At 42.5% G+C, this 57,671-nt stretch carries 49 protein-coding genes (2 of these 49 cut by a window edge); 21 read left to right on the top strand and 28 right to left on the bottom strand.

Going from position 1 to position 57,671, the window contains the following annotated elements:
* On the bottom strand, positions 1-1,505 hold the 5' portion of the coding sequence (locus tag BMX50_RS30855; protein ID WP_091220487.1) for a DUF5686 and carboxypeptidase regulatory-like domain-containing protein. 976 nt of this gene lie to the left of the window's left edge; the window shows 1,505 of its 2,481 coding nt (coding positions 1-1,505); the start codon lies at positions 1,503-1,505; the stop codon falls past the left edge of the window.
* 130 nt (positions 1,506-1,635) lie between these two features.
* On the opposite strand from BMX50_RS30855, the gene kbl reads away from it, so the two are divergent.
* Genes kbl through BMX50_RS30825 form a run of 6 tightly spaced genes read left to right on the top strand, consistent with a single transcriptional unit; the run spans position 1,636 to position 5,581 of the window.
* Entirely contained in the window at positions 1,636-2,826 is a 1,191-nt protein-coding gene (kbl, locus tag BMX50_RS30850) for a glycine C-acetyltransferase (protein ID WP_091220485.1), read from the top strand.
* Positions 2,827-2,868: 42 nt separating this feature from the next.
* On the top strand, positions 2,869-3,150 hold the full coding sequence (locus BMX50_RS30845; RefSeq protein WP_091220483.1) for a DUF6364 family protein: 282 nt from the start codon (positions 2,869-2,871) through the stop codon (positions 3,148-3,150).
* Complete coding sequence (locus tag BMX50_RS30840; RefSeq protein WP_091220482.1) at positions 3,140-3,556, top strand: type II toxin-antitoxin system VapC family toxin; 417 nt, start codon at positions 3,140-3,142, stop codon at positions 3,554-3,556. The genes BMX50_RS30845 and BMX50_RS30840 overlap by 11 nt, the downstream gene beginning before the upstream one ends.
* A complete protein-coding gene (pheS, locus tag BMX50_RS30835; RefSeq protein ID WP_176622300.1) occupies positions 3,556-4,590 on the top strand; it encodes a phenylalanine--tRNA ligase subunit alpha in 1,035 nt (344 codons plus the stop codon). The genes BMX50_RS30840 and pheS overlap by 1 nt, the downstream gene beginning before the upstream one ends.
* Positions 4,587-5,000 (top strand): Rieske (2Fe-2S) protein, encoded by a 414-nt coding sequence (locus BMX50_RS30830; protein ID WP_091220480.1) that lies wholly within the window; start codon positions 4,587-4,589, stop codon positions 4,998-5,000. Before pheS ends, BMX50_RS30830 begins: the two co-directional genes overlap by 4 nt.
* Complete coding sequence (locus BMX50_RS30825) at positions 5,000-5,581, top strand: TetR/AcrR family transcriptional regulator (protein WP_091220479.1); 582 nt, start codon at positions 5,000-5,002, stop codon at positions 5,579-5,581. The genes BMX50_RS30830 and BMX50_RS30825 overlap by 1 nt, the downstream gene beginning before the upstream one ends.
* Here the strand turns inward: BMX50_RS30825 and BMX50_RS30820 are convergent.
* Positions 5,578-6,018: a hypothetical protein gene (locus tag BMX50_RS30820; RefSeq protein WP_143065303.1), complete on the bottom strand. Its 441-nt coding sequence runs from the start codon at positions 6,016-6,018 to the stop codon at positions 5,578-5,580. The genes BMX50_RS30825 and BMX50_RS30820 overlap by 4 nt on opposite strands.
* A gap of 182 nt (positions 6,019-6,200) precedes the next feature.
* Between BMX50_RS30820 and creD the strand changes: the two genes are divergently transcribed.
* The 4 genes from creD (at position 6,201) to BMX50_RS30800 (ending at position 10,466) form a co-directional block, all read left to right on the top strand.
* On the top strand, positions 6,201-7,535 hold the full coding sequence (gene creD, locus BMX50_RS30815) for a cell envelope integrity protein CreD (RefSeq protein ID WP_091220473.1): 1,335 nt from the start codon (positions 6,201-6,203) through the stop codon (positions 7,533-7,535).
* Between the two features lie 331 nt (positions 7,536-7,866).
* Complete coding sequence (gene rlmD, locus BMX50_RS30810) at positions 7,867-9,273, top strand: 23S rRNA (uracil(1939)-C(5))-methyltransferase RlmD (protein ID WP_091220471.1); 1,407 nt, start codon at positions 7,867-7,869, stop codon at positions 9,271-9,273.
* A 152-nt stretch (positions 9,274-9,425) separates the two neighbouring features.
* The gene (locus BMX50_RS30805) at positions 9,426-9,821 is read left to right on the top strand and encodes a hypothetical protein (RefSeq protein WP_091220469.1); all 396 of its coding nucleotides are present in this window, start codon (positions 9,426-9,428) and stop codon (positions 9,819-9,821) included.
* Between the two features lie 132 nt (positions 9,822-9,953).
* On the top strand, positions 9,954-10,466 hold the full coding sequence (locus tag BMX50_RS30800; RefSeq protein ID WP_091220466.1) for a phosphoribosyltransferase family protein: 513 nt from the start codon (positions 9,954-9,956) through the stop codon (positions 10,464-10,466).
* Between the two features lie 157 nt (positions 10,467-10,623).
* On the opposite strand, the gene BMX50_RS30795 is transcribed toward BMX50_RS30800, so the two are convergent.
* The 4 genes from BMX50_RS30795 to BMX50_RS30780 form a co-directional block, all read right to left on the bottom strand.
* Positions 10,624-11,124 carry a shikimate kinase gene (locus BMX50_RS30795; protein WP_091220463.1) on the bottom strand — a complete coding sequence of 167 codons (501 nt, stop codon included), beginning with the start codon at positions 11,122-11,124 and terminating at the stop codon, positions 10,624-10,626.
* Between the two features lie 10 nt (positions 11,125-11,134).
* A complete protein-coding gene (locus BMX50_RS30790; protein ID WP_091220460.1) occupies positions 11,135-12,193 on the bottom strand; it encodes an ABC transporter permease in 1,059 nt (352 codons plus the stop codon).
* 1 nt (position 12,194) lies between these two features.
* Positions 12,195-13,361 carry a BT_3928 family protein gene (locus tag BMX50_RS30785; RefSeq protein WP_091220458.1) on the bottom strand — a complete coding sequence of 389 codons (1,167 nt, stop codon included), beginning with the start codon at positions 13,359-13,361 and terminating at the stop codon, positions 12,195-12,197.
* Between the two features lie 66 nt (positions 13,362-13,427).
* The gene (locus tag BMX50_RS30780; protein WP_091220556.1) at positions 13,428-13,919 is read right to left on the bottom strand and encodes a DUF1599 domain-containing protein; all 492 of its coding nucleotides are present in this window, start codon (positions 13,917-13,919) and stop codon (positions 13,428-13,430) included.
* Between the two features lie 168 nt (positions 13,920-14,087).
* Here BMX50_RS30780 and folP point away from each other — a divergent pair, with 168 nt between their 5' ends.
* Positions 14,088-14,945 carry a dihydropteroate synthase gene (gene folP / locus BMX50_RS30775; RefSeq protein WP_091220555.1) on the top strand — a complete coding sequence of 286 codons (858 nt, stop codon included), beginning with the start codon at positions 14,088-14,090 and terminating at the stop codon, positions 14,943-14,945.
* A 372-nt stretch (positions 14,946-15,317) separates the two neighbouring features.
* On the opposite strand, the gene BMX50_RS30770 is transcribed toward folP, so the two are convergent.
* From BMX50_RS30770 to recJ, 3 genes are all read right to left on the bottom strand, one after another.
* Entirely contained in the window at positions 15,318-16,862 is a 1,545-nt protein-coding gene (locus BMX50_RS30770) for a GH3 auxin-responsive promoter family protein (protein ID WP_091220456.1), read from the bottom strand.
* A 7-nt stretch (positions 16,863-16,869) separates the two neighbouring features.
* A complete protein-coding gene (gene lptB / locus BMX50_RS30765; RefSeq protein WP_091220455.1) occupies positions 16,870-17,610 on the bottom strand; it encodes an LPS export ABC transporter ATP-binding protein in 741 nt (246 codons plus the stop codon).
* Between the two features lie 334 nt (positions 17,611-17,944).
* Positions 17,945-19,648, bottom strand: coding sequence for a single-stranded-DNA-specific exonuclease RecJ (gene recJ, locus BMX50_RS30760; RefSeq protein ID WP_091220453.1), 1,704 nt, complete (start codon positions 19,646-19,648; stop codon positions 17,945-17,947).
* An 83-nt stretch (positions 19,649-19,731) separates the two neighbouring features.
* Here recJ and BMX50_RS30755 point away from each other — a divergent pair, with 83 nt between their 5' ends.
* Positions 19,732-20,505 carry an MBL fold metallo-hydrolase gene (locus BMX50_RS30755; RefSeq protein WP_091220451.1) on the top strand — a complete coding sequence of 258 codons (774 nt, stop codon included), beginning with the start codon at positions 19,732-19,734 and terminating at the stop codon, positions 20,503-20,505.
* On the opposite strand, the gene BMX50_RS30750 is transcribed toward BMX50_RS30755, so the two are convergent.
* From BMX50_RS30750 to gcvP, 3 genes are all read right to left on the bottom strand, one after another.
* A complete protein-coding gene (locus tag BMX50_RS30750) occupies positions 20,502-20,921 on the bottom strand; it encodes a response regulator (protein ID WP_091220449.1) in 420 nt (139 codons plus the stop codon). The two genes, BMX50_RS30755 and BMX50_RS30750, sit on opposite strands and share 4 nt — an antisense overlap.
* A 202-nt stretch (positions 20,922-21,123) precedes the next feature.
* Complete coding sequence (locus BMX50_RS30745) at positions 21,124-21,498, bottom strand: antibiotic biosynthesis monooxygenase family protein (protein ID WP_208864838.1); 375 nt, start codon at positions 21,496-21,498, stop codon at positions 21,124-21,126.
* Positions 21,499-21,556: 58 nt separating this feature from the next.
* A complete protein-coding gene (gcvP, locus tag BMX50_RS30740; protein WP_091220447.1) occupies positions 21,557-24,448 on the bottom strand; it encodes an aminomethyl-transferring glycine dehydrogenase in 2,892 nt (963 codons plus the stop codon).
* A gap of 403 nt (positions 24,449-24,851) precedes the next feature.
* On the opposite strand from gcvP, the gene BMX50_RS30735 reads away from it, so the two are divergent.
* Positions 24,852-27,206, top strand: a complete 2,355-nt coding sequence (locus BMX50_RS30735) for a T9SS type B sorting domain-containing protein (RefSeq protein ID WP_091220444.1) — start codon at positions 24,852-24,854, stop codon at positions 27,204-27,206.
* On the opposite strand, the gene BMX50_RS30730 is transcribed toward BMX50_RS30735, so the two are convergent.
* The gene (locus BMX50_RS30730) at positions 27,189-27,920 is read right to left on the bottom strand and encodes a pyridoxine 5'-phosphate synthase (protein ID WP_091220442.1); all 732 of its coding nucleotides are present in this window, start codon (positions 27,918-27,920) and stop codon (positions 27,189-27,191) included. The genes BMX50_RS30735 and BMX50_RS30730 overlap by 18 nt on opposite strands.
* 55 nt (positions 27,921-27,975) lie before the next feature.
* Here BMX50_RS30730 and BMX50_RS30725 point away from each other — a divergent pair, with 55 nt between their 5' ends.
* Together BMX50_RS30725 and BMX50_RS30720 are read left to right on the top strand one after the other, a co-directional pair.
* Positions 27,976-28,494, top strand: coding sequence for a hypothetical protein (locus BMX50_RS30725; protein WP_091220440.1), 519 nt, complete (start codon positions 27,976-27,978; stop codon positions 28,492-28,494).
* Positions 28,475-29,476: a polysaccharide deacetylase family protein gene (locus tag BMX50_RS30720; RefSeq protein ID WP_091220437.1), complete on the top strand. Its 1,002-nt coding sequence runs from the start codon at positions 28,475-28,477 to the stop codon at positions 29,474-29,476. Before BMX50_RS30725 ends, BMX50_RS30720 begins: the two co-directional genes overlap by 20 nt.
* 89 nt (positions 29,477-29,565) lie before the next feature.
* Here the strand turns inward: BMX50_RS30720 and BMX50_RS30715 are convergent, their stop codons facing one another.
* The 4 genes from BMX50_RS30715 to BMX50_RS30700 form a co-directional block, all read right to left on the bottom strand.
* The gene (locus tag BMX50_RS30715) at positions 29,566-30,162 is read right to left on the bottom strand and encodes a hypothetical protein (protein ID WP_091220434.1); all 597 of its coding nucleotides are present in this window, start codon (positions 30,160-30,162) and stop codon (positions 29,566-29,568) included.
* 479 nt (positions 30,163-30,641) lie between these two features.
* A complete protein-coding gene (gene ahcY / locus BMX50_RS30710) occupies positions 30,642-31,958 on the bottom strand; it encodes an adenosylhomocysteinase (protein WP_091220433.1) in 1,317 nt (438 codons plus the stop codon).
* Between the two features lie 228 nt (positions 31,959-32,186).
* Positions 32,187-32,570 (bottom strand): bactofilin family protein, encoded by a 384-nt coding sequence (locus BMX50_RS30705; protein ID WP_091220432.1) that lies wholly within the window; start codon positions 32,568-32,570, stop codon positions 32,187-32,189.
* A 104-nt stretch (positions 32,571-32,674) separates the two neighbouring features.
* Positions 32,675-33,544, bottom strand: coding sequence for a M23 family metallopeptidase (locus BMX50_RS30700; protein ID WP_091220425.1), 870 nt, complete (start codon positions 33,542-33,544; stop codon positions 32,675-32,677).
* Positions 33,545-33,744: 200 nt separating this feature from the next.
* Between BMX50_RS30700 and BMX50_RS30695 the strand changes: the two genes are divergently transcribed.
* A complete protein-coding gene (locus BMX50_RS30695; protein WP_091220551.1) occupies positions 33,745-34,155 on the top strand; it encodes a BrxA/BrxB family bacilliredoxin in 411 nt (136 codons plus the stop codon).
* A 221-nt stretch (positions 34,156-34,376) separates the two neighbouring features.
* Here the strand turns inward: BMX50_RS30695 and BMX50_RS30690 are convergent, their stop codons facing one another.
* The 4 genes from BMX50_RS30690 to BMX50_RS30675 form a co-directional block, all read right to left on the bottom strand.
* Positions 34,377-36,770: an ABC transporter permease gene (locus tag BMX50_RS30690; protein WP_091220422.1), complete on the bottom strand. Its 2,394-nt coding sequence runs from the start codon at positions 36,768-36,770 to the stop codon at positions 34,377-34,379.
* 118 nt (positions 36,771-36,888) lie between these two features.
* Positions 36,889-39,249, bottom strand: a complete 2,361-nt coding sequence (locus tag BMX50_RS30685; protein ID WP_091220420.1) for an ABC transporter permease — start codon at positions 39,247-39,249, stop codon at positions 36,889-36,891.
* A 235-nt stretch (positions 39,250-39,484) separates the two neighbouring features.
* Positions 39,485-41,914 (bottom strand): ABC transporter permease, encoded by a 2,430-nt coding sequence (locus BMX50_RS30680; RefSeq protein ID WP_091220418.1) that lies wholly within the window; start codon positions 41,912-41,914, stop codon positions 39,485-39,487.
* Between the two features lie 195 nt (positions 41,915-42,109).
* Positions 42,110-44,884, bottom strand: coding sequence for an ABC transporter permease (locus tag BMX50_RS30675; RefSeq protein ID WP_244281149.1), 2,775 nt, complete (start codon positions 44,882-44,884; stop codon positions 42,110-42,112).
* 472 nt (positions 44,885-45,356) lie between these two features.
* Between BMX50_RS30675 and BMX50_RS30670 the strand changes: the two genes are divergently transcribed.
* Positions 45,357-47,855: a M1 family metallopeptidase gene (locus BMX50_RS30670; RefSeq protein ID WP_244281148.1), complete on the top strand. Its 2,499-nt coding sequence runs from the start codon at positions 45,357-45,359 to the stop codon at positions 47,853-47,855.
* Positions 47,856-48,119: 264 nt separating this feature from the next.
* Here BMX50_RS30670 and pyrH read toward each other — a convergent pair whose 3' ends face one another.
* The 6 genes from pyrH to rplM form a co-directional block, all read right to left on the bottom strand.
* Positions 48,120-48,824: a UMP kinase gene (gene pyrH, locus BMX50_RS30665; RefSeq protein ID WP_091220417.1), complete on the bottom strand. Its 705-nt coding sequence runs from the start codon at positions 48,822-48,824 to the stop codon at positions 48,120-48,122.
* 125 nt (positions 48,825-48,949) lie between these two features.
* Positions 48,950-50,074 carry an N-acetylglucosamine-6-phosphate deacetylase gene (gene nagA, locus BMX50_RS30660; RefSeq protein ID WP_091220415.1) on the bottom strand — a complete coding sequence of 375 codons (1,125 nt, stop codon included), beginning with the start codon at positions 50,072-50,074 and terminating at the stop codon, positions 48,950-48,952.
* A gap of 188 nt (positions 50,075-50,262) precedes the next feature.
* Positions 50,263-51,102, bottom strand: a complete 840-nt coding sequence (gene tsf / locus BMX50_RS30655; protein ID WP_091220412.1) for a translation elongation factor Ts — start codon at positions 51,100-51,102, stop codon at positions 50,263-50,265.
* Positions 51,103-51,266: 164 nt separating this feature from the next.
* A complete protein-coding gene (gene rpsB / locus BMX50_RS30650) occupies positions 51,267-52,109 on the bottom strand; it encodes a 30S ribosomal protein S2 (RefSeq protein ID WP_091220408.1) in 843 nt (280 codons plus the stop codon).
* A gap of 18 nt (positions 52,110-52,127) precedes the next feature.
* On the bottom strand, positions 52,128-52,514 hold the full coding sequence (gene rpsI / locus BMX50_RS30645; RefSeq protein WP_090529485.1) for a 30S ribosomal protein S9: 387 nt from the start codon (positions 52,512-52,514) through the stop codon (positions 52,128-52,130).
* A 25-nt stretch (positions 52,515-52,539) separates the two neighbouring features.
* On the bottom strand, positions 52,540-52,977 hold the full coding sequence (gene rplM, locus BMX50_RS30640) for a 50S ribosomal protein L13 (protein WP_091220406.1): 438 nt from the start codon (positions 52,975-52,977) through the stop codon (positions 52,540-52,542).
* Between the two features lie 378 nt (positions 52,978-53,355).
* On the opposite strand from rplM, the gene BMX50_RS34370 reads away from it, so the two are divergent.
* Positions 53,356-53,838: a hypothetical protein gene (locus tag BMX50_RS34370; protein ID WP_143065302.1), complete on the top strand. Its 483-nt coding sequence runs from the start codon at positions 53,356-53,358 to the stop codon at positions 53,836-53,838.
* A gap of 287 nt (positions 53,839-54,125) precedes the next feature.
* Here the strand turns inward: BMX50_RS34370 and BMX50_RS30630 are convergent, their stop codons facing one another.
* Positions 54,126-54,911: a hypothetical protein gene (locus BMX50_RS30630; protein ID WP_091220402.1), complete on the bottom strand. Its 786-nt coding sequence runs from the start codon at positions 54,909-54,911 to the stop codon at positions 54,126-54,128.
* Between the two features lie 478 nt (positions 54,912-55,389).
* Here BMX50_RS30630 and BMX50_RS30625 point away from each other — a divergent pair, with 478 nt between their 5' ends.
* The 3 genes from BMX50_RS30625 to BMX50_RS30615 form a co-directional block, all read left to right on the top strand.
* Positions 55,390-56,100: a hypothetical protein gene (locus BMX50_RS30625; protein ID WP_091220400.1), complete on the top strand. Its 711-nt coding sequence runs from the start codon at positions 55,390-55,392 to the stop codon at positions 56,098-56,100.
* An 826-nt stretch (positions 56,101-56,926) separates the two neighbouring features.
* Positions 56,927-57,286 (top strand): BlaI/MecI/CopY family transcriptional regulator, encoded by a 360-nt coding sequence (locus BMX50_RS30620; protein ID WP_208864837.1) that lies wholly within the window; start codon positions 56,927-56,929, stop codon positions 57,284-57,286.
* A gap of 2 nt (positions 57,287-57,288) precedes the next feature.
* A protein-coding gene (locus BMX50_RS30615) for an N-acetylmuramoyl-L-alanine amidase (protein ID WP_091220396.1) crosses the window boundary here: on the top strand, positions 57,289-57,671 show its 5' portion. Its footprint extends 1,063 nt past the window's final position; the window shows 383 of its 1,446 coding nt (coding positions 1-383); it begins with the start codon at positions 57,289-57,291; its stop codon lies beyond the right edge, outside the window.

Below are 57,671 nucleotides of genomic sequence, written 5' to 3'. Positions count from 1 at the left end.
CCCATGTTGGCACTAAAGATCTTATTGGAGAAACCATAACGTAAGGCCGGTGTAATTGTCAATGAATGAAAATCATCAATGGTGCGGATATAACTCACCTTGGCGTTAATGCCGAAACCCTCAACCGTATTATAATAAAAGGTTTGTATAAACGGGAAGATATATAATGAATCCTTTGCGCTTTTATTGCTGGCCGCATAGCCAAAAATCAGGTAACCAGGATAGTTAATATGATTTTTATGATGCTGAAGCGAATCCAGGTAGGTATCCGTCTTTTTGTATTCTTCAAAAGCATCCTTCTTTTTGTAATCACGATCTTCAAACGCAGTTAGGGGTATCGGTCTTGCATCGGCCCAGTAGCCCGGCTTTTTGCTGTTGGCTACGGTGTCAATTTTGAGGATCTCACCGGTAAAAAAGTTATCGGGAAAAGTTGGGTTGATTTTATAATTATTATAAACAGCAGCATAATATCCACCAAATTTAAATCCAAAAACGGCCCCCTTAAAGCTGTATTGGGTTGATGCCGGCATCCATACGCTATCGGTAATAGCTACATATTGCTGCCTGATCTTCAAAGTATCAACCAGGTTGAGGTTACTTGTTTTATTTTCAACAAACAGGTCAACGCTATAAATTCGCCAGTCGCCGTCAACAACATAAATATCCCCCTGAAAATACTGGCCATGCCCGCGTTTAGGGGTTACGTGGATCTTATGAATAGTATGCCCGTTCTCAACAGAGGTTCCCAGCAATTTATAATTATAAAACCTGGGACCATATGACGCAACCGGCGATACGAAGCCCCTTGTTGCCAATCCGTTTATGATAAATACATTCTGATAAAAATTGGCCTGCAAGTCGGATGCTTTTTTATAGCCAAATGCCGTGTTCTGGCCCGCCATGCGGTTGGCAATAGTAATTTCGCGCACGTTATTAGGTTTCTGAAAATTGTATTCAGACAATGATTCGGATTGATAGAGGATACCACGACCGTTTGTATCCAGATCGAGTGTTTTCCTTACCTCCTGCCCCAGCAGTGATTTAGGTACGCTCAGTAACTTTTGTACACCTTTGATATAAACCGCGCATGAGTATGAAGCGGCCTCTTCTATGTAATATTTCCGCTTTTTTAGCACTTGCTTCATAATAGTATCAGCAGCGTCACGATTTTTGCGATAAGTTTCGGCTACCCTATCGGTGGCAAATACCTCATCGGCCATTTGTACATTATGTTCCTGGTCGTGATCTGTTACGGTAACCTCTTCAATTTTTTCGGTATAACCAACATACCGGTAAATTACATTATAAGTACCCGGGTTAAGCTTAAGCTGATAGATGCCGTTCTCGTTAGCGGTGGTACCATAGGTTGAATTACGGATATAAATAGAAACAAATGGGATAGCCTGTCCGTTTTTATCGGTGATCTTCCCTGTTAAAAGTGATTGCTGTGCAGAAGCCGTTATTATGCTGAATGCAGTGATTAATAGCAGTATATATTTTCTCATATGTTACTTATGTGTAATGCTTTAGGGCTTAAAAATGTTTTATTATTCACTTAATAATTATTTAAGGTTTAATAAACCCAACAAAAAGATTGCGAATGCTTAATTTTGTACCCTTTAAAACACGCACGCTATGTACAACACACTAAAGCCGGTTTTACAGCAGGAACTAACCGAAATTGAAAATGCCGGGTTATACAAAAAAGAACGGATCATTACTTCGCCTCAAGGTGCCGATATTACGGTACAAAGCGGTGCCGAAGTAATTAACTTTTGCGCTAATAACTACCTGGGCCTATCGGGCAATGCCAAAGTGATTGAAGCTGCCAAAGCTGCTATGGATACCCATGGCTATGGCTTATCGTCTGTACGCTTTATCTGTGGTACACAGGATATTCATAAAGAACTTGAAAAAAAGATAGCCGATTTTTTAGGCACTGAAGATACCATCCTTTATGCTGCGGCTTTTGATGCCAACGGCGGCGTGTTTGAACCTTTATTTAATGATCAGGATGCCATAATTTCTGACGAACTGAACCATGCCTCAATCATTGACGGTGTACGCCTGTGCAAAGCCCAGCGTTACCGTTACAAGCACGATGACATGGCCGACCTGGAAGAAAAATTAAAAGCTACACAGGAATTACGTCACCGCATTATTGTAACCGATGGTGCTTTCAGTATGGACGGTACTATTGCACAGTTGGATAAGATCTGTGACCTGGCTGATAAGTATAATGCGCTTGTTATGATCGACGAAAGCCATTGCTCTGGCTTTATGGGCAAAAACGGTCGTGGTACGCATGAACACCATAATGTAATGGGCAGGATTGATATCATTACCGGTACATTGGGCAAAGCTTTGGGTGGCGCGTCGGGCGGTTTTACATCTGGCCGTAAAGAGATCATTGATATGCTGCGCCAGCGCTCGCGTCCGTATTTATTCTCGAATACGTTAGCACCAGCCATTACAGGAGCATCAATAGCTGTACTGGATATGCTGAGCGAAACCACCGAACTGCGCGATAAACTGGAAACCAATACGCAATATTTCCGTAAAAAAATGACCGAAGCAGGTTTTGACATTAGACCTGGCGTGCATCCTATAGTCCCAGTGATGTTGTATGATGCCAAGCTGGCCCAGGAGTTTGCTGCAAAAATGCTTGAGGAAGGTATTTATGTGATAGGTTTTTACTACCCTGTAGTTCCGCAAGGCAAAGCCAGGATCAGGGTACAGATCTCAGCAGCACATGATATGCACCATTTGGATAAAGCTATTGCAGCATTTACCAAGGTTGGTAAGGAGCTGGGAGTGCTTAAATAAGCTGCTTAGTTTTTTTATATTTGCATTTGATAATGCTTTTTTATGGAAAGTACAAAACTAACCTTGAGTGTCAAGGCCGATTCTCTGTCTCTTGTTAAGGAGTATGCAAAACGGCAGCATACAAGTGTATCCAAACTGGTGCAGGAATTTCTTGATGGCATAGCAGAGCAGGAAAAAAAGGACGATCCAATAAAAGAGAAGTATAAAAATGTGGAAATACCTGAATGGATAACGCAACTTACGGGTATAGTGAAAGATCCTAATCCGGATATGAGTTACGATGATATGAAACACGAATATTTCAAAGAGAAATATGGCATATAAACGTCTCTTTCTGGATAGCGATGTTTTACTGGACATGTTTCTAAAAAGAGAGCCCTTTTTCTTTCACACTCAAATCCTGCTAATTGAGTGCATAAAAGAGAATATCGAATTACGAACTTCCTCATTGGTGATAGCGAACATAGTTTACGTATTGAGGAAACAGGTTGGAATATTGAAAGCCAAGGAAAATTTAAAGAATCTGTTTAATTCTGCAAAAGTTTTGCCTTTTGAATTTGATGCAATAGAGACAGCAATATCAAGTGATATCACCGATTTTGAAGACGCCATTCAATTTCACATCGCCCAAAAACATAATTGTGATGCCATCATCACCCGAAATATAAAAGACTATAAAAACTCAACAATACCGGTTTTAACAGCCGAACAATTTTTAAATACATTATAATGCAAGCTCAGATAGACCAATATACCGCCGAGATCAATGCCTTTTCGCCAGCCAATGCCGACGAACTGGAAGCGTTCCGTATTAAATTTTTAGGCACCAAGGGTATTATTAAAGACCTTTTTGAGCAGTTTAAAAGTGTTAGCCCGGAAGAGAAACGCACCTTTGGCAAAGTACTTAACGAGTTTAAACAACTGGCCGAAGCTAAATATAACGAGCTAAAGGAAAACATTGGCACAGGCACGCAAAGCAAAGGCAACGATCTTGACCTTACTTTACCCGGCGATGGTTTCACTGTTGGCTCACGCCACCCGCTATCATTGGTTCGTAACGAGATCATCGATATTTTTAAGCGCCTGGGGTTCGTTGTTGCTGAAGGCCCGGAAATTGAAGACGACTGGCATAACTTCTCGGCCCTGAACTTCCCTGATGAGCACCCGGCCCGTGACATGCAAGATACCTTCTTCATTAAAAAGAATAACGGTAAAGATGATATCGCCCTGCGTACCCATACCTCATCGGTTCAGGTACGAATGATGGAAGCTGGCAAACCACCGTTCCGCGCTATTATGCCAGGCAGGGTTTACCGTAACGAGGCAATTTCGGCCCGTGCACATTGCTTCTTCCACCAGGTTGAAGGTTTATATGTTGACGAAAATGTTTCGTTCTCTGACCTAAAACAGACGCTTTATCACTTCGTTCAGGAACTTTACGGCGAAGGAACGAGGGTGCGTTTCCGTCCGTCATATTTCCCATTCACAGAGCCATCAGCCGAGATGGATATTTCATGTACCATTTGCGGTGGTGCCGGTTGTAACATGTGTAAGCACAGCGGCTGGGTAGAAATTTTAGGCTGCGGCATGGTTGACCCTAACGTTTTAGAAAACTGCGGTATCGACAGCAAAAAATATACAGGCTTTGCATTTGGTATGGGTATGGAACGTATCGCTAACCTAAAATATGTGATCCGCGATCTGCGCCTGTTCTCAGAGAACGACGTACGTTTCCTTAAACAGTTCCAAACAGAAATGTTATGAGGAAACTCGCTATAATATTATTGGTGGCTATCAGTTGTTTTTCGTGCGGAAAATCAACTGATAACGTACCAAGTGTACCTGTAAATTTCCAGGCTGCATTGGGTACACCGGCATTGAGCCCATTAAATGTTTCGGGCGGTGCAGTTGCGATTAATGGTTATGGTGTGGCCGGATTAATCATTTACCGTAAAGTGAATGGCACTTATGCAGCTTACGACAGGTGTAGCAGCTATCAGCCTGAAAAAAAATGTGCGGTAACAATTGATAATACGGGCTTTACAGTAACCGACCCCTGCAGCGGCTCAAAGTTTAGCCTTGAAGATGGCACACCGGTAAAAGCCCCGGCAACAAAGGCATTAAGATCATATAGGGTAGCCGTTACCCAGTTTGAAATTCAAGTAACTAATTAATGGAAGCCGATAAAATAAAAGATAGTATTAAGCGGGCGGCACAGGAACTTTTCCGCAAATTCGGGTACCATAAAACCAGTGTTAATGAAATTGCCAAAAAGGCTAAAATTGCCAAGGCAACTATTTATAAATACTTCGACAGCAAAGAGGCCGTGTTACACGTGCTGCTGATGGATTACATCAAAGCCAGTGTTGATGACCTGGTACAAGTCAATTCAAACGATATTGATGAAGAGGCTTATCTCAACAACCTCATCATGAAAACCTGCCGCCTCTCCTACACCGTTTGTAACGAGTTTATCGGTTGGGACTTTATCCGCGAATCAACCAATTCACAGGATTTTTTAAAAAACCTCTCCAACGAGCTGGAAGAATTGCTAATGGCATCGTTTATCCAGTTACCGGGCATCCGCAAGCATGAAACTTACCAGCAACGCTTACGCTTCCTGATCAAGTGCAGCAAAAGCATCGTGTTCAGCTTCGCCTTTACCTCGGTAAGTGATTCGGACGTGCGGAAAAATTTCGTTTCTTTCCAGAAAGAGATTTTGCCTTATTTGGTTAAGGCTGCAGTTTCGGTTTAGGCAACTAATTGGCAGCACATTAATAAAATATTATGCAACAAATTATGGTCATAACCATCGTAGGTATGAAACACATACCTGTTGCTTTTTTTATCTGATATTGTCAATTCATCCCAATCTAATTTACTCTTCTTTGTTATCCAAAACGGATAGGTTTCAATCTCAAATATATCCTCAAAATCAATACAGAACACTCTTTCACCCGAATACCCGACAACACATTTGGTGCAAAGCAAAGTCCATTGATTTGATGGTTTAGAAAAGAAAATTACGGGAATGCCACTTAAATATTCTTTAAGATCCGTTTTTAAGTGCCCTTTTATTGATTCAGGAAGCTCATCGAAGAAAAATGTGTATCCGTTTGATCTTTTATAAATCCCATGCCTGCCAGCTTTCCATTTAATTCGGTTCAGCATATATTCATCGGTCTTCTTCATCAGGTATAAAACTATCAAAAAATGATAACCCAACATTATTGACATTGCGATTTGCAAATAAAAAACAGAACATATACTTTGAAATACAAAGTACTTTATGTTATATTTGTCCTGGGCTTAGCAAAAGCCTTTATTTTTCATTATGAACTTTGAAATACAAAGTACTTTATATCTAAACAATCATGATCGGGGAACAATTTCCAAAACAAACAACAACAGGCTGGCTCAAGGAGTCGGCAACTTTTAAATTGGTCTTTATTGGGGTATTAGCGCTTTTGCTGTTAATTCCTTCGGCCTTTATCCAAAACCTTGTAACTGAACGCGCCGGCACACAGGATAAAACGACCAAAGAAATATCAGACAGCTGGTCGGCCAGCCAGATCATCAAAGGCCCGGTATTGGTTATACCCTATAAAAAAGGCATAAATATGACCGACACCACGAAGCAGGAACCTATAGAAAACCTGTACATACTACCCGATAACCTGCACATTAAGGCGGATCTTAAAACACAACTGCGGCATCGTGGTATTTTTGATGTGGCTGTATATAATACCCAGGTAAAAGTAAGCGGCAATTTTGCCAAACTTAATCTTTCATCGCTGGGAATAAATTTAAACCAGCTCCTTTTAAACAAAGCCAGGTTTGAGTTTAGTGTGAGCGATCTGAAAGGTTTAAAAAGCAACCCGGTTATAAAAACAAATCATCCTACCCTCAATGTCGAACCTTCGTTTGAATCGGTGTTTGGGAATGGCTTGCAGGCCCCTGTCGATCTTTCATCTGTAAGTGATAGTGAAATACCTTTTGATTACACACTTGATTTAAAAGGCAGTGAAGGACTAAGTTTTCTGCAACTTGGCAAAACTACCGATGTGCAGGTAAATGGCAACTGGAGTAGCCCCAGCTTTGATGGCAATTACCTGCCCGATGATGCTAAAGTTGATACCGGCGGCTTCAGCGCCGGCTGGCGGATGATGTACTATAACAGGCCTTTTCCGCAGCAATGGGCAGGTGCACAAAGAACATTGGATAACGACAAGAAACTTGCGGATGCTACCTTTGGCGTAAAACTTCGCCTCCCGGTTGATCAGTACCAGAAAACGATGCGTACCAGCAAATATGCCATATTTATTATCCTGCTCACTTTTATCTCTTTGTTTTTAACTGAGATTATCCGCAAACAGCCGATACATATGTTCAATTACATACTCATCGGCGCGGCTATGGTTATTTACTATACCCTGTTGCTATCCTTTTCGGAGCAGGTTGGTTATAACATGGCTTACCTGATTGCCTCTATATCAACAATAGCGCTGATATCTGTATTTATATCGTCCTTATTAAAAAACGGAAAGGCAGCGGTACTGTTCGCTTTTATTTTAGCAGTATTTTATGCGTTCATCTTCGTCATTATTCAGTTGGAAGATCTTGCTTTAATGGTTGGCAGTATTGCCCTGTTCATCATCATAGCAGTATTGATGTATTTTTCGCGCAAAATAAACTGGGATAAAAACTAATTTATCACCTGCACTAATCAGCAACGGTTTCAGAAATCTTTGCTGATTACAATTAAACCTTATACCGATTTGGTTTTTAGTTTAAAAATTACTATGTTAGCATAGTAATTTTTTGTTTATGAGCCGCGAACTAACAGAACTTTCAGACCTGATTGATGAGCAATTTGAGATAGAAGATATCGATACCACCGATATGGTTAAATATCTGCTAAGCTTATTTGTTTAAAAAGCTTGCTTTAGTATCGTAACGCCTTTAAAAGGCGAACGGCTTTCTTTTGCTTCTTCCCTCCCATTTTCAGGATTAAATAAATAGGGTTAACTTTGCAGCCTGATGAGTAAAGCTAACAAACCAAAGTTTTTTGAGAACGTACAGATCATTGATATTGCCGAAGAAGGCAAAGGCGTAGGCAAAGCAGATGATTTTGTTCTTTTTGTGGATAAGGCCGTACCCGGCGATATTGCCGATGTACAAGTGTACCGGAGTAAAAAAAACTTCGGCGAGGGTAAGATCACTGAGTTAAAACAAGCTTCTGAATACCGTACAACTGCTTTTTGCGAACACTTCGGCACCTGCGGGGGCTGCAAATGGCAGCATATGACTTACGAGGCCCAGCTTAAATTCAAACAAAAATCGGTTGTTGATGCCTTAAGTCGTTTAGCTAAGATCAACGTTGATGGTATCATGCCAATCGTCCCTTCTCCTGCCGACAGGTATTACCGCAATAAACTTGAGTTTACCTTCTCTAACAAACGCTGGCTTTACGATGGCGAAAACAAGGAAGACGGTACCCTGAACATGAATGCCCTGGGTTTTCATATCCCCGGCCGTTTTGATAAAATACTGGATGTAAACCATTGTTATTTACAAGCCGAACCATCCAACAGTCTGCGTAATGAAATCCGCGATTTTACTATACAGCAGGGATATACTTATTATGATCTGCGTAATCACAGCGGCATGCTCCGCAATTTGGTTGTGCGTACCTCATCAACCGGCGAGATCATGGTAATTGTGGTTTTTGCTTATGCTGAGCAAGACGAGATCGATAAACTGATGAGCCATGTCGATGCCCGTTTCCCGGAGATAACCTCATTGCTTTACATCGTAAACCAGAAAAAGAACGATACCATTTTTGACCAGGATGTTATAGCCTTTAAAGGACCTGAATATATCCACGAAGAAATGAATGGCATCAAGTTCCGTATAGGGCCTAAGTCATTTTACCAAACTAACTCGGTACAAGCACTTCGCCTGTATGAAATAACCCGCGATTTTGCCGAATTTAAAGGCGATGAGCTGGTATATGACCTTTATACCGGCGCCGGTACCATTGCCAACTTTGTTGCCGGTCACGTGCGCGAGGTTGTGGGCGTTGAATATGTACCAACTGCAATTGAAGATGCCAAAGTAAACTCGGCCATCAACAATATCACCAACACCAAGTTTTACGCGGGTGATATGAAAGACGTACTGGTAGCTGGTTTCGTGGCCGAACACGGTAAACCGGATGTTATCATAACCGATCCGCCGCGTGCAGGCATGCACCCGGACGTAGTGGCCCGCCTTATGGAAATCGAAGCACCTAAAATTGTTTACGTAAGCTGCAACGCCGCCACCCAGGCCCGCGACCTGCTGGTACTAAAGGAGAAATACGATACCGTAAAGATCCAGCCGGTAGATATGTTCCCGCATACACAACACGTGGAGAATGTGGTGTTGCTGGTGTTAAGAGGTTAGTTGTTCTTAGTTCATGGCTAATAGTTCATAGCTATGACGTTTAAGAATTAATACAATCACAAAAAACAAATCGGTGTAATCATCTGATAATCGGTGAAATCACAAAGCAAAAAAAATCAACGAAATCATCGGAATCAAAAAAATCAACGGTCATGAACCCTGAAGAACTGCTTAATGAAGGAAGTGAACGCAACAAACCGGCGGCTGATAGTCCGCTGATAAGTTTGGAGCGCGACCTGAAATATTTTAACGAATCAATTAAAGAGGTAGCCGAAGAGATTATCAATGAAGGTCTTTCGTCTTACCCTATTTTTATTGCCCATCAGCATGAACTAAGTTTGGGCGAACTGATACTTGACCGCCACGACTTAAATTCCGAATGGAGCATTCATGCTTCTACGCTGGAAGAGTTTGTACAACGTGACGTTATAAAGCCTGTATTGAAAGAACGCTTTGTTAATAGCTACAAAGACCCATATCAATATATGTGCGTTTTTGTTGTGGTGCCCGAGGGCGCAAACTTTGTGTTTTTCCCTTACGCTAAGTAAGTTTTATTTATATAAATTTGAGACGTGCGGCCCCTTCTCCCGAAGACGCAATATGGATTAAACTTATTATGGTTAGATCCTGCCACCGCATAAAAGCTCTTTAAAAAGGAGCGCCAAATAACGCCGAAAAAAATGCCTGATAAAAAGCTTCTCATATTAAATAAGCAACAGATCCAGCAAAAGCTCGACAGGATGGCCTACCAGATACTGGAGGACAATTTTGAAGAGGATGAAATACTGATAGCGGGCATACTGCCGCGCGGAAACCATATTGCCGAACGCCTGAAAACCATTCTTGACGGCATTGCACCTTTTAAAAGCCGCATACTTACCATCGAACTTGAAAAACAAAGCAGCAGCTTAAGCGCCAGTATTGATTTTGAGGTTGAAGAATGCAGCAACAAAGTAGTGATACTGGTTGATGACGTGCTGAACAGCGGCAAAACACTTGCCTATGGCTTTGGTGTATTTTTAGATGTACCGTTGAAAAAGCTGCGTACCGCTGTTTTGGTTGACCGCAATCACAAAAGTTTCCCTATTACTACAGATTTTGCAGGAGTAGCCCTTTCAACCGTTATTAAAGAGCATGTTGACGTAGTACTTGAAGAGGAAGACGCAGAAGAGGATGCAGTTTATTTGAGGTAGGATAGCTAAATATAAAACTCATGTCATTGCGAGCGCAGCGTGGCAATCTCGTCGGATGCAGAGCGTACTTGCAAGGCATTTATGCATGGCTACGAGATTGCCACGTCGCCCCAGCGCTCCATCCTGTCGCTCCTCGCAATGACATGGAGGAGATTAACTATACCCCCAGCGCCTCCTCCAGCTTCTCAACCGACATATCTATCCCTTCAACAATATTACTTGCCCGCAGGTAAAAGCCTTCACGCTCGGCCAGTTTGCCGGTTATAAATTCAACCAGTTCATCGCCCTTTTTGCCTTGCAACACCGGACGAATAGTTTTGCTGTTCTCCAGCCGGTCGGCAAGTGTTTTGGGCGATAATTTTATATACAAGGTTTTGCCATTGGCGTTCATCCAATCCATATGGTCAAAAAAGCAGGGTAAACCGCCACCAGTTGATACCACTGTATTTTCATGATAATCAGTTTCCTTCAGCACCTGCGATTCCAGCTTACGGAAGGCATCTTCGCCAAACGATGAAAAATATTCGGCTATGCTCATGCCTGCTTTAGCCTCGAGCACATGGTCGAGATCAATAAATTCGTAGCCCCATTTGGCGGCCAGTTTGCGGCTCCAGGTTGTTTTACCACAGCCCATAAAGCCCACAATAAAGTATTTCATAAAAATTTCTTCAGCTTAATTTTACCCGCGGATCAATCCAAACATAAATTACATCCACCAGGATACTGATCACCACAAATATAAACGCGATAAACAATATAGAGCCCATCACCACCGGAAAATCCGACATTTCCAGCGCATCTACAGTAGCTTTGCCTAATCCGTTGTAACCAAAAATGTATTCCACAAAAAATGAACCTGCCAGCAGCGATGCAAACCAGTTGGCTATAGCGGTAATAACCGGGTTCATAGCATTTTTTAGCGCATGGCGATAAATGATTGTCCGGTTACTCAATCCCTTTGCCTTGGCTGTACGGATATAGTCCTGTCCTAATACATCCAACATAGCATTACGGGTAAGCTGCACAATGATTGCCAACGGCCGTAAGCCCAAAGTAATAACCGGCAATACAAGGTTTTTAAGAGTGATCACTTCGCCTTTAAAAGGATCATAACTATACAAACTGCCCGACGTATTTAAATGTGTGTAATTGCTTAGCACAAAGCCAAAGATCCAGGCAATGATGATCCCCGCAAAAAAAGACGGGGCCGAAATACCGAGCGTTGAAAAACTCAGCGCCAGCTTATCAATCCAGGTATCTTTATTTACCGCACTCATCACACCTAAAAATACGCCGATAATGATAGCGAAGACCATGGCCGCGGCGGCAAGCACTAATGTATTAGGGATTACCTCTATCAGCAATGAAGCCACATCCTTGCGGGTTTGGTATGAACGCCTCAGATAAGGCCATTTCAGCGCCAACACCTTACTTTTGCTCACCGGGAACAGTTTTACATAGCCGTAGCGCTGTTGCTCGTCAGCTGTATTAAGATGGATACCCAAAGGCGAAAGGTCATTCAGGTAATAGGCAAACTGCACAGGAACCGGCTTATCCAGCCCGAACTCTTTACGTACTGCCTGTAATGATTGCACATCGGCACGCTGGCCCTGGGTCATACGGGCCGGGTCGACAGGCAGGATATTGAACAGAAAAAAAACAACAACCACTACCCCCAGCATCACTGCCAGTCCGTATACTAATTTGCGAAGCAGGTAGGGGATCATTTTATTGTTTCTGCAAATATTGTTTTACGATGTCCTCATACTTAGGTACCGAATGATAATGCCATTTGTTAACCACGGTGCCATTCTTCATCAGCAAAACTCCCGGGTTAGAACGCACCATTGATTTCAGCGGAACACCATCAGCATAAAAGATCTCGCTGATCAATTTATGTTCCTTTGCAAAAGCTGTTGCGTCGGCTGCCGAATTTGACGTAAGCAATATGGTACGGATGTTATAATTATCAGTAAGATTAATGGCCAGCGCGTTTAAGCGATTGATGGCATCCTTATCCGTCTCGCTCAAATCATAAGCGACAATGAACAGGCTATAAAAAGGGCTCGAAAGCAACTCCTTGGTATAATCGTTCCGTTGCGCATCCTGGATAGCCAGGTCACGGATTTTGGGCTCATATCCTTTTTTCACCAGGCGATTTTCCGGATCGCCGACAACTTCCCAGTCGGCATCTTTCCAGATATTGGATTTAAGATATTCTTTATCATTCATCACCTTGGTGGCGCCTGTCTTTTTATTTTTAAGGTGATAGGTCAACTCAAATTCATCAAGCGGGGCACCCGGCGGAATTTTCATTTCATCGGGCAGGTTAGCGCCTATTTTGTACGGCAGAAAATCAATAATCGGCGAAAAGTTATAGGTGTATACGCCAAAGCCTACCGAAACAAGGGCAGCACAGATCAACCATTTATCGCCAACCTTTGCGTTGAACAAAGGAGTGATCTGATTACGCTTAACAAACAATATCAGCACCAAAGCCAGCAGCACCATATCCTTACTGAACGACTGCCATGGCGTTAAAGGAATAGCATCGCCAAAGCAACCACAGGTTTGCACCACTTTAAAAAATGCCGAATAAAAAGTTAAGAAGCCAAAAAAGATAATCAGCAACAACAACCCCCAGGCTACTTTAACCGCCCGTGCACCTATAAGCAAGGCAAAACCCAGCAGCATTTCAAGTGCACATAGCACAATAGCCATGGTGAGAGCCAGACCGTTAAGAAAGGTAATATGAAAAACCTCAAAATATTCAACCAGCTTGTACGAAAAACCAAGCGGGTCATTAGCCTTGATCGCTCCCGAAAATATAAACAGTAAGCCCACCAATAAGCGGGGAATCCATATAACGGCACTGTTTGATGATGTATTTTTCATAAGCCCCCTCTAAATCTCCTCCGCCAACCGGCAGATGGACTTAAGTTTTATAATTAATAAAGCGTTTTATTTACTATGATGAACATTGAGCTTAATCAGCGCAAAAACGGCATAGTTCAGCATATCCTGGTAATTGGCTTTCACGCCTTCTGATGCTTCGGTAAGGCCCTGATTATCTTCTATCTGTTTTACACGCAGCAGTTTCATCAATATCAGATCGGTCAATGAACTGATCCGCATATCGCGCCAGGCTTCGCCGTAATCATGATTTTTGGCAAACATCAACTCTTTGGTCTCGTTTACCTTTGCATCAAACATTTCGCTTACATGATCCGGATTAAGTTCGGTCGACATTTCCGGGCCGCATTCCAGCTGCATCATGGCTATTACGCAATAGTTAACAATGCCGATGTATTCGCCGGTGATGTCGTCACCCACTTTGGATATTTTTTTCTCTTCAAGCGTACGGATGCGTTGAGCTTTGATAAAAATCTGATCGGTAATGGATTGCGGACGGAGGATACGCCATGCGGTGCCGTAGTCGCGGGTCTTTTTCATGAAAAGGCCTTTACATATATTAATTACGCCTTCGTATTCTGCTGCTGTATTAGTCAAAAGATGATGTGTTTGAATGTTGTAAAGTTTAAATGTTGCAGGGTTGTGAAGCCCGTGCTTACAAAGTTAATTAACTTTACCACATTCAAACTTTACAACACCCAACTAACCGTGGTAAAAGATACATTTTTCCGTAAAAAAGTTACTATCAATGCAGGTGGCCGATTGTTAGATCTTTCATCGCCCGGGGTGATGGGCATCATCAATATTACCCCCGATTCGTTTTTTGCTGATAGCCGTAAACCCGGCGTTGATGAAGCCCTGCTTCAGGCACAAAAAATGCTGGCCAATGGTGCAACATTTCTGGATATCGGCGCATATTCGTCGCGCCCCGGAGCTGTCGATATTTCGGCACAGGAAGAAACGGACAGGTTATTGCCTGTTGTTGAAGCCATTGCCGCCCAATTCCCGGAAGCTATTATGTCGATAGATACTTTCCGCGCCGGTGTTGCCGAAGCTGCTATTAAAGGCGGCGCACATATCATCAACGATATTTCGGGTGGTATGCTTGATACTGATATGTTTAGTACGGTTGCCCGCTTAAATGTGCCCTATATCCTGATGCATATGAAAGGCACCCCGCAAACCATGAACCAACTGGCCGAATATGATGATGTATTTGGCGAAGTGTTTGATTATTTTGTAGCTAAGTACAGCGAGCTCAAACGCCTTGGCGTTCATGATGTAATCCTTGACCCTGGCTTTGGATTTGCAAAAAAATCGGAACACAGCTATACGTTAATGAACCGTATGAATGAATTTGATCTGCTGGGTTTGCCTATACTTGCCGGCATCTCCCGTAAAAGGATGATCTATGGTTTGTTGGGCAATACTGCTGCTGAAGCTTTGAATGGTACTACTGTTTTGAATACCATTGCGCTCATGAAAGGGGCGAATATTTTAAGGGCGCATGATGTGAAAGAGGCTGTGGAGGCAGTGAAGATTTGGGAGGCTTGTGTAGCGCAATAACAACTGACATTTAATAAAAACATGTCATTGCGAGCGATAGCGCGGCAATCTCGTAGCTATGCTTAGCGGCTTTGCATATCTCACGGGCATGACGACGAGATTGCCACGTCGCCCCAATGCTTCTGTCCAGGCTGCTCCTCGCAATGACATAGATTTTAATTTTTGAATTGTATATACCCGCTCGATCGGCCGGGAGGCCGCTTGATAGTCGACACTCGGCTGGAGCCGAGCGTCTGCTTTTCTTATTTATTCTATTTTTTTCTTCGCCAGCGCTCAGCTCCAACCGAGTAGTAACTATCCCAAGGCTTCCGGCCTGCTACCCCGTCAGACCAAGGCGTCGGCGTATCTTTTTAATTCCTTTCTTCTTGCTTCTTAATTCTTGTAGTCCTGCCTCTGAACCCCTACCAGCTCCATCATCTTCAAAATACCATCAACATACTCCCGGTCATTTGCCAGGCGTGGTACTTTATGCTGACCTCCCAACTTTCCCTTTTCCCGCATCCAGTTAAAGAAAGTGCCATCAGGCGCGCGACGAACTATCGGGCGGCGCAGGGCAAGGTCTTTGAAACGTTTGGCGTCATAGTCTGAATTGATACGGCGCAGGGTTTCATCCAGCAGGTCAACAAAACGTTCAAACTCGGCTGGTCTCTTTTCAAACTCAATGATCCATTCATGAGCACCGCAGTCATCGCCGTTAAAATAGACGGGCGCAGCAGTATATTCCCTGATCACAGCACCCGTTTGCGTACAAGCTTCCTCCAGTGCACGCTCGGCATTATCAATGATCACCTCCTCGCCAAAGGCATTAATAAAATGTTTTGTCCTGCCAGTGATCTGGATCCTGAATGGCGAAAGCGATGAAAACTTAATGGTATCCCCTATCATGTACCGCCATAAACCGGCGTTGGTTGAAATAATAAGCGCGTAATTTTTATTCAACTCAACCTCATCAAGCGTTAGCGTTGCAGGATTTTCGTCGTGCAGGTTTTCCAGTGGTAAAAACTCGTAAAAAATACCATAGTCCAGCATCAGCAGCATATCGCCGGGTTCTTTGGTATCCTGTATACCAAAAAAGCCTTCAGATGCATTATAATTTTCGAGGTAGTACATTTCCTCGTTCGGAATCAGTTTTTTAAACTGCTCGCGGTAAGGTGTAAAGTTTACCGCGCCATGAAAGTACATTTCCAGGTTAGGCCAAACTTCCAATAAGTTCTTTTTGCCGGTTATCTCCAGGATGCGTTTAAACAACACCAGGTTCCAGGTGGGTACACCACTGATACTGGTAACGTTCACATCCTTGGTAGCGTGGGCTATCTTTTCTATCTTTTCCTCAAAATTTTCGAGTAAAGCGATATCCAAATGCGGTGTGCGATGAAACTCGGCCCAGTAAGGCAGATTTTTCATGATCACCGCCGAAAGATCACCGAATGAAGTATCCTGACTTAGCTGACTGATCTGGTGGCTGCCGCCAAGCGTTAAGATCTTTCCCGTAAACATGCGGGGGTTAGGCTGGTTATTAAAATAAATGGTAAGCAAATCTTTGCCGCCTTTAAAGTGGCATTCTTCAAGTGCTTCCTCGCTTACCGGGATAAACTTGCTCCTGTCGCTGGTGGTGCCCGATGATTTGGCAAACCAGCGGATCTCCGAAGGCCACAACACATTTTTTTCGCCCTTGAGCATCCGCTCAATAAAGGGCTTTAAGGTATCGTAGTTTTGTATAGGGACCCGCTCCTTAAACTGGCCCAGGTTCTCGATACTTTTATAATGATGTTTTTTGCCCCACTCCGTATTTTCGGCAACCGAAACCAGTTGTTCAAACCATTCTTCCTGCACTTCATTCGGGTATTTCATAAAAAGCTCTATCTGGTGGATACGCTTTTTCATGAACCAGGTAAATACGGAGTTAAAGAGGGTCATAGGGTTGTTATTGAGGAAAAACCTTTCGTTTAAGCACAAAGTTCGACCCAAGATACACTTTCCTCACCATTTCATTCTCAGCCAATACCTCGGGGAAGCCCGATTCTAATATTTTACCTTCAAAAAGCAGGTAGGCACGGTCGGTTATTGACAGTGTTTCCTGTACATTATGGTCGGTAATCAGGATACCTATATTGCGGGTACGTAACTTAACCACCATCGCCTGAATCTCTTCAACCGCAATCGGGTCAACACCAGCAAAAGGCTCATCAAGCAGGATAAAATTAGGTTCTGCAGCTAAAGCACGGGCAATTTCCGTACGACGCCGTTCACCACCCGATAGCAGGTCGCCCCTATTTTTCCTTACCTTATGTAAGCTGAATTCATCGATCAACTCTTCCAGCTTATCTCTTTGCTTTTCTTTAGACATATCTCCCATTTCCAGTACAGCCTTGATATTATCCTCAACCGAAAGCTTCCTGAACACCGATGCTTCCTGCGCCAGGTAACCTATGCCTTTTTGTGCGCGACGGTACATCGGGTCCTGGGTTATATCCTGATTATCCAGGTGGATAGTGCCTTCGTTAGGTTTTATCAAACCTACTATCATATAAAACGATGTAGTTTTGCCTGCGCCATTGGGCCCAAGCAAACCAACAATTTCGCCCTGCGCCACATCAAACGATACATCGTTAACAACGGTGCGCTGCTTGTATTTTTTAACTAAATTATCTGCTCTTAGTATCATTATTTGTCTGAACCATGATTTATGGGATTCATGGATTACCCTGATATGATATATCTTTTTCCCGTCATTGCGAGGCACGAAGCAATCCCCGATTGGCAGCGCCGCTCAGTATAGTTTAAGGCCGCTTTGTTCCTTATAATGATGTAATTATAGATATTGATTATCAAATTTATCTTTCTATCAAATTTAGGAATTTGAGCGTTGCCTGCGGCCCGGGCTTTTCGTTCCAAGTCCTCGCCTTTCCTGCCCTCAATTCCGACCCGCGCTGTGGGCTTTCCACTACAATCCCTAACGCGGCCCCCTCAACGCCCCTAACAAAGCTAAAAACTAATCTCTAATCACTAAACCTTATCCCCTTAACATTTAACTGAATCGTTCTTCTTTCGCGCCAAACGTTTTCTTCTATGGAGTAGCACATCTCGAACGGCATGCCCGATTGTAACTGCTCCAAGTATTGGCCATGATTAAAGGCTATACAATCAAATACTGCCGAATCTTCCTGCATTACGCTCATTTTAATGTGCGATCCTCCTACCAAACCGGCGTTACTACTAACATACACATTTTTACTTATGAAAACAGGCGCCATATTTTCAGGCCCAAAAGGGGCAAACTGATTCAAAATCCTGAAAAATTTCGGTTCTATCTGGCTTAAACGTAATTCGGCGTCAATTTGTATTTGCTGAATTAATTGTTCTGGTTTAATGGTAGAACTTACCACTTCTTCAAACCTTTCAATAAAGGCTTCGAGGTTTTCGGGATCCATGGTCAAGCCTGCAGCATATTTGTGCCCTCCAAACTGAATCAGCAGATCTTTACAGCCACAAAGAGCTTCGTACAGATCATACCCCAGAACTGAACGTGCTGAACCGGCAACATGCCCGTTAGAGCGGGTAAGCACGATAGTAGGGCGGTAATATTTTTCGGTAAGGCGCGACGCCACAATACCAATTACCCCCTTGTGCCAATCTTCATTAAAAACCACTGTCGATTTACGGGCAATCAATACCTCGTCATTTTCTATCATGCCAAGCGCTTCGTCGGTAATGTTAAGATCATGCCCTTTCCGTTCGGTGTTGCGCACATTGATCATAGCACTTTTTTCTTTGGCAACGTCTTTATCTGTAGCTATCAGCAATTCAACGGCATGTTTAGCATCGTCTATTCTACCGGCTGCATTAATGCGCGGACCAAGCGAAAACACTACATCCGATATAGTATAGGTCCCGGTCCTACCTGCTATTTCCATCAGGGCTTTAACGCCTATACAGGGGTCGGTATTTATTTTTTGCAGACCAAAATGTGCCAGTACCCTGTTTTCGCCAGTAATATGTACAATATCACAGGAGATGCTGATCACCACCAGGTCGAGATAGCAATTTACTTCTTCAACCGGGATATCATTCTTTTCGGCGTAGGCCTGGATCAACTTGAAACCAATACCGCAGCCGGACAATTCTTTGTATGGATATTCGCAGTCTTCGCGTTTAGGGTCAAGCACCGCTACCGCATTCGGAATAGATGCCCCCGGTAAATGGTGATCGCAAATAATAAAATCGATGCTTCTTTCATTAGCATAGTCAATTTTATCAATTGATTTAATGCCACAGTCAAGCGCTATGATCAGGGTTATACCATGCTCGGCAGCATAATCAATTCCCTGGTTCGAAATGCCATAACCTTCCTTGTAGCGGTCGGGGATGTAATAATCTATTTTATCGTAAAGCTTTTTGAAGAAACTGTAGGTTAGTGCCACGGCCGTAGTGCCATCCACATCATAATCACCGTAGATCATGATCTTTTCGCCCACTGCTATAGCCTGTTCAATGCGCAGGACGGCCTTCTCCATATCCTTCATCAGGAAGGGGTCATGCAGGTGCCGGTAGTCGGGCCTGAAAAAATAGCGGGCATCTTCAAAGGTGGTGATACCGCGCTGCACAAGCATGGTACTTAAAACGGTATCGATATTAAGTTCGGCGGCTAATTTTATTACATCATCATGGTTTGTATTATCCTTTAGCGCCCAACGTTTATTCATATCTTTGCAGCTTGAAACAGTAAATATACTTATGCTCTGTTAAAGAGCCAAAGTTACATTCAAAATCTGATACTACGTTTACTATGGAATTTTTTGCTTTAGGTGAAGGCTCTTATTCGGTTGATGCAACCAAGAAATTTATCCCGTTCAACCCGGAAACTGATAACCCCAAAGATCGTCCGGCTTCGTTGTTCATCCACGTTAACCCCTTCCTCATCAAAACAAAAACCGATTTGATAGTATTGGACACTGGCCTTGGCTTTAAAGATACCCGCGATGAGCTGATGCTGCACCAAAACATCCGCAACGCAGGCTTTGATCCGGATGATGTTACGCTGGTAATGATGTCGCACCTGCATTATGACCATTCGGGCGGTTTGGTAGTTGAGCGTAACGGCAAATTAGTGCCGAGCTTTCCGCAGGCCGAGCATGTGATCAATAAACAGGAATGGGAATTTGGCATGAGCGGCAAGGGTTCATCATATCATGTTGAAATATTTGAAGCTTTACAGGCCAGCGCTAAGATCACCTTTATTGAAGGCAACGGAGAATTTAAACCAGGCATCAGATATGAACATTCGGGTGGTCATTGCCCCGCACACCAGGTGTTTTGGTTTGATATGGAAGGCGAAAAAGTATTTTTTGGCGGCGATGAGCTTCCTGAACCGGAGCAGTTGCTAAGAAAATTTATAGCTAAATACGATATGGACGGCCGCAAAGCAATGATGCTGCGAGAAGAATATGGTAAAAAAGCCGCCGTCGAAGGTTGGAAATGCCTGTTTTACCATTCCAAGTCATTTGCTATTGGAACGGTAGAAACAGAGGGCGATCATTTTAAAGTTAAGCCGGTTTATTAATGCTCGGTAGGAACCTCAAATAGTTCCTTTATTTTTTCAACGTTAAGTGGTTTGGAGATAAAATCTTTCACCAGTGGGTATGAGCGTGCTTTATTGATATCGTTACTAAAAACCGATGATGAGATAATATAGATCTTGCTTTTGCCCAGTGGGTCGAGGTTGAGGCGCTTATACTCATCCAAAAATTCCCAGCCATTCATAATAGGCATATTAATATCAAGTAAAATATAATCTGGCAGTTTGTTAGGGTCTTTACGCTGAATATCAGAAAGTTGCTCAATAGCATATTTCCCGTTCAGGCAAGCCATAATTTCCGTATTAAGTAAAGCTTTCTTTATCAGTTTTATGGAGATGAAGTTATTTATCTCGTCATCATCAACCAGTAATACACTAATGGCTTTATTGTTAATATTCATATCTATAATTTAAGCGCTGTATCTTTATACGAGGCCTTGATTTAAAAAGTTATATTCCCTTTAGTTGTAAATCTATAAATAATATCTCCGCGACACTTAATTAAATAACCATAACAGAGGATATTTATTTTAATCAGGAAAATTAAATAAAGATCAGAATACAGGAAACTCCATGTAAAAACTAACCGTTGAATATTGTATTTTAAAAAGTATAATCACGCTCAACCTTGCAAATACGTACCTTATAAGCCTGGTACCATTTATCGCGGCCCTGTTGCTGGGCAAACAGGTGGCGGGCATTAGCTTTCCAATTCCTGATCGCCTCTTCCGATTGCCAATAAGACACCGTTATTCCGACATTGTTACGGGCCGATTCAACACCCAGGAAACCTTTCTGCTGCCGTGCAAGCGTCTCCATTTCAACGGCCATATCTCCATAGCCATCATCACCAGGAGTACGCAAGGATGTAAATATTACTGCGTAATAAGGAGGCTGAGGCGTTGGAGCGATAAGCTCCTCTAAATCTCCACTAAAAGGAGAGACTTTTGAATTACTACCGGAATTATCTAAACTCATATCTTAATAATTTACATAAAACAAAAACCCCCGCTAAATGGCGGGGGTTTGCTGAAGATTATTCTATTACACTTTCTTCAAACTCATACTCTTCAAGTGGAGGGCATGAGCAGATCAGCGTTCTATCGCCATAAGTGTCATTAACCCTGCCTACTGAAGGCCAGAATTTATTGGCAGCTACATAAGGCAGCGGAAATGCCGCTTTTTGACGGGTATAAGGATGCTCCCATTCGTTGCCGGTAATCACAGCTACAGTATGAGGCGCATTTTTTAACGGGTTGTTAATTTTGTCAGATAAACCATCAACAACATCAGCAATTTCATGGCGGATAGAGATCATGGCATCGCAGAAACGGTCAAGCTCATGCTTAGGCTCAGATTCTGTTGGCTCAATCATTACGGTACCAGCTACCGGGAAAGATACAGTTGGCGCATGGAAACCATAATCCATTAAGCGTTTGGCGATATCAGTTACCTCAATACCTGCCGATTTAAATGAGCGGCAATCCAGTATCATTTCGTGTGCACAACGGCCATTGGCACCTGTGTACAACACCGGGTAATGTTCCTTCAGCCTTGTTTTAATGTAATTAGCATTCAGGATGGCGTAACGTGTGGCGTTGGTCAATCCTTCGGCACCCATCATAGCGATGTAGGCATGTGATATGATCAGGATAGAAGCCGAACCCCATGGCGCTGCAGATACAGCATGTATTGATTTACCCCTGTCGATATCAACCACAGCGTGACCGGGCAGATAAGGAACCAAATGTTTTGCAACACCGATCGGGCCCATACCAGGGCCACCGCCACCGTGAGGGATACAGAATGTTTTATGCAGGTTAAGGTGACAAACGTCGGCACCAATATTAGCCGGACTTGTTAAACCAACCTGTGCGTTCATGTTTGCGCCGTCCATATAAACCTGGCCGCCGTTTTCATGAATAATTTCGCAGATTTCAATGATGCTTTCTTCAAACACACCATGTGTTGATGGGTAAGTAACCATCAAACATGAAAGCTCGTTTTTATACTGCTCGGCTTTGGCACGCATATCGGCAACATCGATGTTACCATTGTCATCACATTTTACCACTACGATCTTCATACCAGCCATAGCTGCTGATGCAGGGTTGGTACCGTGAGCAGACGAAGGGATCAAAGCAATGTTACGGTGGGTATCGCCCCTATCCAAATGATAAGCGCGGATAACCATTAAACCTGCATATTCGCCCTGTGCACCGGCATTTGGCTGCAAGCTCATGGCTGCAAAACCGGTGATTTCGCTTAACCAGTTATTGATTTCATCAAATAACTGCATATAACCGCCAACCTGATCGGTTGGGGCAAAGGGGTGAATTTTGCTGAATTCGGCCCAGGTAACAGGTACCATTTCGGTAGTAGCATTCAGTTTCATGGTACATGAACCTAATGCTATCATCGAGTGACAAAGCGAAAGATCTTTTGCCTCTAATGATTTGATGTAACGCAGCATTTCATGCTCAGACCTATGGGTATTGAACAGACTATGCGTTAAATAAGCCGAAGTACGCTGAAGCTCGGTTGGGATAACGGTTTCAAGATTGGCGTTGATACCGTCGAAATCAACATCATTAATGGTTTTGCCTTTTACTTTGGCAAAAAACCTTACAATGGTTTTGATATCCTCAACTGAAGTTGTTTCGTCGATAGAGATAGTAACTATTGAACCTTCATAGTTCAGGTTCATCTCATTATTCAACGCTTCAGAATGGATAGGGCCAGCAAGATGTGCTACATCAAACTTAACAGTATCAAAGTATGATCCGTTCAGTTGCTCATAACCAAGCTGACCTAAAGTTTTAGCTGTTAATACCGCTAACCCGTGGATCCTTTCGGCAATCGCTTTAATACCATCCGGACCATGATACACGGCATACATACCGGCCATGATAGCCAATAATGCCTGAGCGGTACAGATATTTGAAGTAGCTTTATCACGGCGGATGTGCTGCTCGCGGGTTTGCAGGGCCATACGCAAGGCGTAATTACCTGCACTATCGATAGTAACACCGATGATACGGCCGGGGATAGAGCGTTTGTATTCTTCTTTAGTTGCAAAGAAAGCGGCGTGCGGGCCACCAAAGCCCATTGGCACACCAAAACGTTGCGATGAACCAACTACGATGTCGGCACCCCATTCGCCCGGAGGCGTTAACAGGGCAAGACTCATGATATCGGCAACAACGGTAAGTTTAATACCTTTTTCGTGACCTTTTGCAGCAAAGTCGGCGTAGTTATAAACCGCGCCATCACCTGCAGGGTATTGCACAATGGCGCCAAACATATCGTCGGTTAATTCAACGGTACGGTGGTCGCCTATTCTTAGCTCAATGCCATAAGGCTCCGAGCGGGTTTTTAAGATATCAATAGTTTGGGGAAACACTTCTTCCGAAACGAAGAAAACGTTGGCGTTGTTATTTTTACGCAAGGTGTATTGCATAAACATAGCTTCGGCAGCAGCTGTACCCTCGTCAAGCAATGAAGCATTGGCAATCTCCATACCTGTAAGGTCAATAACCATGGTTTGGAAATTTAACAAAGCCTGCAAACGGCCTTGTGCAATTTCGGCCTGGTATGGGGTATACTGTGTATACCATCCGGGATTTTCAAGAATGTTACGCTGGATAACGCCGGGTACAATTACATCATAGTAACCTTTACCAATGAACGACTTGAAAACTTTGTTTTTTGAAGCAGTTTGCTTTAACGTGTTCAGGTAATCGAACTCGCTTTTTGCTGCGGGCAGGTTAAGCGGTTTGGTAAGCCTGATCTTTTGCGGTATTGTTTGCCCTATTAATTCATCCAGCGTACTTACACCGATGGTTTTTAACATTTTGGCCGTGTCGGCCGCACTTGGAGCAATGTGCCTCGACTGAAACTGCTCCTGATAGGTTGTATTCAACTTCATGAATTAATCGTCCCTCTTAAATTTACCGCAAAGGTACGATTTTACAAATTGAGTAACAATTAGCTAATATGATATTGACAATGCATTTACAGGGAAAAAATGCATTTTGGCTTGTGAATACCTAAACATGACGGGCAGGCGAGTTTTACTTTTTATCACGATTTTTCTTTTTATTCCTGGCAAAAGCTGCAACCTGCATTCGAGGAGCTTGTCAATCATAAGGTAACCACCAGAATTCCCACCTCTTATTTTAATTGGTAAATTAATCCCAGACCTCGCGAAGCAAACAACTCATTTGATACTGTAGCGTTATTGCCAACAAAATCGTAACTTACTATCGGACAATATCAACCAATTTATTGCCAATTAATTATAAACTAACATTCAAGCCCAAATCGCAACCATGAAACACCGGTTGTTGCTGTTTACGTTATTCCTGGCACTGGCCGGTTCGCGCGCTATGGCAACTGTATTTACGGTTACAAGTAATGCCGATACCGGACCGGGCACATTGCGTGATGCCCTTACCAAAGCAGCAGCCAACGGTACAGTTCAGCAGGATGTTATTAATTTTAACCTGCCGGGTAGCGTGACCATAGCACTTTTTACCCAGCTCCCCGAGGTTACGTCAAATTTAATTATCGACGGCAGCACGCAACCTACGGCCAAACTCGGTAAAAGTGACGCCAGGGTTTACATCATACCCGATATCAGCTATACCTTCCCCGGCACTAAAGCAGCTGCCCTGTTGATGACCGAAGTTACTAATGTGGAGATCTATGGCTTATGCATAAAAGGTTACAGCAGCAAACTCACAAACTTTAACGGCAACCTGCTTTTCACTGCTATATCGGCTTATGATTGTAGCAACATCACCATAGGGGCACCAGATAAAGGAAATGTTTTTTGCGATAACATCTATGGTATTTATTGCGGTACCAACTCGTTAACCGACTCAAAGAACAATGATAATATCAATATCCAATCAAACTTTATTGGTTATGATGAATCAGGAACAAATGTTGTTGAGTTAGGGTACGCACTTGACATAACTGCCGATAACTCTTTGGTGGGTGGCTCCGCCTTAAAAGAAAGAAACTATTTTGCTACTGCAATAGCCCTGAACGGGATCGATAACAGGTTTATCAACAACTCGCTTTCACTTGATGTAAACGGCCAGGATAACCGTGGAGGAGCTTCAATTCTTTTACACTTTCAGGGAAGCAACACGCAGGTAACCGACAATGATTTCTGCGCTACAACATTCCAGTTTGTATCTGTAAACGGGTTCACTTTTATACGTAACAAACAAAGTAGTATACAGGGCAATTCGGGTATGTCATTATTTAAGTGCAACAATGCTTTAATAGGCAATAACAATATTAATGATGGCAACATTTTTAGCAATGATGGCGGCGCATTTTACGCTGTCGAGTCAACCAATATTACTATAGCTAAAAACAGCATCTCATGTAATACAACACCATACCTTATATCAAGCGGCACAGCCATCCCTAATATTAACGTGCTTGTAAACAGCGCCGCCGAATTTTCAGGAACTGCATCGCCCGGAGCTGCCGTTTATATTTATAATGACAATACAGACTGCTCGGTTTGCAACCCGGTACAATACCTTACCACAATTACTGCTGACGCGGCGGGTAACTGGAAATTTACCGGCGATCTGCATAATAAAAAAATGGTGGCCAACGCCACACTTAATAACAGCTCGTCTGAATATACCCAGCCGGTGATTTCAACATCTGCCGCCGATTATATCAAAGTCAATCCAACCTGCTTCAAAAATAACGGATCAATTACCCTGCAAAACTTAAAAAATGTTATCGGGGTTGACTGGTTTAATGAGCAGGACCAATTGGTACAATCCGGCGGCCCTAAACTGGAGGGGGTTGGTGTTGGAACTTATTACGCCAAATGTTATAACGGAAATTGTTTTGCCAAATCTATTCCGGTAACCTTAACCAGCTCAAATCCCGGTGTAGATGATTCAGGGCTTCAAAAAGTAAATGCATCGTGCGATGCAGCCAACGGAAGCATTAGTAACTTAAAACTAATTAATACCAATGGTACTACACCACCATTAAGGTGGACAAATGAGGCCGGGGAGGTAATACGCAACACACTGGATATTGACGGGCTTCCCGGCGGAACATATACCCTCACCATAGATCCGGATGGTTGTGCAGTACCTTACCACGTTACCCTGCTTAACCAGGAGCTTGTTCTCGATCCGCCGGTGATAAGCAGCTTTCAGTTATGTGGCCCCGGGGAAACGATAATACCTGTAAGTAACCCGGTGGCAACGTCAACCTACAGGCTTTATGATAGTGAAACCAGTACTACTCCGCTTGATGAGGAACCCAATGGTAAATTTAAAGTGAACGTTACCGCCAACCGGAGCTATTATATAAGCCGTTTTAGTAACGCCTGTGAAAGCACCCGCACAAAGGTTGATGTAAGCGTGGGCCTTTCAAACCTCAATATTGCCAATGTAATTACCCCCAATAATGATGGCGTAAATGATTACTGGCAGATAGCAGGCATGGAGAACTATCCGGCGGCAACCGTAAAAATATTTAACCGGTATGGCAAAAACATTTTTAACTCCATAGGGTACAGCCACCCGTTTAACGGCACCTATAATGGCAAACCATTACCCACGGGCAGCTATTATTATATCATTAACCTAAGCTCGGGCTGTGGCTTATTATCAGGTAGCTTAAGCATTATCCGTTAACGATAATTGCCTCAGGTACATTTGGATGGTGTTTTCTAAACCATAGTACAAGGCATTGCTAACCAGGGCATGACCAATGCTTACTTCGAGCAGACCGGGTATATTTTCGGCAAAATATTTCAGGTTATGTAAATCCAGGTCGTGCCCTGCGTTAAGGCCCAAGCCTGCCTGTTGCGCCACTTTTGCTGCCTCAATATACGGAGCAATAGCCAGTTCTTTTCCCTGCGGAAAATGAGTGGCATAACCCTCGGTATAAAGCTCTACACGATCGGTACCGGTTTTGGCGGCCCCTTCAACCATTGCAGGGATAGGGTCAACAAAAATAGAAACCCGGATGCCGGCATCTTTAAATACCGCTATCATATCTTTTAAATAATGATAGTTGGTGATGGTATCCCAGCCATGATTTGAGGTGATCTGTCCCAAAACATCGGGTACCAGAGTAACCTGCTCGGGCTTATTAGCCAGCACCAGATCGATAAATTTTTGCTCCTGGCAATTACCCTCGATATTAAACTCGGTAGTGACGATTTTCTTGAGCTCAAATACATCGTTATAACGGATGTGGCGTTCATCGGGCCGTGGATGTACGGTTATTCCCTGCGCACCAAAACGTTCGCAATCTTTGGCAACCTGGATCAGGTCAGGATTATTACCACCGCGCGAATTACGCAGCGTGGCTATTTTGTTGATATTGACAGATAGACGGGTCATATTTCAAAGTTATATATCATTTAGATAAAATGCCCGATATATTTAACTTTAGGTCATGAAGCCTAAACAAATTGTTATTGAGTTATTGATAGTAGTCACCACCATCGCGACAACATGGCTGACTTTAAAATTGTTAACGAACAAGACAATCATCGACGTTCAGTTGCATGATAGTTATTTTATTATGGCTCCCTCAACCCTCATATTGCCGATTTCGAGCTTGCTCTTAACACTAATTTATCTTATCAAGGAAGGACTTGCAGGGTATAAACGGCGATTCCAAAACCTGATACTCGTAACAAGCAACTTCCTATTGCTTGTTTGGTTATATCCTTTGTCGATATTCATAAAAAACCTACCGCAACCAGGGTGGACAGTTCCACCTTCCCTATCAGCTTTACCAAAGGCTACACCCGATATAGAAAGCCGACTAAAAGATTATTCATTAATTGTTAAAAATGTAAAGCTTTATACACCAGTTGTTGTGATTGTTTTTATGCTGATATTAGTCGCCGCTACTTTTGTTACCGGAAAAAACTGGAATGCAAAACCTCATGAACAAAACAGTAATTAAATTAATACCTACCCTATTTTTCTGCTTCGTTGTCTTTATTAATAAGGCATCAGCACAAACCATCTACCGCAGAATAGAGAAATATAAAGTTTACTACGGTTGGGCACACAATTATCCGCAGGATTGGATGATCCTTCGCCGCTTTGATAACGAGGGCCGTAATTACCTGTTGATGGTGAACCCGCAAACGCTGGAAACTAAAATAAATGAAAGCAGTTTTTACCAGATCAAGCCCATGACGATGGAGCAGGCGCGTGAGTTTTTTAAAAGTACGCCCTATCAAAAAGCGCTCAGTAAAGCCGAAAAACAGTCGATCAATATTCAGGATGCTGGGATCGAAAGCGGTATCCCCAAACAAACAGGCATCAGCCTCACTGCCGATCTATGCCCATCGCACCGCCCGCTGGATAAGCGCATTTTCACTGATATTTTTACCGAATTTAAAAAGGTGGAGCGCCCGGTTCCTATCGCGCTTTCGGTAACCGGTATCTGGATGCGTCAGCACCCGCAGGATCTGGCCTGGCTTAAACAAATGCAGGCCAACCATGAGATCTACATCACCTGGATCAACCATTCCTTCAATCATAGGGTAAGCCTGAAAGCCCCGCTTAAAGAAAACTTTTTGCTGGAGCCAGGTACAGACATCAATTACGAAGTACTGGAAACAGAGCAAGCCATGCTGCGAAACGGCTTGTTGCCGTCAGTATTTTTCCGCTTCCCCGGTCTCGTGTCTGATCAGCAGCTGGTATACCAGATCACCAATTTCGGCCTGATCCCGGTTGGTACTGATGCCTGGCTGGCCAAAGGTCAGCAACCGCCAAACGGCAGTATTGTGCTTATCCATGGCAACGGCAACGAACCTGTAGGCGTTAATGATTTCATTAAACTACTGCAATCAAAAACAAGGTCGATTGCAGGTAAGCAATGGCTGTTATATGATCTGCGCGAAAGTGTGGATGAAGAATTTAGCGAAGCGCCCTGAGTTCAGTTGGCGGTTTGCAGTGGCAGTTAGCAGTTCCAAATACACAGACTTACGAAGTTTTAGAAACTTCGCAAGTCTTCCTTCTATGTTTATAAACTTTTATTAAGCTCATCCAACTGCACCCAAACTTTATGTTTGTATGGTTGCGGTGATGCCTCAAAATAAACTACGGTAACATCACTGCCGGGTTTCGCTTTTTCAACGTGGATCCGGAAGTTAAGGATCAACGGATCTTGTGTCATATAATCGGTCATTTCTGCTTTGCCTTCAAAAGTCTGAATATCTGTCTCACCTGCTTTAATATTTTGAAGTTTTACTTTTACGGGTGCAGCAATCGCGGTATCAATTTTTGCTTCTTTTAAATTGGCCTTTATCAGGCCCGTATAATAATCGCACATGTATTTTTCAAGTTGAGTTTTGGTAAAAGCGGCCTTGGGGTTAATTATCCATAAAAACGCATAAGTCCAGTAACCCTCCGCTCCCTTTTTTGCCCAGTCAGGTGAAAAGCGAATATCCTCGGTACCTTTAAAAGGCAAGCTATTTGCAAACTGCGGAGGAAGCGCAAAGGTTTCGGTATGCCAGTTTTCGGGTTTAGTTAGCGAATATACTGGAGCGGTTTGCTGACCATAGCAAGCGCATTTCAATAAAACAACCAACAAACACGTAAAAAACGTTTTGATATGCATAATAGTTTAGATTTATAATCAAAGTTAAGGCAAAGCAACCTGGGCATTTGTTAAAAAAAGTTAAGAGCGTGGGATAAAATAAAAGCCCCATAGCACTCGCTGCATGGGGCTTTAAACCTAAACCTTATCACAAATCCGGGTGTAGATACCCGTTATTGAATTGTAAATATAATATGAATTTTAGTAAACTGTATCACATTTGTTACATTTATCTCATTTATATCATATCACATCTACTGATACGGATTTCTCAGTTATTTGTTACGAATAGAAAAATTTTTGCACTAAAAGTGCCTTCCATTAAGAACCTATATTTAGCCTTTTTGCAAATAAAGCACAAGTCAGCCCTACACCATCCACCACACAAGACTTGCGCTATCGGCAGGGTTATTAAAAATAAAAAAAGGCATGATTTTTAAAACCATGCCTCTCATATTGTCAAAGCAAAAAACCTTTCGCCTTTAACCTTTAACCTAAATTTAGTACCTGTAGTACTCCGGTTTAAACGGACCTTCAACAGTTACGCCAATGTACTCGGCCTGATCCTGGTCAAGTACTTCCAGCTCAACACCAATTTTAGCAAGGTGTAAGCGGGCTACTTTTTCGTCAAGATGTTTTGGCAGGGTGTAAACTTTGTTTTCGTAGGCAGCGCCGTTTGTCCAAAGCTCCAATTGTGCTAAAGTTTGGTTGGTGAACGAGTTACTCATCACAAAGCTTGGGTGACCGGTAGCGCAACCTAAGTTAACCAAACGACCTTCGGCTAATACGATTACGTCTTTACCTTCAATGGTGTATTTATCAACCTGTGGTTTAATTTCAACTTTAGTATTGCCATAAGCACCGTTTAACCAGGCCATGTCAATCTCATTGTCAAAGTGACCGATGTTACAAACGATAGCTTTATCTTTCAAAGCACGGAAGTGTTGCTCACGAACGATATTTTTGTTACCAGTAGCAGTAACCACAATATCAGCTTCAGTAATGGCAGTGCCCAGTTTCTTAACTTCAAAGCCTTCCATTGCAGCTTGTAAAGCACAGATAGGATCAATTTCGGTAACGATAACACGCACACCAGAGTTACGCAGTGAATCTGCCGAACCTTTACCTACGTCGCCATAACCGCAAACAACAGCCACTTTACCAGCCATCATTACGTCGGTAGCACGACGGATAGCATCAACCAGCGACTCACGGCAGCCGTATTTGTTATCAAATTTTGATTTGGTAACCGAGTCGTTAACATTAATTGCCGGCATTGGCAGGGTACCTGCTTTCATGCGCTCATATAAACGGTGTACACCGGTAGTAGTTTCTTCAGATAAACCTTTGATAGCAGCAACCAGCTCAGGGTATTTATCCAATACCATGTTGGTTAAATCGCCACCATCATCAAGGATCATGTTAAGCGGCTGGCGCTCTTCGCCAAAAAATAAAGTTTGCTCAATGCACCAGTCAAACTCTTCGGCATTCATACCTTTCCAGGCGTAAACAGAAATACCTGCAGCAGCAATAGCAGCAGCGGCGTGATCCTGGGTTGAGAATATATTACATGACGACCAGGTAACTTCGGCGCCAAGTGCAATCAGGGTTTCAATTAAAACAGCGGTTTGGATGGTCATGTGTAAGCAGCCGGCAATCCTTGCACCTTTAAGCGGCTGGCTCGGACCATATTCTTTACGCAAAGCCATCAGGCCAGGCATCTCAGCCTCAGCCAGTTCAATTTCCTTACGGCCCCACTCTGCCAGCGACAGATCTTTTACTTTGTATTTAACGAATGCAGTTTCTACTGATGACATATCGATTTTATTTTTGAGAGTGCAAAGTTAACTTATATCCTCGTGAAAATGAAATGTTTGGTTTAACCTGCAAGGTTGATCACTTTAAGCCTGTGGCAGGTGTTTTCACCGTACCACATGATTAAGAAGAGATGATAGTAATGGGAACGAAAACATTGATAGTTTGAGTGGTGCGGTGAAAACACCGACCACAAGCTAAAAGATACGACTTTTAACTTAAAATAAGCCTTACGCCTGCAACTGCTTTTGAACCTCCGCCTGTTGCATAGTGAGGTTGCCATTATATACCCCGCCGTTTTCAACGGCCAGATTCTGGGTTTTAATGTCACCGGTAACACGGCCGGTAGCTTTTATTTCAAGCGATGAGGTATTGATATCACCCCTCACCGTACCGTAAACAAATATCTCTTTGGTATTTATGTTACCCCTAACCTCTCCTTTTTCGCCAAGGATCAGGCCTTCGTCAACCGTTACATCGCCATTAACCAATCCGTCAATACGTGCAAAAGCCGGGGCTTTCAGGTGGCCATCAAGTATACTGCCCGCACTAATGAGGGTTGAGATTGCCTGCAGGTCAAGCGCAACCTTATCTTTTTTTGAAAAAATAGCCATGTTTTTGTGAGTTACAAGTCATAAGTCTATAGTCTTAGGTCTGAAGGCAAAAAAGAAACGGTGATTAGCTCCCGACTTAAGACTTAGAACTTCCGACTTAGAACTTATTTATTCAGGGTTAAAAAATTTACAGGATTAACCGGCTTACCGTTTTTACGCACCTCATAGTGCAGATGTGTACCTGTTGAGTGGCCGGTTGAACCTACCTTGCCAATATTATCACCAACGGTAACCTCCTGACCAACCTTTACTTCAATTTTTGAAAGGTGCCCGTACAATGTTTCCAGGTTATTGATGTGTTTTATGCGGATACAATTACCATAACCACCGGCCCAGCCAGCAAAAACAACTTTACCGCTGGCTGTACATTTTACCTCATCACCACGATGTCCCTGAAAATCAATACCAGGGTGAAACTCGGCATGTTCCGAATTAAAAGGGTCGCTCCTGTAACCAAAAAATGAGGTAAAAGAGCTAATCCTTGGGTAACCCATTGGGGTAAATGCTATAGTGCTTGTTAAATGCTTCAGATAATCATCATAAAGACTGTAAGCTTCGGTATCCGGGAGTTTAGCAGCTTCATTGTTGCCGCTGCCACCAGTGCCCTTTATAGCAAAGCCCTTCAGCCCGCGCCTTCTTAAATATTCGTTAATGGTTTTGAGCTTTACCTCGATAGACTGGATGTATGATTGCGCGTTACCCTGTGTATTTTCCTGTGCTTTAACTACTACCGGCATAGTCCCTTTTAGTTTAGCTATCTGAGCCTGTAACTTTTGATTTTCTGCTTCTTGCGCTGCGCTTTTTTGATGAAGATAAAACACCAAACCACCAAGTACTGCAACAACAGCTGCAATGCTCCATGCATAGTGTTTAAGCCTGTTAAGATGCTTGGTTTTTATTTGTAATGACTTTGTATGCTGTTGATTTTTGTTGATGATAACAACAGTGCTAATATCAGATGTTTTAGGTCTCATCAAATTCAAATAAATTAGGGAATGCAAGTTAAAAATTACTGTTAATAAAACAATATTAAATGTATGTAAACAGGTTATCAATAGAATAGCTTTCTACGTTATTCGTCAACCAATTGTTATTATTGCGTTTTTATAAACGTAAAACAAGTATCATTTCTTATTTTTGTGATACTGATTTTATTGTAAAGCGAAAAAAAATGATGTATCCTGAATATTTAGTAGCCCCGATGCGGGAAGATCTGACGAGGGTTGGTTTTGAGGAATTAAAAGATGCCGATGCTGTAAAAAGCGCTATTGAAAGCGAAGGTACAGTATTTGTAATGGTTAACTCGGTATGCGGTTGTGCTGCAGCAAATGCACGTCCGGCTGCTAAAATTGCCGCTGCAAACGGCAAACACCCTGATAAACTGGTAACCGTTTTTGCAGGCATGGAAAAAGACGCGGTTGACGCTGCACGTAACTATATGCTGCCTTATCCACCGTCATCACCGGCTATGGCGCTGTTTAAAGATGGTAAACTGGTTCATATTATTGAGCGCTACCAGATTGAAGGTCGCCCGGCACAAATGATTGCCGATAACCTGATCGATGCGTTTGAACAATACTGCTAATTGAGCTGAAGGCTAAAAGCCTAAAGCAGAAAGCTAAAAAACATAAAAGAGCTGAGGGAAAATCCTTCAGCTCTTTTTTTGTTTGTATGAACTCGAATTTATGAAATCAAAGAATTTATAGAATTCTCTGTTCTCCTATTCTGATAATTCATCAATTCTAAAAATTCGGGGCAGACAATTCCGAAATCCATCTAACCTCTAATCTCCAATCACTAACCTCCCTACTCCGTTTTCAAACTCTTTACCGGGTTCATGGAGGCTGCTTTTATACTTTGATAACTTACGGTAAGCAGTGTTATGGCGATAGCACCAATTGCGGTAAGCCCAAATATCCACCAGGATAATACAGCGCGATATTTATATTCCTGCAACCAGCCCTCCATAAAGTAGTAGGCTGTGGGTATAGCAAATAATAATGATATCGATACAAGGATCACAAACTCCTTCGACATTAATTGCCACAGGCTAAATACAGATGCACCCAGTACCTTGCGTACACCAATTTCTTTAGTGCGCTGCTCGGCCATGAATGATGCCATACCAAACAGGCCCATGCAACTGATAAAAATAGCCAGCAAGGTAAAGAACCCTGCCAGTTTGCCTATGCGCTCTTCGTTAGTGAATTTGCGGGCATACTCTTCGTCGGTAAACTTATATTCGAACGGGCTACCGGGGGCATATTGTTTAAAAACCGTCTCTATTTGGGCAATGGCATCATGAGCACTCAATTTGGGGTTTAAGCGGATATCGACAAGCCCGCCCGGATCATTATCCAGCACAAATATCGACGACTTAACCGGCTCATATGGCGACGACATGATCATATCCTTTATCACACCTATGATCTTGTATTTTTTGCCCCAGTCTATTGTTTCACCTACGGCATGCTTAAAATTCATGAAATGGGCGGCAGTTTCATTAACAATCATGCTTGATGAGTCGCCAGCATTGTTGCGTTCAAAATCGCGGCCTTCAGTTAACTTCCACTGGGCAACTTTGCCAAACTCCGGACTAAGCGTTATCGTGGCGAAGTCATCCTGTAAACCGGCCGGTTTGCCACGCCAGTTCAAACCACTATTGTTTGAATACACCGCGGTGAGCGGGCTGCCCGACTCGGCTATTTCAATGATAGCGCCCGATTTAAGCAGATCGTTCCGTACGGCTTCAAAATGTTTATGAATTTCATCGGTACGCATATCTATTTGTACCAGCCCCGTACGCTCGTAACCAATAGGCCTGTTTTTGGTAAACTGCACCTGTCTGAAAACTATGACAGTACCGATGATCAGCGTAACCGACACCGCAAACTGCAACACCACCAACACTTTACGTGGTACTGCCGCATAACGGCCAGCTTTAAACGTACCCTTCAAAACCTTAACCGGCTGAAAGGACGACAGGTAAAATGCCGGGTAGCTCCCCGCGATCAATCCCGTAACAATACTAAAGCTTAAACCCAGCAGCCAGAAAACGGCATTGCCCCAAAGTATGTGCATGGTTTTATCGGCTACAGTGTTGAACCACGACAGCGTAAGCTGCGCCAGCAAAACCGAAATTAAAAATGCGAACAAAGCCAATATTACCGACTCGATAAAAAACTGGCTGATCAGCTGGCTCCTTAACGACCCGACCGTTTTGCGGATCCCCACTTCCTTGGCACGTTTTTCACTACGGGCAGTACTCAGGTTCATGAAGTTAATGCAGGCCAGCATCAGCACAAACACACCTATAATGCCAAACATCCACACAAACTTGATATCGCCACCAACATTAAAGCCATCTTTAAAGTTGGAGTAAAGGTGCCATTTACTCATAGGATGCAAAAACACTACCGGTTTAAAACTGGCGCCAACATCATCGCCCTGGGCTTTAATGGCGTGCAGTTTAATATCTTTGATCTCGGCCGATACTTTGTTTGCATCAACCCCAGGTTTCAGCTGTGCAAAGATTTGCCATGAGTTATTGCCCCAGCGCGTTTCGGCCCGTTTTAACCACGGGGCGGTGGTCATATATAAATCCCATGGCGCTATAAAGCCCAGTTCGCGAAATTCGGAATTATGCGGCATATCTTCGTAAACCCCGGTCACCTTAACGTTCCATACATTATCTATTTTGATGGTTTTAAGCATGGGATCGGTATCACCAAACAAAGCCTTAGCTAATGAAGCAGAAAGTAAAACAGATGATGGGTCAGTTAAACCCGAGCGCGTACCCTTCAGCATTTTTAAAGTAAGCAGATCAGGCGCTTCGGCCTGCATGTAACTACCCTCCTTGGTAAGCTTTTTATCGCCATAGGCCATAATATGCCCGTAGTTCCAGGAGGAGAGCACTACATATTTAAAATCGTGCTTATAATCATTTCGCAGCTTGTAACCCAAAGGTATCGGCATGGCCGTTTGCGAACCGGTTACACCATTAAAAGTCTGATTCTGCCAAACCTGAACTATCCGGTCATAATTATCGAAATTTTTATTGTACGATAACTCATCCCAGATCCAGAGCCCAATGAGCATAGCAACAGCCATCCCTACCGATAGGCCTGTAATGTTAATAAGCGTATGTGCCTTGTTCTTAACAAGGTTTCGCCACGCAACGGTTAAATAGTTTTTAAACATGATATTATATCATTAGGTCATTTACTGCGTGTCATTGAGTCATTCTTTGCTTATCAAATTTGATAGCGCCATGCAAATGACTCAATGACGCGAAGCAAATGATACAATGACCGAACTCTTACTCACTCCTCAAGTTTTTCACCGGATTTGCCAGTGCCGCTTTTATAGCGTGATAGCTTACGGTTAACAATGTGATTACGATGGCTCCTACCCCTGATGCCGCGAAGATCCACCAGGTTATGGCCGACCGGTACTCGTACCTGTGCAGCCAGTTGTTCATATAATAGTAAGCCATCGGGATAGCTATTAATAACGATATGGTTACCAAAACCACAAACTCAGTTGAGAGCAACCGCCAAAGGTTAGCCACAGATGCCCCAAGTACCTTACGAACACCAATTTCTTTGATCCGTTGCTCGGCTACAAATGAGGCCAGGCCAAATAAACCAAGGCATGATATAAATATAGCCAATACCGCAAATATGGTAGCCAGGTTACCGATACGCTGCTCGTCCGCAAACTTGCTGGTGTATTCATCATCATTGAATTTAAAGTCGAAAGGACTGCCCGGGTTATATTTGTTAAATACGGGTTCTATCTTTTTCAAGGCTTCCTGCATTGGCATGGTTGGCTTAACCCTCAATGTAATGAAGTTAACCCAGCCGGGCAGCATCATAAATACGGTAGCTACCGGCTTTTTGTATGGCGATTCCATCACCATATCCTTCACCACCCCGGTAACAACATGATCCTGTTTGTTCCACCTGATCACTTTACCAACAGGGTTTTTAATACCGCTCATTTTCACCGCCGATTCGTTCATGATAAAAGCCCCGGTATCGGTTGGGAAATTCCTCGAAAAGTCGCGGCCCTGGATAATTTTCCAACCTACAGTATGCCCAAAATCATAGGTAGTTGCTATGGTGCCAAAGGTTGGATCAAAGCCCGCTGGCTTGCCCTCCCAATCAAAACCTCCGTTATTTGACCAGATTTCGGTAGTGGTGCTGTTTGATTCGGCCATATCCTCAACGGCCCCTGTTTGGATCAGGTCATTACGCATGGTTTCATAATGCCCGTAAATTTCGGGCGTATTCATTTCTACTGAGATCAACCCCGCGCGCGAATAACCAACAGGCCTGTTTTTAGCATACTGGATCTGCCTGAACACCACGATAGTACCGATAATCAGCGCAATAGAAACTGTAAACTGCACAACTACCAAAACCTTACGCGGCAACGAAGCAAATCGGCCAACCTTGAAAGTGCCCTTCAAAACCTTTACCGGCTCAAATGACGACAGGTAAAATGCAGGGTAACTGCCCGCAATGATCCCTGTAAATATGGTAAAGCCCAAAGCCATCAGCCAAAACCAAATATTTCCAAAAGGAATGGCTATTTGCTTATCAGCAATATGATTAAACGCCGGAAGAGCTATCAAAACTATGCCCAGCGTAACCACCAATGCCAAACAGGCAAATATTACCGATTCGCTTAAAAACTGGTTAATGAGTTGTGAGCGCATTGAGCCGATAGACTTTCTGATCCCTACTTCTTTAGCGCGTTTCTCGCTGCGGGCTGTGCTCAGGTTCATGAAATTGATACAGGCCAGTAACAATACAAAAACACCGATAATACCAAACAGCCAAACCATTTCAATCAAACCACCAACAGATTTGCTGTTTTTAAAATCGCTGTACAGGTGCCATTTACTCATCGGGTGCACTTGTATGGTTTCATCATTCATTTTAAAATGCGGCTTGGTGATATTCCTGATTTTGGCCGATACTTTATCAAAATCGGCATGATCACCCATCTGAACATACAATGAACAGCCGTGATTATCCCATGCCGCGGTTTGCGTACCCCACCAGTTATTTTTGTTAAAAAAAGGCATCAAAAACCTGGTTTCATAAAATGAGGTATTGCGCGGCAGATCTTCATAAACACCAATAACCTTCAGATTGGTTTTATTATCGGCCTTGATGGTTTTATTGATCGGGTCGGCATCACCAAACATTGCTTTTGCAACTGATTGGGATATGATTATGGACGAAGGATCCTTAAACTCAGCGTAACTTCCTTTTACCATCTTCAACGCCAGCATGGCCGGCAAATCGCCTTCGGCCCAGCCGCCGTTTTGTGATATTTTTTTATCGCCCACGGCAAGGATATGCGCCCCACCCCAAAAAAGTGAAGTGTGTTTAAAATCGCCGGCATATTTAGTACGTAATTCGGCGCTTAGCGGCACTACGGTAGACCGAAAAGTTCCCGTTTCGCCATTGGCCGTTTGTGTTACCATAATTTGCCCCATGCGGTTATAGGTGCTATGGTATTTATCAAACGACAATTCATCCCAGATCCAAAGGCCGATAAGCATGGCCACCGCCATCCCTACCGATAACCCAGCAATGTTAATAAAGGCATGTACCTTGTTTTTAACAATGTTGCGAAAAGCGATTTTAAGGTAATTTTTTAACATGACTTAGTTCATTGGTTCACTTGTTCATTAGTTCATTGGTATTCGCTTCCATTTCATCGCGAGCGAAGCGTTGCAACCTCGTAACGTTTATATCGACCGCGTTGCATGTTGTTTATGCATTGGCTACGAGATTGCCGCGTCGCGCTCACGCACTACCCAACCAGCTCCTCGCAATGACATCAATTGTATTATTTTTTAATTCCGAAATCGAACATCCGAAATCCAAAATCAAAAATTATTCCGCCTTCAAACTCTTCACCGGGTTCATCCTGGCTGCTTTTATGGCTTGCGTGCTTACTGTTAACAGCGCTATTATCAACGCCAGTACGCCGGCCAGGGCAAACATCCACCAACTTATGGTTACCCGGTATTCAAAGGCCTGCAGCCATTTGCTCATACCCCACCAGGCTATTGGCGTGGCTATTACAAGGGCTATCAGTACCAACTGTACAAAATCTTTCGACAGCAACTGCACAATACCGGTTACACTGGCGCCAAGCACTTTGCGCACGCCAATCTCCTTACTGCGCTGCTCGGCGCTGAAAGCTGCCAGGCCAAACAAACCAAGACAGGAGATCACTATCGCCATCAGTGTAAAGGCATTGATAATCTGCGACAGGATAACCTCTGTTTCGTATTGCTTTTGCACCTCGGTATCTAAAAACGAATATTCAAATGGTGCATCGGCAATATCTTTACGCCACAGCGCTTCCATTTTGCCCAGTAACGATTTATAGTTTTTGCTGTCGGTTGATACCACCATTACATTAAATTGCCGCGGGTCATTCCGGTAAACCAGCATAAACGGCTTTACTTCCATGTGCAGGGAGTTGTAATTAAAATCTTTCATTACACCGGCCACTTCAACAAAGCTTACCGGGTCGGGAGCATATTGCGTATAAAGCCTTGTACCTGGGGCAGCCTGCGGACTTATTCCTAATCGTTTACATAAGGTTTCATTAATAAGTACGCGGGTAGTATCGCCTATACGGAAATCCCTGCCTGCAATTATTTTAATGCCGTTTGCTTTGGCAAAAAATTCGTCGGTAATAATATTCTGGGCATCGGTTGCAGTAGCCATATTGCCGCCAGCGGTGTAAACTCCGTGATCATGCGGTACAAACTGGCTCAGATAATTATCGGCATTACTTACGGTTTTAACCTCGGCCATCTGCCTCAAATCGTTTGCAAAATTTTTCATTTTGCCTTGCGTAGTCTCCGTATAAAAATTGAAGATGAGCTTTTGATTTTGATCAAAGCCGAGGTCTTTATTTTTCACGAAATTGAGCTGGCTATATATCACGATAACGCCCGATATTAATATGATAGATAACCAAAACTGAAATACTACCAACGATTTACGGATTCCGGCAGCCGAAATATGACTGGTAAAATTCCCTTTAATTACCTTAATGGCTTTAAATGCCGACAAATAGAACGCCGGGTAACTACCTGCCACCAAACCGGTAACCACAACCATGCCCCCCAGCATTATCCAGAGCTTATAATTAGAAAAGAAAGCTAAATGAATATCGGTATGGGTTAACTGGTTTAAATAAGGCAGCAGGATTATCAGCAGTGGCAAGGCTATAGCCACCCCAATGAGGGTAAGCATAAATGATTCGCCCAAAAACTGTTTCATCAGGTCGCCCTGGCCGGCGCCTATTACTTTACGTACACCTACCTCTTTGGCACGTTTGGATGCCCGCGCAGTTGAAAGGTTCATGAAATTGATACAAGCCACTACCTGTATCAGCACAGCCACCAATATCATGATGTACAGAAATGCGGGATCGAGCGTTTTGGTTAGCTCGTGCTCATGTCCCGGCGTTGTATGAATGGTGGTTACCGGCTGTAAGTGCAGCGCCTTTTTCATACCGATGGCCTTCAATTGATCGGCTCCATATTTATTTAAAAAGTCCGGAAGCTTTTTTTCAAGAGCGGCAGCACTGGCATTAGGGCGTAACTTTACGTAAGCATATAAAAAGTTATTCCCGGCCCATGCAGTATTTTGCCGTACATACTGACCTAAGCCGCCGCTGTTCATGGCCATAAACATGCTTACTTTAATGTGCGACTGACCGGCGCTTTCGTCAATTACCCCGGTAACCTTAAAATCATGTTTACCGAATGAATTATCGATAGAGATCATTTTCCCTATTGGATCCTCACCGCCGAAAAGCTTATCGGCAACTGGTTTCATCAATACAAGGCTGTAAGGTTCGGCCAGCACTTTATTGGCGTTGCCGCTAACAAAATGAAAGTTAAACACATCGAAAAAGGTAGAGTCGACATAAGCAGCGTTCTGCTGATAAAATGATTTTTCTTTGTATCGTAACAGGTGCTGTTTAGCTCCGAAACCTTCGGTACCTACCAGGCGGGTAAACTGCAGTACCTCGCCAAAATCATTTTTCATAGCCGGTGTAATCGGCGGCGAACTGGTGGCACTGTTATGCTTATCGCCGGTTAACTCAAGCGATGTGGTGATACGGTAAATGTCTTTAACATCTTTATGCTGTTTATCATAACTGTACTGGTCCTGCACATAAAGCAAAATATAAAGGCAACATAATGTACCCGTAGCCAGCCCTACTATATTAATTAAACTAAAGGTTTTGTTTTTCAACAAAAACCGCCATGCCGTTTTTAAATAACTTTTTAACATACTATTCGTTCAATGGTTCATTAGTTCACTTGTTCATTAGTACTTTCAACCATGTCATTGCGAGCGATAGCGCGGCAATCGCAGGGAAGCATGGCCGCTCTGTATAGCATGCGATTGCTTCGTCGTTCCTCCTCGCAATGACATAAATTGCTATTTACAAATTCCGAAATCGAATATCCGAAATCCCAAATTCTATTATTCCGTTTTCAAACTCTTTACCGGGTTCATCAATGCGGCTTTAATGCTTTGGTAGCTTACTGTTAGCAATGCTATCATAATTGCTGCTACACCGGCAAGGGCAAACATCCACCAGCTTAGCGGTACACGATAGGTAAAATCCTGCAGCCATCTGGTCATTGCATAATAGGCTATAGGCGTTGCTATCACAATGGCAATAAATACCAGCTTTACAAAATTTACGGACAGCATCGCAGTGATATTACCAATAGTTGCACCCAAAACCTTACGTATACCAATTTCTTTACTGCGTTGCTCGGCCATAAAGGCAGCTAAAGCAAACAGACCAAGACAGGCTATAATAATGGCCAATACCGCGAAGCTTGTAAAGATGCGCCCCATACGCTGCACATCAGCATACATGCTGGCAAAACGTTCGTCCATAAAAGTATACCTGATGGACTGATTGGGTGCAAACTGTTTCCATGTTGTGGTGATTTGTGCCAGGGCATTTTTTACATCGCCTGCTTTTATTTTTACCGATACTATCGATTCGCTCGGGCTTAAGTGCATTACCAATGGTTCAATACCATCGCGCATCGATTCGAAATTGAAATCTTGTACTACGCCAATGACGGTTTTGCCGGGCCCATAATTAACAATTTTTTTGCCTATCGGATTTTTAAGGCCAAGTTTGTTGGCCATAGTTTGGTTAATGATCACCGATTGCGAATCGGTTTTCATATCAGGATTGAAATCACGGCCTGCCACCAGTTTAATACCCAATGTTTTGAGGTAATCATGGTCAACCTCCCAAAATTGGCCCCCTACAGTAGGGTCGATCTTTTCCCTTCCCTCAATATAAAATTGGTTGCCGTTACGTTTGGTGCCCGAAACAGGTAAAAAATCACTGATGGACGCACTTTTAACTGTTGGGAGTTTCACCAGTTCGTTTTTAAAGGCTTTTACCTGGTTATCAAGTGTATTTGTGCCCTGGATCATCACTACCTGGTCTTTTTCAAAACCTACCTTTTTATTGAGGATGAACTGCATCTGGTTATAAATAACCACTGTACTTATGATCAAAATAATAGATGTGGCAAACTGAAAAACCACCAGCACATTCCTGAGTCCCGAACTTTTACTACCGGTGCTTAGTTTACCTTTAAGCACCTCTGCCGGCTTAAAGCCCGACAGGTAAAACGCCGGATAAATACCGGCTATAATGCCAATTAAAAATGCCGAAGCCAATACCACCGGCACCAACCACCATTGCATCCATGGCATAACAAGCGTTTTAGATGCCAGTATGTTAAAATATGGTAACAGGATCCAGGCTAACAGCAATCCGAAAGCAAAAGAGAAAAAGCTGTACATCAATGATTCGGTAAGGAATTGCCTGATCAGCCCGCTGCGTTGTGAACCAACTACTTTGCGCAAGCCTACCTCCTTAGCCCTGTTGGCCGATTTGGCGGTTGAAAGATTGATGAAATTGATACAGGCAATAATCAAAATAAAGCCCGCCACTGCACCAAACAGCCAAATGAACCGGATATCTCCGTGCGACATACCATCATGGATATCATATGAACGTAAATTGATATCCTGGATATTCTGCATTTTCATGCTAAATATATCCATTACCCGGCTTGCCCGCTTATCGCCATTTTTGGTCATGTTGGGCACATAGTAGTTTTTAAGGATATTAGTACTAACCTTTTTTTCAAAAGCCGGGATGTTAGTGCCCGGCTTCAGCACCATATAAATATGGTAATTGTTGGCATCCCATGTAGCCTGTTCCCCATTCCAGAACTCGACGCCGGCAAGTGTCAGCAAAAACTTAAAATCATGCAGGTGCGAGTTATGCGGCATATCCTGCATTACAGCAGTCACTTTAAAAGGCTTGGTTTTATTATTATTCAGAAATATAACCTTCCCTATCGGGTTTTGACCGGGGAAATACTTATCTGCTTTGCTTTTTGAAATCACTATACTCAAAGGCTCGGTGAGTGCGTGTTTGGCATCTCCATAAACCATTGGTACATTTAAAATATCAATCAGGCCCTGATCTGCATAGGCAAAACCTTCTTCATGGGTATTATCGGCCTGGTCGGCACGTTTCAACTCATTGCTTCCGGCTCCCCAAAACAAGGAATTAGGCATCAAGCGGCCCGATTTTTCCACCTCCGGAAAGTCCTGTTTGATCACCTTCCCCATAACCGAAGGCCAATCCACTCCTTTTTCGTGTGAGCCGCCGTCATGATAATCGCCAATTAAACGGTAGATGTTATTGGCATTGGGATAACTTTTATCAAAGCTCAACTCATCACGAATGTACAGGGCAATTAACAGGCAGGCTGCAATACTAAACGCAAAACCACCAATTTTAATAGCTGTATACATTTTTTGCTTACGCAACTGCCTTAAGGCTACCTTCAGGTAATTTTTGATCATGGCTATGCTGTTTAAAAACGGTTTATGCTGTTGTAGTTTTTCAGTCTTATAATTACGCTGCGGGGCTTTCACCTCCTTAACAGAATCCTCCGCAACAAATGATGATGGCTTTACACCCCCCTGATCTTTAATTTTTGCCTGGATTTTACTGAACAAAGCCGAACCATTGCCTGCCGGCTTTTCTTCTCCCTCATCCCACCATTTCGACATTAACTTCAGGTGGCTATGCAGTTCGGGATTTTTAGCCAGCAAAGTATTTAACTCCGCCAGCTCCTTTTCTGAAGCTTCGTTGGCTAACTTCTTTGAAGCCAGGTTCCAAACGTGGTCATCTAAGTTCATATCTCAAACAGGCATTTAGTTTATCAAAAGGCAGTACACTACTGTTAATGTTTAATAAAACATGTGCCATTTATATAAATAACTAACATTCAAGTAATTAAATAAAAAACATCGTTATTACTGTACGAAAGCGTACATCTGGTGTTCGGTTTTATAAGGGTGATATTTAGCCTGGGCAAGTATGATAGCACTATTGCGCTCTGAACATCTTTAACAAAGATTTGACGTTACCTCACGCCTTTCATTAAAACTGATTACCAATTATTTATTCAATAAAAATTCGACTTCTGTTAATCCTGTTACCCCCCACCCCCTCCGGTTTAAACTTATAATCTCTCCACTCTCTCAGTAACATAATCCCGTTCCATGCGTCATAGGTGATTTACGCACAAAACATTTTCGCTGCGGGGATGTATATTTGAAAATTAACTATCCTTAACAGCTTGTAAAAAGCAAACTTTTTGTACCATATATGACTGATCGCAAATTAATTACAAAACTCATGCTGTCGTGTGTGCTTACCACAGCTATGGCAACTGCTTACGGGCAGCAAACACCTCCCGCCGAAAACCCGGCACTAAAAATTTACCGGGCTGTACCAACCAAAATCAACGACCTCGTTCATACCAAACTTGATGTTCGTTTCGATTACAAAAAACGTTACCTGTATGGCAAAGAATGGGTTACGCTGAAACCGCACTTTTACCCAACCGACAGCTTAAGGCTTGACGCAAAAGGCATGGACCTTAAAAACATCTCGGTAGTAAAAAACGGCAAAAACGTTCCGTTAAAATTCACTTACCAGGATAGCCTTTCGGTAGCTATTAAACTGGATAAGGTTTATCATAACAACGAAAGCTATACCATTTACATTGATTACACTGCAAAACCCAACGAGCTGAAAGAAAAAGGTAGTGCGGCTATTAACGATGCCAAAGGTTTATACTTCATCAATCCAGATGGCACCGAAAAGGATAAACCAACCCAGATCTGGACGCAGGGCGAAACCGAAAGTTCATCGGCCTGGTTTCCTGCCATTGATAAGCCAAGCCAAAAAACTACCGAAGAGATCACGATGACCGTACCGGCAAAGTACGTAACATTATCAAACGGTAAGCTAACCGCTCAAAAAACAAATGCCGATGGTACCCGTACCGATACCTGGAAACAGGACCTGCCGCACTCGCCATATTTGTTTATGATGGCCGTTGGCGATTTCAAGATCTACAAAGACAAGTGGAAAGATAAAGAAGTAAGCTATTACCTTGAACCGAAATATGCTCCTTACGCTAAAGAGATTTTTGGCTTTACCCCGGAAGCTATCGACTTTTATTCAAAAACTTTAGGCGTTGATTTTCCATGGGTTAAATACTCGCAGATTGTGGTTCGCGATTATGTGAGTGGCGCTATGGAAAATACATCAGCTACCCTACACGGCGACTATGTACAGGCCACCCACCGTGAGCTGATAGACGCCAACTACAATAACGGCCGCAGCACTATTGTTCACGAGCTTTTCCACCAATGGTTTGGGGACTATGTTACAGCCGAAAGCTGGAGCAACCTTACCGTAAATGAATCGTTTGCCAACTTCAGCGAAACCATCTGGGCCGAGCACAAATACGGTAAAGACGAGGCCGATGCTCACAATTATGCCGATATGCAAAGCTATCTCCGTTCGCAGGGAGCCAGTACTAAAAACCTGGTACGTTTTTATTATGCCGATAAAGAGGATGTTTTTGACGCCGTAACCTACCAAAAAGGCGGCCGCATCCTTAACATGCTCCGTAATTATTTAGGCGATGCCGCGTTTTATAAAGGCCTTAACATTTACCTCAAAACAAACGCATTTAAAAATGGCGAAGCCCAGCAATTACGTTTAGCGTTTGAAGAAGCCAGCGGCCAGGACCTTAACTGGTATTTTAATCAGTGGTATTATGGTGCCGGTCATCCCATTTTGAACATTAGCTACAAATGGGACGAAGCTACCAAAACCGAAACAGTTTACCTGAAACAAACCCAGGATGGCCAAACCTTTAAACTGCCAATGGCTATTGATATTTACCAGGGCGGTAAAAAGGTACGTCATAAAGAATGGATGAATGACAAGGTAGATTCTATCAGCTACCAACTGGCCGGCAAACCAGACCTGGTGAATGTAGATGCCGATAAAATCCTGCTAACCAAGAAAACTGACGCAAAAACCATTGACGAGTTTTTATTCCAATATTTTAACGCGCCAAACTATCTCGACCGCTTTGAGGCGATAGATGCTGCTGCAGCAGATCAAACCCGTCCGCAAGCGCAAAAGATCCTGATTGCTGCTTTAAAAGATAAATATTATGGCTTGCGCATCAAAACCATCAGGGCATTAAACCTTACTAAGGATGATGTGCGTAATGCAGCTCAGCCAATATTGATCTCATTAGCACAAACCGACAATAACACTCTGGTAAGGGCTGCTGCAATTACTGCTTTGGGTAAACTGAAAGCAAGCGGCAATATGACCTTGTTTACTCAGGCTATGTCAAGCGAATCATATGCAGTGCAAGGTGCTGCTTTAAACGCCATAGCGCAACTCGATGCAGCCAAAGCGTTAAGCTTAGCCAAAGGCCTTGAAAAAGACAATAAAGGCGCGTTAACAACCGCTATTACCAACCTGTACACCGCTAATGGTAATGATGCCGAGTGGCCCTTTGTTTACCATGCATTTACAGAAGCCGGCATCCAGGAAAAATTCAATACGCTTAAAAACTTTGCCGATATGACAGCCAAAGTGAATAAGCCTGAATATGCTCAGCAAGGTATTGACCAACTGAAAGAGGCCGGCATCAAATTTAAAGTTTACGGTGCCGCACCATTTGTAGTTACCCAGCTTGAAGGTATCAAAGCTTCACGTACTGCCATTAAAGATGATGCATCGGTAAAAGCTGCTGATGAAGCCATCAAAGCTGTCAATGACGCTAAATAATAAGTAAGCTTAGAAGGAAGCTGTTTAAGCTTTTTGTAATCGTCATTGCGAGGAACGAAGCAATCCCAATAAGCAGGTCCGCCCTGTATAGTTTGGGATTGCTTCGTTCCTCGCAATGACGGTTTTTCATTTGCTTTTATGTAGTAAAAAGAAAGACCACCCTACGGAGGGTGGTCTTTCTTTTTTTGATTTGTTGTACTTGAGCTAAAAGCCTCTATCTGGGGGATTGGTATTTTTTGCTTTAAGCCTTCGGCTTTAAGCTCTTTATTTCACCAGCGTACCAATATCTTCACCTTTGGCAATTTTCATAAAGTTGCCCTCTTTGTTCATATCAAATACAATAATTGGCAATTTGTTTTCCTGGCAAAGGGTGATGGCTGTCATGTCCATTACGTTAAGGCCTTTGTCATACACTTCCTGGAAAGTGATTTCGTCGTAACGTGTAGCTGTAGGATCTTTCTCCGGATCGGCAGTATAGATACCATCAACACGGGTACCTTTCAATACCACGTCGGCTTTAATTTCAATGGCGCGTAATGAAGCAGCAGTATCAGTTGTGAAATAAGGATTACCTGTACCTGCACCGAAGATCACAATCTTGCCCATTTCCAGGTGATGCATAGCACGACGGCGAATGTAAGGCTCACAAATCTGTTCCATTTTTATGGCCGATTGCAGGCGGGTTTCTACGCCAATGCTTTCCAAAGCATTTTGCAATGCCATACAGTTAATCACTGTTGCAAGCATCCCCATATAATCTGCCTGGGCACGTTCCATGCCTGATTTCTCGGCACTTAATCCCCTGAAGATATTACCGCCGCCAACAACTATCGCAATTTCAATACCGGCATCATAAACGTTTTTAATGTCATGAGCATATTGCAAAACCTGGTTATTATCAATACCATATTGCCTTGCGCCCATCAGCGATTCGCCCGAAAGTTTCAGTAATATTCTTTTGTATTTCATTTGGTGTGATTTGCTAATAATAGAAATAGATGAAACCTGCTTTTGTTTATATCAAGAATTGATAAAGCTCTGTTCATACGGGAGTAGTTCGCCAAAAATAGCGAATAAATTTCAGTGTTAAAATTTTATGTTGTCTTTGTTAAAAAATTGCCTTTCAATATAGTCTCAAGCACTTCAAAATCAGCGCTAAAAACAACCAGGTCGGCATCAAAGCCTTTCTCAATTTTACCCTTCTTTGCTTGCGAAGCCAGCTCGGCAGGATATAATGATGCCATATTCACAGCCTCGGCCAATTCGATACCAACCTTTTTAACGCAGTTTTCAACCGCTTTAAGCATGGTAAGGCATGAACCTGATAGCGTACCATCGGGCATAGTATACCTGTCGCCCCTCAGTTCGTGTTGGTAAGCCCCTTCTTTGGTTGAGGTAACCGCATCGGTGATCAGGAAAAGTTTATCACCAAGTTCTCGTTTAGCTAAACGTACCATTGCAAAATCAACGTGGATACCATCAGCTACGATACTGGTGTACGGCCTTTCCTCAAAAATTGCAGGGATATAGCCGGGTTCGCGGTGATGCATAGATGGCATGGCATTAAACAAGTGTGTAACTGCCTGTACCGGTTTCTTTAAAAACGATTTCCCCTCGGCATAGGTAGCGTTGCTATGGCCTGATGATATAATAACGCCCTGCTCATATAAATAATCAATCACCTCCTGGTCCTGTAGCTCAGGGGCCATAGTGATCATTTTAATCAGGCCATCAGCCTTTTCAATCCAGCCTTTAACCTCGGCCAAAGCAGCCTTTTTAATGAATTTTTCGGGATGGGCTCCTTTTTTGGCAGGGTTTAAATAAGGCCCTTCCAGGTGCAATCCCCAAAAAGCACCTTTACTTTTTGGGTAATAGGCCTTAGCAGCTTCAATACCAGTTTCCACAATATCATTCGTGTTGGTGCCGATTGTGGCAAACACGCCAATGGTGCCTTGGTTTAACAAGTCATGCTCTAACTGCTCAAGCGCCTCAACTGTTGGTGTACCGGCAAATAGTTTACCTCCGCTGCCGTAAATCTGCAAGTCGATAAATCCGGGGGCAAGATAGGCGCCGTTCAGGTTTTTCTTTTCGGCATCTGCCGGAATAGCGCTTTCGTCAATAATATCAGTGATGGTACCGTTTGAGATTAAAACGGCTTTGCCTTCGGCGATGGTGCCGGCCGAGATGAGTTTGAGGTTGTGAAGGGCGAGGATAGACATGATTTAATAATTACGTATTTAACCATTATGTCATTGCGAGCGTAGCGTGGCAATCGCGAACTGTGCATGAACGCCCTGTATTGTGTGCGATTGCTTCGTCGTCCCTCCTCGCAATGACATAGTATATGAGAGATAACGACCCAACAGGGCAAAAAAAATCCCCCGATTTTCATCGGGGGATAATATAATTAAGCTCCTAAAGCTACTCGCTTAAAGGCGGTCACTGTAAGGCCTTTTTCAACCGAGTCAAGGAACTGTGAAATGCTCTTAGATGAATCTTTCACGAACTCCTGATTTAACAGGGTTGAGTCTTTGTAGAATTTGTTCAGTTTACCGGCAGCAATTTTTTCAACCATTGCTTCTGGTTTACCTTCTGCACGGATTTGCTCTTTAGCAATTTCAAGCTCGCGCTCAATTACTGAAGCGTCAACACCGTCTTTATCCAAAGCGATAGGGTTCATAGCAGCAATTTGCATAGCTACGTCTTTACCTGCATCTTCGGCACCTGCACCATCAGCGCTTAATGCTACCAATACACCTAAACGGTAGTTACCGTGGATGTAAGCAACAACTTTCTCGCCGTTAACTACTTCATATTTAGATACGCCGATTTTTTCGCCGATTTTACCAGTTTTTTCGATGATAGCATCACCAATTTTAACGCCACCAAGTTCAAGGGCGTACAGTTCTTCAATTGAAGCTGGTTTTGCTTCAACTGCTTTATCAGCAATTTCACCTGCAAAAGCGACGAACTCAGCATTTTTAGCTACGAAGTCAGTTTCGCAGTTAAGCTCGATGATAACACCGGTTTTAAAATCAGCCGAAGTACGTGCAATAACAACACCTTCGTTTGATTCCCTGTCCTGACGGCTTGCTGCAACTTTAGCACCTTTTTTCCTTAAAAAATCGATAGCTGCTTCAAAATCACCGTTAGTTTCGGTTAATGCTTTTTTGCAATCCATCATACCGGCACCGGTTTGCTGGCGCAGTTTGTTTACGTCGGCTGCAGAAATTTGTACTGTAGACATGTTTTTTTGAGTTTTAAGATTTTTTTTATCGGGTTACAAGTTACCGTTATGGTGTTATCCTACTGTAACCCGCAACTATTTTTAATATTAAAAATCTCCCACCCCTTGCTGAGGTGAGAGAATTAATATATTTTGTGTTGTCCCTTAAGGGCTAACAAGGAAGATTATTCTTCTGTTTCAGCAGCTGGAGTTTCAGCTTCGCCTTCAGTAGCTACTTCAGCAACTTTGCGGGTTCTTTTACCGCCTTCGTTAGCTTCAGGAGCATCAGCTTTAGCTTTTGCAGCTACTGCTTCTTTTTCAGCTTCGTCTTCTTTCTCGCGTTTGCGCTCATCTAAACCTTCTTCGATAGCTTTGATAATGATGCTGGTGATCAATGAAATTGATTTGGTAGCGTCATCATTTGCAGGGATCGGGAAGTCGATGTTTGAAGGATCAGAGTTGGTATCAACCATAGCAAATGTAGGGATGTTCAACTTTAATGCTTCTGAAACTGCAATGTGCTCTTTCTTAACGTCGATCAGGAATAAAGCAGCTGGTAAACGGTTCAAGTCAGAGATACCACCTAAAAGGGTTTCTAATTTGATACGCTCACGCTGAATCATCAGACGCTCTTTTTTAGAAAGGTTGCTGTAAGTACCGTCTTTAGTCAATTTATCGATGTTTGACATCTTTTTGATCGACTTACGTACAGTAGCAAAGTTAGTTAACATACCACCCAACCAACGCTCGGTGATGTATGGCATGTTTACGCTTTTTGCATAATCAGCAACGATATCTTTCGCTTGTTTCTTTGTAGCTACGAATAATACCTTACGGCCTGATTTTACAATTTGTTTTATAGCTGCAGCAGCTTCTTCAACCTTAGTTAAGGTTTTATTTAAATCGATAATGTGGATACCGTTACGCTCCATGAAAATGTACTGTGACATTTTCGGATCCCATTTGCGGGTAAGGTGACCAAAGTGTACACCAGCGTCCAGTAAATCCTGATAAGTTGTTCTTGCCATTTTGTTGTCCTCCTTTGATTAACGTTTACTGAATTGGAATCTCTTACGTGCTTTCCTGCGACCTGGTTTTTTACGCTCAACCATACGGTCATCGCGGGTCATTAAGCCTTTAGCACGTAATGCCGGTTTCTTTTCAGCATCAAGTTCAACAATAGCTTTAGCGATAGCTAAACGAACAGCTTCTGCCTGTCCTTTTACACCACCACCTGCAACGTTTGCTTTAACATCATATTTTCCGGTGCTACCAGAAACCTCAGTGCTCTGAGTTACGATATATTGCAATGGCAAAGTAGGGAAGTACTCTTTGTAATCTTTACCGTTAACGATGATCGCGCCATTTCCTTCTGTAAGGTAGATGCGGGCAACGGCTGTTTTTCTTCTGCCTGAAGTGTTAGTTGTTGGCATTTTTTTTCTCCTTAAAAATTAAAAATTAAATGGCTTTTGGGTTTTGCGCAGCATGAGGATGCTCAGCACCTGCATATACATGCAAATTGCCGAATAATGCTTTACCCAAACGATTTTTAGGTAACATACCACGTACCGCTTTCTCGATGATGCGGGTTGGATGTTTCGCCAATAACTCCTTAGGAGAAATAAAACGCTGACCACCTGGATATCCAGTGTAACGAACATAAACTTTGTCGCTTAGTTTGTTGCCGGTCAGTTTTACCTTGTCTGCGTTGATAACGATCACATTATCACCACAGTCTACGTTTGGGGTGAAATCTGGCTTGGTTTTACCACGAATGATCATTGCGATCTTCGTAGACAAGCGCCCCAAAATCTCGCCTTCGGCGTCAACAACAACCCATTGTTTGTTAACGGTTTTTTTGTTGGCTGAGACAGTTTTGTAACTTAACGTATTCACTTGCTTTAAATTAAATTGTTTAAACGTTTATTATACCCCGTATTTTCGGGACTGCAAAGATAGGGTTAATTATCTTATTAGCAAATAGTTTTTAAGGAAATTATTAAAGTATCTGTAAAGCAATTGCAGCTTTAGTATTTTTTACTTTATAAGCTGCCAAACAATTAACAGGGGACATACTTTTGAGCGTCTCAATTACCGAAAATTAACGTTAGCCGGGCATATTTATATGAATACTTTCTGACTCTGCTTGGTCAATAATAATATTCTCTTTGTGTTTGATAAATGTACCTCAGCCAGCGCGTTATCATCAACCATCGTACAAGGAGAAATCCTTCTTTATCGGGATTAGATAACTATTAACTTAGTATAATCATTATGGAAATCAAAACAATCTCAGAAGACCAACGAAAGCAATTGGCTAAAATCCACACATCACAGGACTGGACTCCATGTCAAGTTACCTTGAGCAATGGTGTAACTTTAGATAACGTGTATTTAGTAAATTACGACGACTATTTAAGATCGTGGGGAGGAATTAACTATGAGATGTTAATACCTATTGAAGAAATAACAAGCATAAGTGAGAGTCCAAACGCCCTTCCCGCTTCACTTTCGAAGAAACTTTATGATGCGGGTGAATCAGGCATGGGTTATTGTGTTTTTAAAATATTATACCATAACGGTGTTACCCTTGATATTGTCACAGGTAATGCTGTTGATTTTGTACCATCGCCCCATGGCTTAACTGTACAAAACATAAAAGATGTGTTACCACATAAAGGCTCTACACAAGCATACTTAAATGGATTGGATTATAAATGGTGCCTGTTTAAAAGTAATAACACCCAAAATGAGTAAGTAATGAATTATTAGGTTTATAGCTGCTGTCGCGTATTGAGGCTCTATAAATCATTATTTCAATTAACAATACACACCAAAACACCTTCAAAACAACCTCGACTTACGAAACAAACGGAAAAGTATCAAACAAAAAATCAACAGTTATTATGTAAAACCTGCATTTTCTCTTTAGCTTCCAATAGCAACTTCAAAGCAAAAATCCCCTTAGCGTTAACTAAGAGGATTTCTTTTTCTGTGGCACCAACAGGGATCAAACCAGTGACGCAAGGTTAAATAAGGAATTTTCACTTGACCCGCTTGTATATTTCTACAGATTGGCCATTTGTTGCATTATTAATCACCTGGGTATATTCGTCATGACCGTTCATCGTGACTTTAACAGTAAATTTATTACCTTGAAGAAGTTTGTAATTTGATATTTGCTCTTCTTCCCTAAGCGTATCATTACTAAAAGTAAATACCCCGGTACCAAACCCATTTTTAAAGATGTTCTTTTCCTTATTTTGAGCGAACCTGTGGACGAAAATAAAATGCCCTCCCCAGAATATTTTATACTGTGTTACATCAGTGGAGGTCGTGTCTTTGCCTTTTACGGTATAGGTCTTTTCCATTTTCCATAAACCATCAAGCGCAGAACTATCCGCCGGCGGGAATTTTTTATAATCCTCTTTCAATGCATATTTTACACCTTTTACTGTGGCAAAGTCGGGAATAACCTGGCTATAACCATCAGGCTTTTTTGTAACCTCAAGATTATACGTTAGGGATGAGTCGAGCGCTCTGCTGGTGTAAATACTAAGCTCCTTAAGTCGGTTAGCCGAGTCAAGTGTATAAGTACCCACACCAAACCCAACAGACGAGTCGGGCACTATACTGGCATATAAATAGTTATGATCTGTGTAGATTTTAATTTGCGTTCGTTTAATAACAGAATCTTTGCCTCCGCGATCGAGCACTTGTTTTTCAAGTTCATATACACCCGACAGGCCTGTCTCGGAAGACTTCTCTTTTTTCTTACATCCAAAAATCAGGAAGCTAAATAAAGCTGCGAAAATCAAAATCTTATTCATAATGCTTAAGGTTTAATATGATATAGGAATTTATTTCGTCTGGTGGAGGTTTTTATTTGGCGGTTTATAACTTAATCGTCTTAGTAAAAGAGCCAAGTAAAGACAAAATAAATGCCTAAAATTTTACCACCATAAATAATACAATTGGTTACCTAAACTTACAAATAATATATATCATAAACAATTTGTTAGCGAATTATTAAAAGTTTGCTAATGAATTATTTAAAGACAAAAAAATCATCTGATCAGATACGGGACAATATGAATTTTCGGACTGATCCCCAAAAAAAGGTTGCATCTCAGGAAAGACGGTTAAACGCAAAAAATCCCCTTAGCGTTAACTAAGAGGATTTTTGTTTCTGTGGTGCAGCTTTTAATTATAACAAACCATTTCTTTTACGATTTAAAAAGGTTGGCAGATTTAGACTTAAATTAAAAACAGTTCAATTTATTTATATTCGCCTAAGGCTTTATCAAAATGAACATTCTAAAAAGAAACAAGCACACCATTAATGCATTTGCTTTTGCAATTTTAATGATCAGCCTGCTGGGTTGTAAAGGAAATAACAGACCAAAAGCAACCGAAAATCAAACCCAACTGACCACAAAAGTTAGCGTAAATCAAACAACTGACACTACAAAGGATAAACAGGAAATTCAAAAACTCATTCGTAACTTACTTGTTTGGGCAGAAGATGGTAACAAGGTTCCGGACTTGCTTCCATTTGTGATAAATCGCCAGGATAGTATAGTCATAGGCTTTGATCTCAGTAAACTACAGGGAATCGATGATAGTTTAAAAACTACTAATTTTTTTTCTAGTGAATTCGTTAACAACTACAACCAAATTATCCAAACTCTTGCCCGAAAGATGAAAGATAAAGAAATCAAGCCTTTCTCAACAGGTGAAATACCGCCTTTTGGTTTCCATACCGATACTGATCCTTGGTGCGATTGCCAAGACGTACCATATGATGGTGAGAATGCATTTAGCATAGCGGCTAATTTAGTTGATGTGCATATTATTGAATTAAATAAAGAAAGGGGCAAAATGTATTGGACTTGGGGGAGTCTACCTAAAAACGTTTCACCCGATTGGAGAAGCTTTACCTATAAATTCAACGTTATAAAGGAAGGTGGCAAATGGAAAATATCTTATTTAGAAGGGTTTGATATCAAAAGAGCTTAATAAATACCAAAAGGCAATATGTAACGATATGCCCCACTTTGGACAACGACACACACAAATAAAAAGCTCTCAAAAATTCATCCGAGAGATTCTTAAGCTTTTAAAATAAAATGACCATTAATTCTTAATTCACTTTAGAAAGTGCGCCAAATAACCTTTAAAAGCAGTAGAAAACACGAACAGACAGAGATGTAACAGACAAGTAAAACAAACGAGTAATGAACAAGATTTTATTAAAAAAACCGCATTTATACCTTACAATAGCAGTTTTGAGGCATAAAAAAAGCTCCTTAGAGAATTCTAAGAAGCTTTTGATCTGTGGTACCAACTGGGATCGAACCAGTGACACAAGGATTTTCAGTCCTTTCGGCAGTGTTTGTATATTGCTGAATTTCAATTCGTTAGAAGTTTGCTTTCTTTCACTGTAAAACATTTGTAAAACAAAGCACGGTCTCTCCAAACCGATAATCAAATATAATGAAATTTGATTCTTAAATTTGATATTCCAACAAATTGTCTATTGGTTCGAGCCCGGTTAGCGGACGGAATCGTTGTAAACGGTGAAAATAATATTTGCTCCTGAGGCTGGGCGGAATTCGAACCACTTTTTAGAACAAATGCGCATTTTAAGCGAATTAGAGCACTTTTAACGATCCCTAACTGTGCACATTTCGAACCGCACAGTTTGTTGTCCGAGTTTTGCTCGGGCTTGGTTATGCAATTGAGAAAATTAGGCACGCTTCCTTTTTTCTCGCCATTTACCAGGCTATATTCACAAAACTGAAAAATAAGTTATATAACTGAAAAATAAGTTATATATTTGGTTATGGAGGAATTAACCAGAACCGAAGAACGAATTATGCAGGTTTTATGGGATTTGAAATCCGCTTTTGTGAAAGATATCATTGAACATCTGCCAGATGATCCTAAGCCGCCGTATAACACGATATCATCTGTGGTGCGGCTCCTGGAAACTAAAAACTATATTGGCCATAAAGCCTACGGAAAAACGCATGAATATTATCCGCTCATTACTAAAGCCGAATACGGAAAACACTCTTTTACCAAGCTGATCACCAATTATTTTGACGGATCGGCACAGTCACTGCTGTCATTCATGGTAAAAGAAGAAACCCTGTCGGAAAAAGACATTGAAGAAATCCAGAAAATGATTGATAAACAATAGCTATGAGCGTATTTAATTATCTGATCGGCGCAAGTGCATGCATGGGCTTAGGATATACGTTATACCCGCTGGTATTAAAGTGCCTAACCTTTTTCTCGATGACCAGGTTTTACTTGTTGTTCATTGTAACAATAAGCTTGATAATCCCGGCGATACACATTAAGGTACGGGAGCCGCTTCTAGCCCACCCAACAACCCAGGATGTGATCGTTTCTCAAAACATCTCTCCCGAAAAGGAATATTTACCCCCTATTTCACATCAAGCCAACACCGCTAACTGGTCATTAATTGCCGGCATCATATATGGTGCAATTTGCATAGCTCTACTTATCAAAATGGCGTACAGCGTGTTGAAAATAGTAAACCAGGCAAAAGAGCATGGTGT

This window comes from Mucilaginibacter gossypiicola (assembly GCF_900110105.1).
GTDB lineage: Bacteria > Bacteroidota > Bacteroidia > Sphingobacteriales > Sphingobacteriaceae > Mucilaginibacter > Mucilaginibacter gossypiicola.
Note: the sequence above shows the minus strand (reverse complement) of the source record. Positions and strands in the feature narration are given on the sequence as shown.

Bases quoted from the DNA above. Each gene is read 5' to 3' on its own strand.
- BMX50_RS30745 (WP_208864838.1), bottom strand. From the start codon at position 21,498: ATGAGTTTAGATAATTCCGGTAGTAATTCAAAAGTCTCTCCTTTTAGT.
- BMX50_RS30675 (WP_244281149.1), bottom strand. From the start codon at position 44,884: ATGAACTTAGATGACCACGTTTGGAACCTGGCTTCAAAGAAGTTAGCC.
- BMX50_RS30685 (WP_091220420.1), bottom strand. From the start codon at position 39,249: ATGTTAAAAAATTACCTTAAAATCGCTTTTCGCAACATTGTTAAAAAC.
- pyrH (WP_091220417.1), bottom strand. From the start codon at position 48,824: ATGAAATACAAAAGAATATTACTGAAACTTTCGGGCGAATCGCTGATG.
- BMX50_RS30795 (WP_091220463.1), bottom strand. From the start codon at position 11,124: ATGAAATACTTTATTGTGGGCTTTATGGGCTGTGGTAAAACAACCTGG.
- pheS (WP_176622300.1), top strand. From the start codon at position 3,556: ATGCAAGCTCAGATAGACCAATATACCGCCGAGATCAATGCCTTTTCG.
- BMX50_RS34370 (WP_143065302.1), top strand. From the start codon at position 53,356: ATGGAAATCAAAACAATCTCAGAAGACCAACGAAAGCAATTGGCTAAA.
- BMX50_RS30755 (WP_091220451.1), top strand. From the start codon at position 19,732: ATGGAATTTTTTGCTTTAGGTGAAGGCTCTTATTCGGTTGATGCAACC.
- BMX50_RS30670 (WP_244281148.1), top strand. From the start codon at position 45,357: ATGACTGATCGCAAATTAATTACAAAACTCATGCTGTCGTGTGTGCTT.
- BMX50_RS30730 (WP_091220442.1), bottom strand. From the start codon at position 27,920: ATGACCCGTCTATCTGTCAATATCAACAAAATAGCCACGCTGCGTAAT.
- BMX50_RS30790 (WP_091220460.1), bottom strand. From the start codon at position 12,193: ATGATCCCCTACCTGCTTCGCAAATTAGTATACGGACTGGCAGTGATG.
- BMX50_RS30785 (WP_091220458.1), bottom strand. From the start codon at position 13,361: ATGAAAAATACATCATCAAACAGTGCCGTTATATGGATTCCCCGCTTA.
- creD (WP_091220473.1), top strand. From the start codon at position 6,201: ATGATCGGGGAACAATTTCCAAAACAAACAACAACAGGCTGGCTCAAG.
- BMX50_RS30840 (WP_091220482.1), top strand. From the start codon at position 3,140: ATGGCATATAAACGTCTCTTTCTGGATAGCGATGTTTTACTGGACATG.
- rpsB (WP_091220408.1), bottom strand. From the start codon at position 52,109: ATGGCAAGAACAACTTATCAGGATTTACTGGACGCTGGTGTACACTTT.
- BMX50_RS30830 (WP_091220480.1), top strand. From the start codon at position 4,587: ATGAGGAAACTCGCTATAATATTATTGGTGGCTATCAGTTGTTTTTCG.
- rpsI (WP_090529485.1), bottom strand. From the start codon at position 52,514: ATGCCAACAACTAACACTTCAGGCAGAAGAAAAACAGCCGTTGCCCGC.
- BMX50_RS30690 (WP_091220422.1), bottom strand. From the start codon at position 36,770: ATGTTTAAAAACTATTTAACCGTTGCGTGGCGAAACCTTGTTAAGAAC.
- BMX50_RS30805 (WP_091220469.1), top strand. From the start codon at position 9,426: ATGAACCCTGAAGAACTGCTTAATGAAGGAAGTGAACGCAACAAACCG.
- BMX50_RS30800 (WP_091220466.1), top strand. From the start codon at position 9,954: ATGCCTGATAAAAAGCTTCTCATATTAAATAAGCAACAGATCCAGCAA.
- rlmD (WP_091220471.1), top strand. From the start codon at position 7,867: ATGAGTAAAGCTAACAAACCAAAGTTTTTTGAGAACGTACAGATCATT.
- tsf (WP_091220412.1), bottom strand. From the start codon at position 51,102: ATGTCTACAGTACAAATTTCTGCAGCCGACGTAAACAAACTGCGCCAG.
- BMX50_RS30725 (WP_091220440.1), top strand. From the start codon at position 27,976: ATGAAGCCTAAACAAATTGTTATTGAGTTATTGATAGTAGTCACCACC.
- BMX50_RS30735 (WP_091220444.1), top strand. From the start codon at position 24,852: ATGAAACACCGGTTGTTGCTGTTTACGTTATTCCTGGCACTGGCCGGT.
- BMX50_RS30715 (WP_091220434.1), bottom strand. From the start codon at position 30,162: ATGCATATCAAAACGTTTTTTACGTGTTTGTTGGTTGTTTTATTGAAA.
- ahcY (WP_091220433.1), bottom strand. From the start codon at position 31,958: ATGTCATCAGTAGAAACTGCATTCGTTAAATACAAAGTAAAAGATCTG.
- lptB (WP_091220455.1), bottom strand. From the start codon at position 17,610: ATGATACTAAGAGCAGATAATTTAGTTAAAAAATACAAGCAGCGCACC.
- BMX50_RS30705 (WP_091220432.1), bottom strand. From the start codon at position 32,570: ATGGCTATTTTTTCAAAAAAAGATAAGGTTGCGCTTGACCTGCAGGCA.
- BMX50_RS30630 (WP_091220402.1), bottom strand. From the start codon at position 54,911: ATGAATAAGATTTTGATTTTCGCAGCTTTATTTAGCTTCCTGATTTTT.
- recJ (WP_091220453.1), bottom strand. From the start codon at position 19,648: ATGAATAAACGTTGGGCGCTAAAGGATAATACAAACCATGATGATGTA.
- BMX50_RS30780 (WP_091220556.1), bottom strand. From the start codon at position 13,919: ATGAAAAAGACCCGCGACTACGGCACCGCATGGCGTATCCTCCGTCCG.
- BMX50_RS30625 (WP_091220400.1), top strand. From the start codon at position 55,390: ATGAACATTCTAAAAAGAAACAAGCACACCATTAATGCATTTGCTTTT.
- BMX50_RS30825 (WP_091220479.1), top strand. From the start codon at position 5,000: ATGGAAGCCGATAAAATAAAAGATAGTATTAAGCGGGCGGCACAGGAA.
- BMX50_RS30680 (WP_091220418.1), bottom strand. From the start codon at position 41,914: ATGTTAAAAAGTTATTTAAAAACGGCATGGCGGTTTTTGTTGAAAAAC.
- BMX50_RS30695 (WP_091220551.1), top strand. From the start codon at position 33,745: ATGTATCCTGAATATTTAGTAGCCCCGATGCGGGAAGATCTGACGAGG.
- nagA (WP_091220415.1), bottom strand. From the start codon at position 50,074: ATGTCTATCCTCGCCCTTCACAACCTCAAACTCATCTCGGCCGGCACC.
- BMX50_RS30620 (WP_208864837.1), top strand. From the start codon at position 56,927: ATGGAGGAATTAACCAGAACCGAAGAACGAATTATGCAGGTTTTATGG.
- BMX50_RS30720 (WP_091220437.1), top strand. From the start codon at position 28,475: ATGAACAAAACAGTAATTAAATTAATACCTACCCTATTTTTCTGCTTC.
- kbl (WP_091220485.1), top strand. From the start codon at position 1,636: ATGTACAACACACTAAAGCCGGTTTTACAGCAGGAACTAACCGAAATT.
- BMX50_RS30750 (WP_091220449.1), bottom strand. From the start codon at position 20,921: ATGAATATTAACAATAAAGCCATTAGTGTATTACTGGTTGATGATGAC.
- BMX50_RS30820 (WP_143065303.1), bottom strand. From the start codon at position 6,018: ATGAAGAAGACCGATGAATATATGCTGAACCGAATTAAATGGAAAGCT.
- gcvP (WP_091220447.1), bottom strand. From the start codon at position 24,448: ATGAAGTTGAATACAACCTATCAGGAGCAGTTTCAGTCGAGGCACATT.
- BMX50_RS30700 (WP_091220425.1), bottom strand. From the start codon at position 33,544: ATGAGACCTAAAACATCTGATATTAGCACTGTTGTTATCATCAACAAA.
- BMX50_RS30845 (WP_091220483.1), top strand. From the start codon at position 2,869: ATGGAAAGTACAAAACTAACCTTGAGTGTCAAGGCCGATTCTCTGTCT.
- BMX50_RS30770 (WP_091220456.1), bottom strand. From the start codon at position 16,862: ATGACCCTCTTTAACTCCGTATTTACCTGGTTCATGAAAAAGCGTATC.